This window comes from Pseudomonas sp. 2 (genome assembly GCF_056627435.1).
This window is the reverse complement of the sequence record NZ_JBWXNG010000013.1, coordinates 56,662-113,354: the sequence shown is the minus strand read 5'-3', so window position 1 is coordinate 113,354 and position 56,693 is coordinate 56,662. Positions and strand designations below refer to the sequence as shown.

Here is a 56,693-nt window from a genome sequence, read left to right as displayed (position 1 = left end):
CCTGAAGATTGACTAAGCTGGCAGTTTCATCCGACGGGAGAACACCCATGGAAAGTGTGACGGGCGCATGCCTGTGTGGCGATGTGCGAATTACGGCCCGTGGCCGCCCTTGGCGCGTCGGGCTGTGCCATTGCCTGGACTGCCGCAAGCACACCGGTTCGCTGTTCGAGATATCGGCGATCTTCCCGCAGGAGGCGGTGACCATCGAAGGCCAGACCCGCGACTACGCCGGCCGGCACTTCTGCCCACGCTGCGGCTCGCCGCTGTTCGGCCGCAACGGCGATGAAGTTGAAGTGAACCTGGGTGTGCTGGATGCGCCGGACCAGTTCATACCGACTTACGAGCTCTGGACCGAACGCCGCGAGGCCTGGCTGCCGGAATTTCCGTTGACCGGGCACTATCGGCGCAACAGGGAAAGCAAAGGCCGCAGCGAGCCGTGAAACAGATCGTGCCGCCCACGCGCCCCACCGTAGCAGCCCGCCGGCAAGCTGTGCTGCTACGCCCTTCGGGCAGAAACCGGTGCTGCGTCAGACAAACTACTTGACCAACCGCTTTTCCTTCGACGGCCGATAACCGAAATACGAGCTGTAGCACTTGCTGAAGTGGCTGGGCGAGACGAACCCGCACGCCACCAGCACTTCGACCTGGGACAGTTCGGTGTGCTGCAGCAGGCGGCGGGCTTCGGTGATGCGCAGCTCCAGGTAATAGCGCTGCGGCGTGGTGCCCAGTTGTTCCTTGAACAGGCGCTCGATCTGCCGGCGCGAGCGTCCGGCATACACCGCCAGTTGGTCCATTTCCAGCGGCTCTTCCAGGTTGGCATCCATCAGCTTGACCACTTCCTTGAGCGGCGCACTCACGGAAATGTGCCGGCTCGGCTTGATCCGCCGATAGCGCGACTCCTCGAACGAGAGGATGTCTTCAATGCCCTCGACCAGCGCCTTGTCGTGCAGCTCCTTGATCCACTCCAGCGCCATGTGGAACGCGCCGGCCGGGCTCGACGCCGTGAGGCGGTCGCGGTCGACGACGAAGGCTTCGCTGGTGACGTGGGTGACCTTGGAAATTTCCGCCAGTGCCGGCCGATGCTCCGGATGGATCGCGCAGCGATAACCTTCCAGCAGCCCCGCCTCGCCGAGAAACCACGCGCCGTTCCACAGCCCGGCCAGGGTGATGCCCAGTTCGGCGGCGGTCACCAGCAGGTTGCTCAATTCAGGATTAGCCTTGAGTTCGGTGCGATAGCCGCCGCAGATCACCAGCAGGTCCAGGTCCTTGAGCGCCGGGGCTTCAAGGCGCGCGTCGGGGCGGATCACCAGCCCCAGGTCGCTGATCACTTCGCCTTCCTGCAAACCGAACGTGCGTGAGGAAAACAGCTTGGGGCGCAGCAGGTTGGCCGTGACAATCGTGTCCAGCGCCTGGGTGAAGGCCGGCAACGAAAAGTGCTCCAGCAGCAGGAAACCTGCCCGGGTGTGGGAGGCAGGCTCTTTGCGGCTCTCGTCCAGATAGCGGAGGTTCTTGCCCTTCATTCCTCCGCTGAACTCTCGTCTCTCGCTCAACGTCTGCCCCGCCCCATCTGTACAACCTGCCGTTTGATGCTCTTCACTTCTTGTTCTCTTGCAACCGGGTATGAAAGATCGCCCAACCCCGGATTCACCGACCCGTCCGGCTCACGTCAGCTGGAAGCCGTAGGCGAGCGGGTCCTGGTCATCGACGAAAATGGTGTTGTGGCCTGTCACATGGGCCCAGCCGGTAATGCCGGGCTTGATGCCGTCAAAAATACCGACTTTAACCGCAGACTCAACTTTTCCTTCGTAGACCGTGCCAATCAGGCTCTCGTGGTGCCAGGTGTCGCCGACTTTCAGGCGCCCCTTGCCGAACAGTTGTGCCATGCGCGCCGAGGTGCCGGTGCCGCCGGGCGAACGGTCGATAGCCTTGTCGCCGTAAAACACGGCGCAGCGGCCATCGGCGTGCTGGCTCTTGGGCTCGTCGCACCAGATCACATGGTGTACGCCGCTGATGGCCGGGTTTTCCGGGTGCACCACGTCGCAGACACCCGCCAGCGCCGCGCGCAGTTTCACGCTCATGGCGACGATATCGGCGCTGGTCTGGCCTTCGAATCCCGGCCAGTTCGCTTGCGGTTCCACCACCGCGTAAAAGTTGCCGCCGTAGGCGATGTCGACGGTCAGTGCGCCAATGCCCGGCACCTCGACCACCACATCAGCGCTGTGCAGGTAGCTGGCGACGTTGAGCAGCTTGATCGACTCGACCTTGTCGTCGTTCATGCGGTACTCGACATCGACCCGCCCGGCCGGCGCCTCGATGGCCAGGCGGCCTGGCACCTTGGGCGTGATCAGGCCTTCTTCGATCACCACCGTGGACAGGCCGATGGTGCCCGCGCCGCACATCGGCAGGCAGCCGCTGACCTCGATGAACAGCGCGCCGAAGTCGCAGTCTTCGCGCACCGACGGGTAGATGATCACGCCGGACATCACATCATGCCCGCGGGGCTCGAACATCAGCGCAGTGCGCACCCAGTCGTGATCGCGCACGAAGAGGTCACGGCGCTCGGCCATCGACAGCGAAGGCAGGATCGGCCCGCCCCCTGCGACCACGCGCACCGGGTTGCCGCAGGCGTGGGAATCGATACAGAAAAAGCTGCGTCTCATGAGCGTGTCCTTACACCAGTTTGTTAGGCGAATGACGCTGCAAGGCGCCCCGTGACAAACGGTCCAGCAGCAGCGCGATGGCGACGATCGCCAAGCCCGCACGCAAACCCAGACCCATTTCCATCCGCGACAGCCCGCGGGTGACTTCCGCTCCCAGCCCACCCGCCCCCACCAGCCCGGCCAACACCACCATGGCCAGCGACATCAGGATGCACTGGTTCAAACCGACCAGCAGCGTAGGCGTCGCGGTGGGCAGTTCGATCTTGAACAGGATGTCGCGAGGCGATGCACCGGAGGCCTGGCCCAGTTCCAGCAGGTCCTTGGGCAGTTGCTTGAAGGCCAGCGTGGTCAGGCGCAGCATCGGCGGGATGCCGTAGACAATGGTGGCGATGATCGCCGGGACCCGACCCAGGCTGAACAGGATCACGGCCGGAATCAGGTACACCCATGGCGGCACGGTCTGCATGATGTTGAGGATCGGCAGGAACGCGTCGTCGACCTTCTTCACCCGCGCCGCCAGCACGCCCAGCGGAAAGGCGATCGCCACCGAAATCAGCACCGCCACCGAGACCAGCGCGATGGTCTGCATCGACGCGGTCCACAGCCCGGCGAACAGGCAGAACGCCAACATCAGTGCAGAGAACACCGCCACCCGCTTGGTGGCGAAGAAAAACGCAGCGACGAAGACGATGGCGATCAACAGATACGGATGCGGCGCCAGCAGCGCGCGCTCGACCACGCCCAAAACCGCTTCGACTACCTGGCTGATCAGCACGAACAGCCCGTGCAGGTTGGCGTTGAGCCAGTCCACTGCCGGGGCGAGGATTTCCCCCGGGGAAAAACGAAAGTCGGCGACACTCATTGGCTTGCTCCCTTGCCAGACCGCGCGGCGCTCTGGGCCAGACGGTCGAGGATCATGGTCAGGATGACGATGGCGATGGCCGCGTTGATCGACTTGGCGATGTCCAGCGTGCGCACCGCGCCGTAGATCGACTCACCCAGCCCGCCGGAACCGACGATCCCGGCGATCACCACCATGCCGAAGGCCATCATCAGGCTCTGGTTGATGCCGGCCATGATGCTGGGCATGGCGAACGGCAGGCGGATCTTGAAAAACATCTGCATCGGGGTCACGCCGCTGGCGTCGCCCAGTTCGATGAAGTGCCGGGGCGTCATACGGATGCCCAGCGAAGTCAGGCGCAGCGCCGGTGGCAAGGCGACGATGAAGGTCGCCAACAAGGCGGTGGCCGGGCCGTAGCCGAGCAGCGCGATGGCCGGCAGCAGGTAGATGTAGGGCGGCATGGTCTGCACCAGGTCCAGGCACGGATCGACCACCCGGTCGAACGCCGGGGTCAGCCCGGCGATCACACCCAGGGGGATCGCCACCACCAGCGCCAGCAGCGTGGCGGTGAGCACCAGGGCCAGGGTAGCGACCGTTTCCGGCCACAGGCCGATCAGCGCGCAGAAGATCAGCGCCAGCCCGGCAATGATCGCGAAGCGCGCGCCAATGGCCCGCCAGCCGATCAGGGCGATGATCACCGCGAGCACGTAATACGGCGGCAGCGACAGGCACCACAACACCGCCTTGTAGACGCTGGACAGCACCGTGTTGGCGGCGTCGAACAGCACCTCGCCATGGTCGGACAGCCACGACAGGCCAGCGTCGATGGCCTCGTCGAACTGGCTGGAAAAGTCAGGCGTATTCATGCCGAAGTCTCCAGTGCGGCGGCCGCGCCGTTGGCCGCGAATTCGTTGGGAATACCCTGCACGCCGCGTAACAGGTCACGCGGGGTGATGATGCCGACCACGTTGCCGTTGTCGACGACTGCCAGGGCATCGCGCTCGGACTTCATGGTCAGGCCGATCAGCTCGTTGATGTCGGCGCCCGGGGACGTCTTGATCAGCCGCGAGATGTCCCAGGTCGGGTTGGCCGCCTTGAACGGTTCGACCGGGGTCATCACCGAGTGCGCCTTGACCAGATGCAGGCGGGAGATACCGGCGACGAATTCGGCGACGTAATCGTCGGCCGGGTTGAGGACGATTTCCTCGGCGGTGCCGACCTGGATGATCGCGCCGTCCTTCATGATCGCGATGCGGTCACCGATGCGGATCGCTTCGTCCAGGTCGTGGGTAATGAACACGGCGGACTTGCCGAGTTCTTTGGTCAGCTGGCGGAATTCATCCTGCAGCTGACGACGAATAAGGGGGTCGAGCGCACTGAACGGCTCGTCCATCAGAATGATTTCAGGGTCGGCGGTGATCGCCCGGGCCAGGCCCACGCGCTGCTGCATGCCACCGGACAACTCACTTGGGAAACGATGTACCCACTCGCTCAAACCGACCTTGGTCAGGGCGCGCTCGGCCACCTGGTAACGCTCAGCCTTGCCCACGCCCTGCACTTCCAGGCCGAAGGCGGTGTTTTCCAGCACCGTGCGGTTGGGCAGCAATGCGACGCTCTGGAACACCATGCCGATGTGCTTGGCGCGCACCTCGCGCAGTTGCGCCGGGTTGAGCGAGGACACGTCCTTGCCCTTGACCAGGATCTTGCCCGAGCTTGGCGTGATCAGTTTGTTGAGCAAACGGATCAGGGTGGATTTGCCACTGCCGGAGAGCCCCATGATGCAGAAGATTTCTCCACGGCGAACCTGGAGACTGACGTCCGAGACTCCGACCACGCAGCTGAACTCTTGCAGGACCTGGCTCTTGGACAAGCCCTTCTGGACGACAGCGTTCATCGCCGCAGGTGCGCTTTTTCCGAAGATCTTCCAGACGTTCTGGCAATCCACCAGCACTTCGTTTGTGTCGATTTTAGTCGTAGTCATTTGGTAACCCGTCCAGCCAGTTTTCACTGACTTCTTGCTTGATCAAAAGGCGGCAGTGGCAAAGCGTGGTGCAAGGATCAGTTCTTCACGTTTTCCCAGCGCTTGAGCAGGTCGGCGTGGCTGTCGGTCCACTCCTTGACGGCCTGATCCATGGTCTTGCCGTCCTTGACCTGGGTGTTGATCGCGGTGATGTCCGGCAGCGGCACATAGACGCTGGCCATCAGCTCGCGAGCGTGGGGGAAGTCAGCCGAGAAGCCCTTGTGGCCGATCCAGTAGTAACCCTGTGGTGGCGGGAAGATGCCTTTGGGGTCCTTGAGGAATTTCACGTCGTATTTCTGCACCATCCACGACGGCTCCCAGATGGTGACCGCGATCGGTTCCTTGCGGTCGACCGCCGACTTGAGCGCAGCGGTCATGGCCGCGGTACTGCCCTCGACCAGTTGCAGCTTGAGGTCATAGCCCTTGACCGCGTTGGTGGCGTCTTTCATCAGGCCCGAACCTGGCTCGATGCCGATGATCTTGCCGCCGAACTTGTCGGCGTTGGCGTTGAGCTGGTCGACGGAGTCGATGTCCACGTACTTCGGCACCGCGATGCCTTGGTACAGGCCGTGAGAAACCGGAGACAGCTTCTCCAGCTTGTTCTTGTTCTTGTTCCAGTAGTCGTTGGCCGCGTAGTCGGTCTGCGAAGCCAGCACCTGCACGTCGCCCTTGCTCAGCGCGGCGTAGGCGATGCCCCACTCGGAAAATTCCACCACCTTGACGGTGTAGCCGGAGTCTTCCAGGACCTTCTTGGTGATGCCGGTGATCGGCGTCAGGTCTTCCCAGTTCATGGTCCCGACGGTGATGGTTTTTTCTTCCGCATGGACCGGCATGGTCATCATGCCCGCAACAGCCACCGCGCAAACGGCTTTCCAGATTTTCTTCATGGCATTCCCCGATCTACGTTGATGAAACTTGAGTGTTGGTTGTTCTGTTGTGCTCTGTTTGGGTTGATGCAGCCTTTACCCTTCTCGCCCTGCCCGCAGTTCCTGCCAGCGGATCACAGAGCTGACCCCAAGGCGGGTCAGCAGGCTGGGCGGCAATTTGCTCGGGCCCGCGCCCTGGCTGAAGCGCTGCAGGAACACCGAGTCGGTGCCGGTGGCCAGCTCGGCGGCCATGACCCCGGCCAGGGTGCTCTTGACCGTACCCAGGCCGTTTTCACAGCAGGCGGCGTAGAGGTTTTCTTCCACCTCGCCGAACGCCGGCGCGCTGTTGCGGCTCAGGCACAGCCGCCCGGCCCAGGCGAATTCCATGGGCGTGCCCTGCAGTTCCGGGAAGCGCGCGTGCAGCGACTGCAGCTGTTCGGCCGCCACCGCCGCCACCCGCTTGGGCGTGACGGTGATGCTCGGGTCATAGGTAAATTTAGTGCGGATGACGATGCGCGCCTGGCCGTTGTGGGTGATCTTGCGCACCGTCGCGCCCATCGGGTCGGCAGGCAGCAAGGCCCAGCGGTCCTTGCCCGTCACCGGGCGCTGGAACTGATCGTGGCTGAAGCCCGCCGTCATCGAGGCGTAGGTGAACACGTGCAGCAGGCGCCCCTGAAAGTGGCCGAAATCCTCGATGTGGCCGTTGACCGCGAGAATCACCTTGGCCGCCGACACCTGGCCCCTGTGCGACTTGGCCACCCAGCCACTGCCGGACTTGTTGAGTTCGACGATGGGCGAGCGCTCCATCAGGCTGATCTTGCTGTCCAGCCCCGCCGCCAGATCGCGGATGTACTGGGCCGGCTGAATCATCACTGCGCCAGGGGTGTACAGCCCGCCGTGGTAATAGTTGGAGCCGGTGATTTCGCGCATCTGCGCGGCATCGAACAGCTCGTGTTTCTCACCAATGGCGCCCAGGGATTTGGCGTACTTGAGGTTGAGCTTCAGCCCGCGCTCGGTGGCGGCGGCGTTGATCTTGCCGGACGGGTCGAAGGTCTGCGCCGACATGCCGTATTCGACCGCCGCCTGCGCGGCGAAATCGATGGCGAAGCGGTTCTGCTCGATCTCCAGCGCCGTGGCCGACTCACCGGCCACCGAGTACTCGCCGCTGGACAGGCTGTGGGGCACGTCGATCATGAAACCCGAGTTGCGCCCCGCCGGGCCCTTGGCGATTTCATGGGCATCGACCACCACGATGCTGTCGTGGGGGCGCAGCTGCACCAGCCTGCGCGCCGCCGACAGGCCGGCAAAACCGGCGCCGATGATCAGCCAGTCCGCCGACACGTTGCCATCAAGCATGCGCACCGGGATAGAACGCGTAGAGATCGCCTCCCACCCCGACACTCCCGTGTCTACCGGCAGGCGCTTGATGGAATGGCCGCTCATTTTACGGTCTCGTCGACAGAGCGATCGGACACATCGATCCAGATGGTCTTGATCTCGGTGTACTGATCGTGGGCGAACACCGACTTGTCGCGCCCGCCAAACCCGGACTCTTTGTAGCCGCCGAACGGGGTCGACGCATCGCCTTCGCCGAAGCAGTTGACGGTGACGATGCCGGCGCGGATCTCGCGGGACAGCTTGATCGCGTTACGCAGGTTGCCGGTGTACACCGAAGCGGCCAGGCCATAGTTGGTGTCGTTGGCCAGGGCGATGGCCTCGGAGATGGAATTGAAGGCGGTCACCGACAGCACCGGGCCGAAGATCTCTTCCTGGAACAGGCGGCTGTCGCGGTCCACGCCGTCGATCACGGTCGGCTGGATGAACGCGCCGTCTTGGGTGTCACCGCCGTACACGGCTTCGAGTTTGCCGGCATTGGCGTAGTCCAGGTACGACTTCACTTTCTGGAAGTGATCGCTGCTGACCAGCGCGCCGACGCGGTTTTGCGGGTCCAGCGGATCGCCCATTTTCCATTCACGAATGTAGGCGCCCATGCGCTTGAGCAGCTCGTCCTTCACCGAGGCGTGGACCAGCAGACGCGAGGTGGCCGAGCAGTTCTCGCCCATGTTCCAGAACGCGCCGTTGACCACCTGCTCGGCGACCAGGTCCAGGTCCTCGGCGTCGTGCATGACCACCGCCGGGTTCTTGCCGCCGCACTCCAGCACCACACGCTTGAGGTTCGAGTCGGCGGCGTAATGCAGGAAGCGGCGGCCCGTGGCGGTGGAGCCGGTGAAGCTGACCATGTCCACGTCTTTGTGCAGGCCGATCGGTTCGCCCACGTCCTTGCCGGTGCCGGTGACGATGTTCAGCACGCCTGCCGGAACGCCGGCCTCGAAGGCCAGCTCGGCGACGCGCAGCGTGGTGAGGGTGGTCTGCTCGGCAGGTTTGACGATCACCGAGCAACCGGCGGCCAGCGCCGGACCGATCTTCCAGGCCAGCATCAGCAGCGGGAAGTTCCACGGCAGCACGCAACCGACGACCCCGATCGGCTCACGCACCACCATGGTCAAGGCGTTGTGGCCCACAGGCGCGGTGTGGTCGTAGAGTTTGTCGATGACTTCGGCGTGCCAGCGCAGGGTGTGAATGGTGTCGGGCACGTCGACCATCTGGCATTCGCTGACCGGCTTGCCGCTGTCCAGGCTTTCCAGCACCGCCAGCTCGTGGCGATTGCGCTCCAGCAGCTTGGCGAACTTGAGCAGCACAGCCTTGCGCTCGCCCGGCGGCAGCAGCCTCCAGCGGCCATCTTCGAACGCCTCTTTGGCCTTGCTGACGGCGTAGTCGACGTCTTCACTGGCGCAGGCAGCGATGTCGGTCAGGTGCTCGCCGGTGGCCGGGTTGACGGTGACGAAGGTGTTGCCGGAAATCGCCGGTTTGAACGCGCCGTTGATAAAGGCGTTGGTCGGGTACGACATCGACGCGGCAATGGCGGCGTATTCGTCCTTGGTCAAAAGATCACGCATGGCGGGCTCCGGAAGTGATGTGGGCGACGGTGCGTTTCACGTTGGTGATAACGGTCTGCAGGCTGAGTTTGTCTTCGCTGTTGAGCGGGCGAAGTGGCGCGCGGACGTCTCCGACTTTCAAACCATTGAGTTCGCAGCCGAACTTGATGCATTGCACGAACTTGCCGCCGTCCAGTGCATTCATCAACGGCATCATCGCCGACATGATCTGACGGCCCTTGTCGAAGTTCTTTTCGAGGACACAGGCTTCATACAACGCGACGTGCTCTTTAGGCAGGAAGTTGGAACCGGCACAGACCCAACTTCTGGCGCCCCAGGCGAAGAACTCCAGGGCCTGATCATCCCAACCGCAGGACAGTGCAATGTGCGGGAATTCACGAGCCAGCAAGTGCACGCGGCCCATGTCACCGGAACTTTCCTTGATCGCTTTTACGTTCTTCGATTTACCCACGCGCGCCAGATAGTCTTCGTTCATCTGCACGCACATCCGGCCGGGATAGTTGTACAACATGATCGGCAAGTTGGCGGCGCGGTCGATGGTCAACGCATGAATGGCATTTTCCTGATCGGTGGGCAGTGCGTAAGGCGGCGTGGTCACCAGGATGGCGTCAGCCTTGATGGCCTTTGCGTCTTCGGCGAACAGCACGGCGTCTTCGGTGCGGATGGCGCCGGTGCCGATGATCAACTGCACACGCGAGCCGATGATGTCTTTGGCACGGCGCGCCAGCTTCAAACGCTCTTCTGCGGTCTGCGCGTAATATTCACCCGTCGAGCCACCGATAATGATGCCGTGCACGTTCGCTTCCACCAGCGACTCCAGCACTTGTGCAAATACATCCCAGTCGATTTCACCGTCCGGCGTATGAGGCGTGACTGCCGGTGTATATATGCCTTCGAATTTCAAGACGCTTCTCCGATTATCAATGGCTGTAACTGTTGTTCAGCAATGCGCACACGAGCGGGCGCCGCGCGCCCATTAAGCGGCTCGTGATGGATCAAATTCCGTGCAATAACAAATCGGGTAACACGCAGGTGCAACAGTGCCGCCAACGCAACCTCAAGTTGCATCCATGACCGACCGCAGGGCCGGAAGTTAAATAGCGGTGCGCATTACAGTGTTCTTCCACACGCACTTTTTCAAAGGCGTGTGCTGGATCAATACGGATCGTTAGAACAAACAGCGTCGGCGCGACGCCTGAACATCGGTCAGGGGCGTTTCGACACAGGGCAGAGGTAGAGCAGTAGTGTTTTGCATAGTCAGACCGTATCTATCCCAATTGGCAGTGACGACGGTTTCTTGTTGTTGAGTCATCCGGGGCGGCCCCGCCGACTCTTTTGCCTTTCTTCAAACCCTGGAACCTTGCCCGGGTTTACGTGCGGCTTGTGTGAAGATTACGTGTCGTTGAAAGCTTGGGACAATCAACTTTTACGCTGGGCAATGCATAAAAAAATGTTATCGATGCGGCTGCGCCGACGCGGGAAACGGGTACTCGGCGAACTGCGCCAGCAACCAGTCGCGCACCCGGCAGCAGGCCTCGTCGGCTTCACGGTCTTCGCGGATGGTCAGGTAATGCAGGCTCTCGGTCAGCACCATTTCCTCATTGACCGGACGCACCAGCCGCCCCTGTTCGATCAGGCCGGTCACCAGATGATTCCAGCCCAGCGCCACGCCCTGATCGTTGAGCGCCATGTTGACCACCAGGTTGTAGTCATTGGCATTGAGCACATGGGGGCTGTCGTGATGGCGCTCGCCGATATCGATGTTGTGATACGCCAGCCACACGCCCCAATCCACATGCTCGGCGACCTGGGAGCGGCCGTAGGGGCTCAGGTTCAGCAGGCCGCCATCGCGCAGGCCGAGCAGCGTCGCAAGTTCCGGGTGGGCCTTGTGATAGGCCGGGGTGCAGACCGGGTAGATCACGTCATAGAACAGCGGGTAGCTGCGATAGCCGTCCTGGATCTTCGCCATCTTGGTGATGTAGATGTCCGGGCGCACCCCCGGCTCCATCGACAGGAAGTTCTGGGTGGTAATCAGGTTCAGATCGATGTCGGGGTTCTGGCTGAACAGGGTCGGCAGCCGGGTCGACAGCCAGAACGCGGAAAACGCCGGCGAGCAGCACAAGGTCAGCATGCGCTTGCCGGCATTGCGCGTGCGAATGCGCTCGGCGGCCTGGGAGATGTTGACGAAGGACATCTGCGCGGCATCGAAAAAGATCGCCCCCGCTTCGGTCAACTCCACGGCGCGCCCTGCCCGCTTGAACAGCTCCACGCCCAGGTAGGTTTCCAGTTCGCGAATCTGCCGGCTGATCGCCGCCTGGGTCACGCACAAGGCTTCCGCTGCGCGGGTGAAACTCTGGTATTTGGCCGCGGCCACGAATGACTTCACCGCTTTGAGCGAAGGCATTTTCAGCAGCGTCATGTCCGGATCGGTGTGCTTGACCATCGTGAGGTTCTGATTTCCGTTTCAAGCCCTGGTGCAGGAAAAAGGGAAAGCCTGCGCGTGCAGCCCTTCCCCGGCGCACGCCGGAGATTATCCCAAAGTGCCAGCAGCGCCTACGCCCGTTACCCTTTGACGGCGCTCTCGATCGCCGCGATGTCGATCTTGGTCATGTTCATCATCGCGGCGAAGGCACGCTTGGCTGCAGCCTTGTCGGCGCTGGTGTAGGCCTGGGTCAACACCCGGGGCGTGATCTGCCACGACAGCCCCCACTTGTCCTTGCACCAGCCACAGACGCTGGCCTGCCCGCCGTTGTCGATGATCGCGTCCCACAAGCGGTCTGTTTCGGCCTGATCGTCGGTCGCCACCTGAAACGAAAACGCCTCGCTGTGGCTGAATTCAGGCCCGCCGTTAAGGCCCAGACACGGGACTCCCATCACGGTGAACTGCACCGTCAGCACATCGCCCTCCTTGCCTGAAGGGTAGTCACTGGGCGCCAGGTGCACGGCATCGACGCGGCTATCCGGAAATGTTTTGGCATAAAATTCCGCCGCTTCCAGGGCATCGCCCTTGTACCAGAGGCAGATAGTGTTTTTGGCTTGCATGGGGACTCTCCACATTTGGAGGGGATGGAGAGGTGAGTCTAGACGCCGAGGTGGCTGACGAGCGCGTGCCGTCTGATCAACCTGCGCAGCAAGGCGACCGCATTCGCCACCAAGGCGGCTCCCACAGTGATGGCATTAACCGAAATTCCTTTGTCGATACTGGAACCGTGGCAGATTCTATGTTTGCCCGGCGAGCGGTTTGTGTTGCCCGAACTATCGCTTCGCCAGCAAGCCGGCTCCCACGGTTCTGCTTATGACCGGCTCTGTCCCTGTGGGAGCCGGCTTGCTGGCGAATGCGATAGAGAGAACACCCTCTGCGGTGAGCTTTACGATAAGCTCAGCCGCACTACACCCATCGCGCGTCCCACAACGAATAGTCGTGAACCCTAGTAACCAACCCGACTCGGATCGGATTGGCCACGACGTAGCGCGCTACGCCTGCCAGGTCATCCTCCTTGCGAATCGCTCTGTCATGAAAGCTTCGTTGCCAGAACGATCCGGACCTCCCCAGATGAGCATTGACCGCCCTTGCCGCGCGAGACTTGATTGCGAGGACCAAGGCCTCAAGACTGCCCTGCTTGAGTTCGATCAGCCAGTGAAAGTGATCCGGCATGATGACCCACGCCAGCGAATCCGCCTGACCATGGATCTGCGCCCGACGAAACTCATGAACCAGGAGCCGCCCCGCCCTCAGATCACTGAAGAATGGCTGACGATTTTCGGTGACGGCGCTGATCAGATAAATCTGACCGGATTGAGAATGACGGCCCGTACGCAACCGTCTGGATTCCGCTGATTTGTGCATTCACTTCTCCGCGCCCCATTGGCTTGAGACAAGGCTAGCGATGCAGGCAAATCTTGATGTCCAAAGTCTGCTTCCGGATGTGAATGGCCGATCGCATTCGCCAGCAAGCCGGCTCCCACGGCCTTCGGCCAGAAGCAATCCGTATTCATTTCATCTCGACGTACCCGCCCAGGCAGTCGAAACCGCTTCTGGCCGCAGGCCGTGGGAGCCGGCTTGCTGGCGAATGCGGTCGATGAGTCGACCTCGACCGCACGCCTGATGGGAATCGATCAATCCCTGAACTGCGTCAACTGCCGGTTCAACGACCCCGCCTGGTCACGCAACTCCACCGACTGGTCGAGCAAGGTGCGGATGGCCTGGTCGTTCTGTTCGGAAATGCGGCTCACACCCTGGATCGCCACTGACAACTGCTCGCCCGTGGCCGCCTGGCTTTGGGTCTGGCGGGCGACTTCGCTGATGCGGGTGAGGATGTCGCGGGCGTGCTGGCGGATCTGTTCGACGCCTTCGGAAGAGGTCGTCAATTGGGTCACGCCGGTGCGCACCGCTTCGCCGACCTGCTGCACGTTGGCCACGGTGTTGCGCACGTCGGAGCCGATGGCGCCGATCATCTCGCCGATTTCGCCAGTTGAACGGCTGGTGCGCTCGGCCAGTTGCCGAACCTCATCGGCCACCACCGCGAAACCACGGCCCTGCTCCCCTGCCCGCGCCGCTTCGATGGCGGCGTTCAGCGCCAGCAAATTGGTCTGATCGGCGATGCTGCGGATCACCGCGATGATGCCGGCGATCTGTTGCGAGCGTTTTTCCAGGTCGCTCACCGAGCCTGCGACCATGTCCATGGTCTGGTCGATATGGGTGATGCCGGCCAGGGTCTGGGTCATGTCCTGGGAGATGTTGGCGGTCAGCACTTCGGTGTTGCGCGCCAGTTGCTCCACATCCTCGGCCTGTTGCGCCATCTCGGTGACCGAATGCGCAAGGGCGGTGACGCCGCTGGCCATTTCCTCGGTGGCGGTGTGCTGAGTGGTGGCCCGGTCGGCAACGGCCTTGGTGGTGTCGCCCAGGTGATCGGAAATCTGTATCAGCGCGCCGCTGCTGTGGCGAATGGTGCCCACCAGGTCGCCCAGTTTGCCAATGAACTGGTTGAAGGCCCCCGCCAGCTTGCCGGTTTCGTCGGCACTGCGCTGTTCGAAACGCAGCCCCAGCTCACCGCTCCAGCCCTGAATGCCGCTGGTCAAGCCGGACAGCGGACGAATCTGCCAGCCAAGCAATTGCCACAGCACCACCGCCAGAATCAGCAGCCCGGCCAGGCCCACCAGCACCGCGGTATAGAGGAAGTGATTGATCCCGGCCATGGCCTCGGCCTGGGGATACGCCACCATCAACGCCCAGGTGTTGGGCGCCTTGCCGATGCGCACCGGTTGCAGCACATAGTTCCAGCCGCCACTCTCGAAGCTGTAGGGCTGGCCGGCCTTGATCGCCTGGCGCGCCGCGCTCGGCAGATCGTCCGCTGATTGGCTCAGGCGCTTGGCATCAGGATGGCTGGCGTACAGGCCGTCACTGGACACCAGCGCGCCATAGCCCTTGAACACATCGATCTTCGCCAGTTGCCGGTTGATGCCTTCCAGCGGAATGTCGACCCCCGCCACCCCCACCGCCTTGCCGTTTTGCAGCAGTGGCACCATCAGCGAGGCGAGCATGAACTGCTGGCCGCTGGCGGTGCGATAGGCGTAAGGCTCCGAGGCCCAGGGCTTGCCGGTGTGCAACGGGCGATAGTAATACTGGTTGTCGGCGCTCTCGGGCACGTAGCCCACCAGCGGCTCGGATTTGATGGCGCCAGTGGTGCGGTTCCAGTAGGTCAGGAAACGCCCGGTCGCATCATGGTCCGCCTGGTTGACGAACTCGCTGTCGTTGCCATCGAACGCATTGGCTTCCCAATACTGGCCCAGGCCCAGAAGTTGTGGGTTGTTTTGCAGAAGTTCGCGAGTGGCGGCATTGGCGGTCTGGCGATCGACATGTTGTTGCTGCAATGCGCTGGCAACACTGGACAATGCATCGGCCACCGAATAACCGGCACCGAGTTCAACTTCCACTTCTTTGGCATTGGCCCGCACGATGGTGTCGACCAATGTTGCGTTTTCCTTGACGGCATTACCGTAGGCAATCCAGGCAATGGCCCCCAACAACAGCAGCATGACCGCCATGGCGCCGAGCAGAGCGGTCCAGAACAACTTGAAATGCAAAGAGCGATTAGACATTTACATTCTCGAATGGCATAGAAGTACGCTGGCAAGGCCGCGCGGATATGCAATCGAGGCTGCCCTGCCTAATTTATTATTTGTTTGATATCGATGTGCCAGCATATACCCGCACCAATCCGGTGCGCAATAGCATTGCGCAGCGTCGTTTGGCACTGAGAGGCAATTCGAAGTTTTGAAATAATCGCAGGAATTTGAAAAAGTTGACCGACCCGACATAAAAGTCGGGTCGCCCTTTAATGCGTGGGGTTATTGTTTGAAGCGTTAACTATCGGAAGAATCATCAGCCACTTGCACACGATTTCGGCCAGTGCGCTTGGCGTGATACAGCGCGGTATCGGCCAGGCCATAAGCGTCATCGAAACGGGTGCCGACCGGGTTGGCGCTGACGCCGAAGCTGGCGGTGATGCTGCGATTCACCGGATGCGGGAACACGTGCTCGGCCACGGCCTGGCGCATGGCTTCGGCCATGTGCACGCCCTCCTGCAGCTCGCCACCGGGAATCAGCACGGTAAACTCTTCCCCGCCCACCCGGCCAATGGCGGCGGTCTCGCCGACGATCTTGCGCAGGCAGCCGACGATGCCCTGGATCACCGCATCGCCCGCCGGGTGACCGAACTCATCGTTCACCTGTTTGAAGTGATCGATGTCCAGCACGATCATCACTGCGCCCGTGTTGAGCAGCGCCGTGGTGGTCATCTCGATGATCGCGCCACGGTTGAGCACGCCGGTCAGGGCGTCGTGGGTGGCGCGGTATTCGAGCTGGCGGGCCAGGGTCTGCAACTGCATGTTCAGGGCGTTCATCTCGCGCTCGGCACGGTCGCTGCGGCCGATCAGGCGGCGCGTCTCACGCATCAGGCGCTCGTAATGCGTGGCCAGTTCCGACAGCGACTGACGATAGGTTTGGGCATCGGCGTCAGGCTGCGCCAGGATCGACCGGACATGCTCAAGTGCCTGGGCCTCGCTGGTGAACAGATCCGGCGCCGGGTCACTGGAAACAGTGCGCGATGCGACTGAAGCGGCCATGAGCATCTCCTGTGTCAAGTGGTGATCGGGCAGTCGTTGAAGACGATGGAGGTGAAGTCGGCCTTGAGCTCTTCGCCGAACTCGAAAATCGTCTCGTCTTCTTCTTCGTGATACCAGTTCACTTCGATGGTGTTGCCCGCTTCAGCGGCCTGGTCCAGCGCATCGAAAATGCTGAACAGCATCTTGGTGCTGGAACTGTTGAAGTAAGCCAGCGCGATGTTCGCCGTGATGTTCTGGCCGTCGCGGGTGCCCAGGAAATCACGCAGCTGTTGCACCACCGGCGAGTAGAAAGCCGCGGCGTTCTCGGGGTACGACTCGCCTTTCATCGACAGCAGATTCTGGTCGAAACGGAAGTCGATTTCCGGGGAGGTGGCCGTTGCTTCGATGTAGAAGTTGTCCATGGCTAAACGTCGCTCGTTTCAAATAGTGGCTTTAAGGCAAAAAAGAGTGGTGTCCGGGTCATCGGCCCGCGGATGGAAATCGAATTCCAGCGGTGCACTGGCGTCCCGCGCCATCGTCAGGAAACCAAGGCCCGCGCCCTTGCTGTCTTCCGGGGTTTCGGCGCGCAGGGAGGTCTTGTAGGCCTGTTTGATTTCTTCGATGGTCATGTTGCGCAACGGCTCGAGCTTGGCGCGCAGCCGCTCGGTGTCGGCGGTGGCAATCGGGTTGGCACAGAGCATCAGGTGGCGCTCGCCATCGGTGCTGATGCACACCGCGCCCTGACGCAGGCCCGACTCCTCGCTGACCGAGGCGCTCAGGGCATCGGACGAGTAATGGATGATGTTCTGCGACAACTCGACGAACGAGGAAAACAGCTTGCGCCGCGTCGGCCCGCTGACCCCGGAAATTTCCAGCTGCAGCTTCACGACTTCAGCCATCGCCGAGACGATGTGATGGGAGAAATAGCCCATGTGATAGAAGATCACGTTGCGCTGTTGGGCCAGATCGAAAAAGGTGCAGTCCTGCTGAGCAGCCGGTGAGTTGAACATCGTCATTCCTGAATACGGGCACAGAATAGGGTCAAGTCGTCACGCCGGCTCTGTTCGGCCTGCCAGTCGGCCAGGGTGCGTTGCAGGGCTTCGCAGATCGCGGCAGAGGGCTGGTGACGGTGTTGCACGATGGTGTCGAACGCCTTGCGTTTGCCGAAGGCGATCTTCTTTGGGCCGCCGATCTGGTCGGTCAGGCCGTCAGTGGTGATGAACATCAGGCTGCCGCGCTGCATGGGCACGGGGCTGACGGTCCACTGGTAATCGAATTCGCTGGCCACGTAACCCACGCCCACGCGCTGGCCGGCAATGGTCTGCAGCTGTTCGGCGTCCGGGTGCAACACGTGCAGGGCCATGCGCGCGCCGGCGAAATGCAGGGTGCGAGTGGCGTTGTCGAACCAGAAGAAGGACGCGTCCAGGCCGTCGTCGGACTCGGGCGTGCCGTCCAGGCCGTTGACCTGGCCCAGCAGCTCCTTGACGCTGCGGTTGACCGCTGAGAGCAACTGGCCGGGATCGCGCGGGCCGATCTGGCCGAGGGCCTGGGTCAGCGACGACGACGCGATCAGGGTCATGAACGCCCCCGGAACGCCGTGGCCGGTGCAGTCGGCGATGGCGCCGAACCAGCCGTCGGGGTAGGCGCAGAAGTGATAGAAGTCGCCACCCACCACATCCCGCGGTTCCCACAGCAACGAGGCGTCGCCCAGGGTCGAAGTCAGGGCATCGCGAGAGGCGCGCAACATGGCGCGCTGGATGACGCTGGCGTACTCGATGCTCTGCATGGTCTGGCGATTTTTCTCGGCCTGCATCGCCGCCACCACCGCCATCAGTTCCAGGCCGCTGCCAAGCCCTGCGAAGCGCCCGTTGCGGGTGACGATGAAACCGTCTGCCAGGGCCTTTTCGCCGGATTCGACGGTCTTGAACGTCAGCTCCTCGATGCTCATCTGCGCATCGACCACCAAGGGTTCCTTGTCCATGAAGGCGATGCAGCTTTTCTTGTCGTACAGCTCGCGATGGAACGGCTTGCTCATCTGCGACAGGAAAATATTGCGGTTGATCAGGCCGATCGGGCGCTCGCCCTCGACCACCGCCAGACAGGCCATGTCGCGCTGGGCGCTGAAGATTTCCATGACGCGGCCGTTGGTGCTGTCCGAATCGATGCCCGGCACTTCATTGCACAGATCACCGGCGCAGCGATGATCCCGGGGCAACTTGGGGCGCATGAATGTGAAATGTTCTGCCTGCATTTTCGTACTACCGCACCAGACGAAAGCGAGCACGTTAGCAGGGTGATATTAAAGTGATGTTACAGAAAAGCGCTTCACAAACCCGATAAAAATCGAACTTATAGCCACTTCAGGGCACTTGGTGTTAAATACCGCATCCGGGTCGCCTACGCTGACCCGTCACAACCTTCTGACATCCTCAAAGACCAGCAAATGGCGGTGGCCCCCATGATTGAAGTGACCGAAGTTTCCATAGCCCAGCTGCGCGCGGCACTGGAGTCCGGGCAGACCACGGCGGTCGAACTGGTGCAGGCGTACCTGGCCCGGATCGACGCCTACGACGGCCCGCAAACCGCCACCGCGCTGAACGCCGTGGTGGTGCGCAACCCAGAAGCGCTCAAGGAAGCCCAGGCCTCCGACGCCCGCCGCGCCAAGGGCCAGTTACTCGGCCCGCTGGACGGCATCCCCTACACCGCCAAGGACAGCTACCTGGTCAAGGGCCTGACGGCCGCTTCGGGCAGCCCGGCCTTCGCCGATCTGGTCGCCCAGCGTGACGCCTTCACCATCGAGCGCCTGCGTGCAGGCGGCGCCATCTGCCTGGGCAAGACCAACATGCCACCCATGGCCAACGGCGGCATGCAGCGCGGCGTTTATGGCCGCGCCGAAAGCCCGTACAACGGTGACTTTCTCACCGCGCCCTTCGCCTCCGGTTCGTCCAACGGTGCGGGCACCGCGACGGCCGCCAGCTTTGCCGCGTTCGGCCTGGCCGAAGAAACCTGGTCGAGCGGCCGCGGCCCTGCGTCCAATAACGGCCTGTGCGCCTACACCCCATCGCGCGGCGTGATCTCGGTGCGCGGCAACTGGCCGCTGACCCCGACCATGGACGTGGTCGTGCCCTTCGCCCGGACCATGGCCGATCTGCTGGAAGTGCTCGATGTGGTGGTGGCCGAAGACCCGGATACCCGAGGCGACCTGTGGCGCCTGCAACCCTGGGTGGAGATTCCACCGGTCGCCCAAGTGCGCCCCGCCGCCTACGCCGACCTCGCCGCACAGCCCGATGCCCTGAAGGGCAAGCGCCTGGGCGTGCCGCGCATGTACATCAATGCCGACCTCGAAGCCGGCACCAGCGAAGCACCCGGCATCGGCGGCCCGACCGGACAGCGCATCCACACCCGGCCTTCGGTGATCGGCTTGTGGGAACAGGCGCGCAAAGCGCTGGAAGCGGCAGGCGCCGAAGTCATCGAAGTGGACTTCCCGCTGGTCTCCAACTGCGAAGGCGACCGCCCCGGCGCACCGACCGTGTTCGACCGCGGCATCGTCTCCAAGGAGTTCCTGCACCACGAACTGTGGGACCTGAGCGCCTGGGCCTTCGATGATTTCCTGCAGGCCAACGGCGATCCGAAGCTCAACCGTCTGGTGGACGTGGACGGCCCGAAAATCTTCCCCCACGACCCCGGCACCCTGCCCAACCGCGAAGGTGACCTGGCCGCCGGCATGGACGAATACGTGCGCATGGCCGAGCGCGGCATCACCCCGTGGAATGAGATCTCGACGCTCAAGGACGGCCTGCTGGGCCTGGAAAAAACCCGGCGCATGGACCTCGAAGAGTGGATGGACGGGCTAGGACTCGACGCCGTGTTGTTCCCGACCGTTGCCGACGTGGCCCCGGCCAATGCCGATATTGATCCGCAATCGGCCGATATCGCCTGGAGCAACGGCGTGTGGGTGGCCAACGGCAACCTCGCCATTCGTCACCTGGGCGTGCCCACGGTCAGTGTGCCGATGGGTGTGATGCAGGACATCGGCATGCCGGTGGGCCTGACCTTCGCCGGCCGCGCCTATGACGACTCGAACCTACTGCGCCTGGCCTCGGCCTTCGAAGCCACCGGCAGCAAGCGCCTGGTGCCGCCACGCACGCCGCCGTTGTCGGCAAAATAACGCTGCCGCACGGGGCTGGAACTGCAACGGTTTCAGCCCCGGATGTACTTAGGTGTCATTGCCCGCTGCGCGCCTGCATGTGACATTCACCCTTCACCTTCCAGAAACGCCCCCACCGTCATCAAGAACGGACCTGCCTGAACGAGGACCTCACCATGCTGTTGCACCTGTCGACCTGGCAAGAGATCGAGCAGTACCTGACCCGCAGCCGTACCATCGTGGTGCCCATCGGCTCCAATGAGCAACACGGCCCCACCGGCCTGCTCGGCACCGACTGGATGTGCCCGCAGATCATCGCCTTGGAGGCCGAGAAAAACGCCGACATCCTGGTCGCGCCGACTTTCAACATCGGCATGGCCCAGCACCACTTGGGCTTCCCCGGCACTATCTCGTTGCGGCCCTCGACCTTCATCGCCGCCATCGGCGACTGGGTCCGCTCGCTGGCCGGGCACGGCTTCGAAAAGATCCTGTTCCTCAACGGCCATGGCGGCAACATTGCCTCGATCGAAGCAGCCTTCTCCGAGCTGTACGCCGAAGCCAGCTTCGCCCGTCGCCCCGCAGGCTTTGCCCTGAAACTCTGCAACTGGTGGGACCTGGAAGGCGTGACCAGACTCGCCAACGAGCAATTCCCCACCGGCCATGGCGTACACGCCACCCCTTCGGAAATCGCCGTGACCCAGTGGGCCTACCCGGACTCGATCAAGTCAGCGCCCTACTCCCCGCAAATCGCGCCGATGGGCCCGATCCGCGAAGCCAAAGATTTCCGCGCCCGCTTCCCGGACGGGCGCATGGGCTCGGACCCGGACCTGGCCAGCCCCGAGAAAGGCGGCGAACTGGTCAGGCTGGCGGCGCAGAGCCTGGTCAAGGAGCTGGAGGCGTTCAGCCGAGAAGTGACTCCGGGCTGAAACCCGAGGTCGTTTCGCCTGACGGTCTGCACCTCGACCGTCAGGTTGATGCCTCCTGTCGCTCCACTCCTCTCTCGGGCAGCGCTCCATCGCATCGGAAAGATGACGACACACTCGCCCTGCCGGCCCTCCTGGGCGCTGTAATGTTGGTTTAATCCCTCTCTGTTGTTTTAACAGAGCCAGACGCCTGGTTCGGGTCAGGCAAACATCATCTCAATACCGATGCCCTCGTTCTCCGACGTGTTGTCGTATGAAACGCTACCTGCGGTTATGCCTCATTCTGCTGATCAGCCTGACGCTTCCCCTCACAGGGATGGCGGGCGTTCAGTCACCGACGCAACCCTGCCCGATGATCACCCCGGGTGCGGCGATGACGAGTGACATGGGGATGGACTGCTGCAACGACATGGACATGCTTGACGACCATGGCAAGCCCTGCAAGCCGGGCCTGGAATGCAAGTCAGGTGGCGTGCTGCAAATGTCTTGTACCGAACCACCCGTTAACCCATTGACTGCTGTGACGCTGATCCCGGCGAACGACCACGCGCCCACACGAACCTCCCACGGCGTATGGCGCCCCCCATGCGTTTGAATCCTGACTGACTTCAAGCCCCGCAGCGTTTCGACGATGCGGACTGACTGCGCGCGTTCAACCGTCGCGCACAGGGAATGCTCACACAGGAATCACCCCTATGAACGCCAAGTGTTACTGCACCGGCTGGCCTGCCATGGTCGCGCTGGTGACGAGTGTCGTTGCCTTGCCGGGTTTCGCCGATACGCTGACGCTGGAGCAGGCGCTGCGACTTGCCGAAACCCAAGCGCCCTCGCTCGCCGCACAAGATGCCAACCTTCAAGCCGCCACCCATGCGGCCATACCCGCGGGCGAACTGCCGGATCCGACACTGATCGCCGGGCTGCAGAATTACCCGATCAACGGCCCGAATCGCTGGAGCATCGACGATGATTTCATGACCATGCGAATGATCGGCATCAGACAGCAGGTGCCCAACCGCGATAAACGCGAAGCCCGGGTCGAAGTCGCGAATGCCACGGTCGAACGCGCGGCTGCAGAACGGCAGATTGAACGGCTGAATGTGCGGCAATCGACCGCAATGGCCTGGATCAGCAGTTACTCGGTCGAGCGCAGGAATGAACTGTTTCAGGCGCTCTACAAGGAAAACCGTCTACTCAGCGAAACGGTCAGGGCGCAGATCGCCGGTGGCCGGGCACAACCTGCTGACGCCGTGTCGCCCAAACAGGAAGCGGCGCTTCTCGAGCAACAGCAGGACGACCTTGATCTGCGTCGGACGCAGGCACGCGCGGCCCTCAAACGCTGGATCGGTCCCGCAGGAGACGACGAGCCGGTGGGTCACTGGCCGGATTGGCCAATCGACTCGCCAGGTTATTCCCGTCAGCTTGAACACCATCCCGCACTGGCTGCCTTCACCCCCATGACCCGCGAGGCTGAGGCCAGGGTGCAAGAAGCCATCTCGGAGAAGCGCTCGGACTGGGGTTGGGAGGTGGCCTATCAGCACCGAAATCGCCAGTTCGGCGACATGGTCAGTGTGCAGTTTTCCTGGGATCTGCCCCTGTTTCCCGGCACTCGGCAAAACCCGAAGATCGCCGCCCGCCAGGCAGAGCTCAGCCAGCTGCAGGCGCAGCGCGAGACCTCGATCCGAACCTACGGCGAGCAGTTGGAGAGCGAAGTCGCTGACTACACCCGGCTGGACCGCGCCGTGCAACGCAGCCGAGAGCGTCTGGTGCCGCTGGCCGAACAGAAGGTCGAACTGACCCTGGCCAGTTATCGCGCCGGCAAGGGCGATGTGAACACGGTGATCGCAGCCCGCCGTGAACTCATCGAAACACGGATCAGACAGATCGACATGGAAGAACAGCGCGCCCAGGCCAGCGCACGTCTTTATTTTGCCTACTCGGAGCAGCGCCCATGAACCGACCATGGAAAGTGACCGTTCTGACATGCGTGGCCATGGCGTCGGGGATCGCGAGCGGTTACTGGTTCGCCCGATCGCCGGGCGCCATGCTGTCTACATCGACGATGGCGTCTGCTGCAGATCAGGCAAAAGACCGCCAGGCGCTGTATTGGTACGACCCCATGTTTCCCCAGCAGCAATTCGACAAGCCTGGAAAATCCCCTTTCATGGACATGCAGCTGGTTCCTCGGTACGCCAATGATGCCGGAGATACCGCTGCGCTCAGCATCGACCCCAGCCTGACGCAAAACCTGGGACTTCGCCTGGGCGTCGTCACGCGAGGTGTACTGGACTCCACGCTGGACGTCACCGGTGTATTGGCGTTCAACGAGCGCGATATCGCCGTGGTACAGGCGCGCACCGACGGATTTGTCGAACGCGTCTATCCCCATGCCCCGGGCGATGTCCTGACCGCCAACACGCCACTGGCGGAGATTCTCGTGCCGGACTGGGCCGCCGCCCAGACGGAATTTCTCGCCCTCAAGACCCAGGGTGATACCGAACTTTTGCACGCGGCAAGACAACGGCTTCGGCTTCTGGGCATGCCTGCGTCTCTGATCGCCCAGGTGGAACGCAGCGGCAAGGTTCAACCTAATGTGACCATCGACTTGCCGATCAGCGGTGTGTTGCAGGAGCTGAATGTGCGACTCGGCATGACCGTGGCGGCTGGCCAGACGCTCGCCAGCGTCAATGGCTTGAGCACCGTGTGGATGGAAGTGGCCGTCCCTGAATCGGAAGCGGCATGGGTCAAGACAGGACAAAGGGTTCAGGCGCACTTCCCGGCCTTTGCCGGCAAACCGCTGACCGGCAACGTCAGTGCAATCCTGCCGCAGACCCGCCCCGACAGCCGCACCCTGCGCGTGCGGGTCGAACTGCCCAATACCGATGGGCAACTCAGGCCGGGCCTTTCTGCTCAGGTTCGCCTGACCCGCTCCAGTGAACACAGTGTTCTGTGGGTGCCAAGCGAAGCGGTCATTCGCACCGGGCACCGGGCGCTGGTCATGCTTGCACAGGGTTCGGGGCGTTATCGCCCAGTGCAGGTATGGCCAGGCCAGGAAATCGATGGCAGGACCGAGATCAGGCAAGGTCTTGAAGAAGGCCAGAAAGTCGTCACCTCCGGACAGTTTCTGCTGGACTCGGAGGCCAGCCTCAAAGGCATTGTCGCCCCGGACGACGGCGAGTTAGATGGTACTGCATGGATGCCCGGCGCCATGGGCCGGCAGGAGGCTCAGCCATGATTGCCTCTCTGATCAGATGGTCAGTGGCCAACCGTTTCCTGGTCCTTTTGACGACGCTGTTCGCGACAGGCTGGGGTATCTGGTCGCTGCAAAACACGCCCATCGACGCATTGCCCGATCTTTCCGATGTTCAGGTGATTATCCGCACGCCTTACCCTGGCCAGGCCCCGCAGATCGTCGAGAACCAGGTGACCTACCCGCTGTCCACGACCATGCTCTCGGTGCCGGGGGCAAAGACCGTGCGCGGCTACTCGTTTTTTGCCGACAGCTTCGTGTATGTGCTGTTCGAAGAGGGTACCGACCCGTACTGGGCCCGCTCGCGGGTGCTGGAATACCTGAGCCAGGTACAGAGCCGCCTGCCTGACAGCGCAAAGCCTGCGCTGGGGCCGGATGCGACAGGCGTCGGCTGGATCTATCAGTACGCGCTGGTGGATCGCAGCGGCGGGCATGACCTTTCACAGCTGCGGGCCCTCCAGGACTGGTTTCTCAAGTTCGAACTCAAGACCCTGCCTGACGTTGCGGAAGTCGCCACGGTCGGCGGCATGGTCAGGCAATACCAGGTCGTGCTCGACCCGATCCGGCTCGCCAGCCTGGGGATCACCCAGATGGACGTCAGCACGGCGATCGGCAAGGCCAATCAGGAAACAGGCGGTGCAGTGCTGGAGCTGGCTGAAACCGAATTTATCGTCAGAGCGTCAGGCTATCTGAAGACACTGGATGATTTTCGGGCCATCCCCTTGAAGCTGGGTAGCGGGGGCGTTCCGGTCACCCTTGGCGATGTCGCCACCGTGCAGTTGGGCCCGGAGATGCGTCGGGGCCTGTCCGAGCTCGACGGCCAGGGCGAAACCGTGGGCGGCGTCGTCGTGTTACGCAGCGGCAAGAATGCCAGTCAGACCATCGCAGCGGTCAAGGCCAGGCTCGAAGAGCTCAAAAGCAGCCTGCCGGCGGGCGTGGAAATCGTCACCACCTACGATCGCAGCAAGCTGATCGACCGGGCCGTGGAAAACCTCAGCCGCAAACTGATCGAAGAGTTCATCGTGGTGGCGTTGGTCTGCGTGGTCTTTCTCTGGCACCTGCGTTCGTCAATGGTGGCGATCATCTCGTTGCCGGTGGGGGTGCTCATTGCGTTCATCGTCATGCGCTATCAGGGCATCAACGCCAACATCATGTCGTTGGGCGGCATTGCCATCGCCATTGGCGCAATGGTCGACGCCGCCGTGGTCATGATCGAAAACGCCCACAAGAAAACCCAGGCCTGGCACGTCGCTCATCCGGGTCAGGAATTGAAGGGAGAGCGCCATTGGCAGGTCATGACCGAAGCGGCAACGGAAGTCGGTCCGGCCCTGTTTTTCTGCCTGCTGATCATCACCCTGTCATTCATTCCAGTGTTCACGCTCCAGGCCCAGGAGGGTCGCCTGTTCGGGCCGCTGGCCTTCACCAAGACCTACGCCATGGCCGCGGCGGCGGGCCTGTCCGTTACGCTGGTGCCCGTGTTGATGGGGTACTGGATTCGCGGCCGACTGCCTGATGAACAACGCAATCCGCTGAATCGGCTGTTGATCCGGGTGTACCAGCCGATGCTGGACGGGGTGCTCAGACGCCCTAAAACGACGCTGGTGCTCGCATCGCTGGTGTTCGCAAGCGCGTTGTGGCCGCTCTCCAGGCTGGGTGGAGAGTTCCTTCCCCCGCTCGATGAAGGTGATCTGCTGTACATGCCCTCCGCGCTGCCGGGGCTTTCGGCGCAGAAAGCCGCTCAATTGCTGCAACAGACCGACCGGCTGATCAAGGCGGTCCCGGAGGTCGAGCACGTATTCGGCAAGGCCGGCCGAGCCGAAACCGCCACCGACCCGGCACCGCTTGAAATGTTTGAAACCACGATCCAGTTCAAACCCCGGGACCAGTGGCGTGAAGGCATGACGCAGGAAAAGCTGGTGGAAGAACTGGATCGCATCGTGAAGGTCCCGGGCCTGACCAACATCTGGATCCCGCCTATCCGCAACCGGATCGACATGCTGGCCACCGGAATCAAGAGCCCCATCGGCATCAAGGTCGCTGGCTCAAGCCTGCCTCAGATCGATGCCGTGACCCAGGTGGTGGAAGGGGTCGCCAAAACGGTGCCAGGTGTCAGCTCCGCCCTTGCAGAGCGGTTGACGGGGGGGCGTTACATCGATGTCGATATCGATCGCCAGGCGGCGGCTCGCTATGGGTTGAACATCGCCGACGTGCAAGCCATCGTGGCCGGCGCCATTGGCGGCCAGAACGTTGGAGAGACCATCGAAGGGCTTGCCCGTTTCCCGATCAACGTGCGCTATCCCCGGGAGTGGCGCGACTCGGTATCGGGCCTTGAGCGACTACCGGTCTACACCTCCCAAGGCAGCCAGATCACCCTGGGGATGGTCGCAAAAATCAGAGTCACAGACGGCCCACCCATGCTCAAGAGCGAGAATGCAAGACCGTCCGGCTGGGTGTACATCGATGTCCGTGGCAGGGATCTCGCGTCGGTGGTCAGCGATCTGCGCCAGGCGATCAGCCAGCAGGTGAAGCTGCAACCGGGGATGAGCCTGAGCTATTCAGGCCAGTTCGAGTTTCTGGAAAGAGCCAACGCCCGGCTCAAGCTGGTAGTGCCCGCCACCTTGCTGATCATCTTTGTGCTGTTGTATGTGACGTTTTCCAGAGTCGACGAGGCGCTGCTGATCATGGCCACACTGCCCTTCGCGCTCACTGGCGCGGTGTGGTTTCTCTACCTGCTCGATTACAACCTGTCGGTGGCCACCGGCGTCGGGTTCATCGCGCTGGCAGGTGTCTGCACCGAGTTCGGCGTCATCATGCTGCTGTACCTGAAGAACGCCTGGGCCGAGCGCCAGAGCGCTGGCGACCGCTCCGATCAAGGCCTTGATGAAGCGATTCGTCAGGGTGCAGTGCAGCGCGTCAGACCCAAAGCGATGACCGTGGCGGTGATTCTCGCAGGTCTTGTGCCCATTCTGCTGGGCGGTGGCACCGGGGGCGAAGTCATGAGCCGCATCGCAGCGCCAATGGTGGGCGGCATGATTACGGCCCCGTTGCTTTCGCTGCTGGTACTGCCCGCTGCCTATCGGCTGATGCGAGGTGAGCGCCGACGCAATCAGGGAGTTGAGCGGGAGCCTTTAACGGTCAGGGATTGAGGCGTCTAAGCGCCTCGCGCAGTTCCGCGTCATTGCCACCCAGCGCGCTGGTGGCAATGGCCGCGTTGCGCAGCAGGATGGAGGCGGCGTGTTCGATGTGCTCCTTGAGCAAGCGATCGGACGGCCCGGACAAGGTCAGCGCGCCCTTCAATTCGAAACCCATCGAGAACACCGGTACCGATACGGCCGTGGTTTCCGGATCGCGTTCACCGAATGAGCAGGCCCAGAAACGCTCGCGAACCTCGGACAGTGCCGGGTCGACATTGCGTGAGAACGCCCGAAGAATCTTTCCTGACGCGCCGGCCTGCAGCGGAAAACGCGCGCCTTCGAGCACCGACACCCGCACTGCACGCTTGGGCTCGACGCGAAACAGCACCACGCGGCTGCCGTTTTCCAGCACATAGAAAGACGAGGTCTCGCCGCTTTCTTCGGTGATCGATTCGAGCAACGGATGAATCACGTCACGCAAGCGGAACGAGGCCTGGTACAGCTGCGACAGGCGCAGCGGCTCAGGCCCGACCGAGTAACGCCCGTCGCTCTGGCGCCGCACGAAACCGGCTTTTTCCAGCGAGGCGATCAAGCGCAGGATGGTACTTTTGTACAGGCCGGTGCGCCGGGAAATCTCGGCCAGGGTCAGGCAGTCCTGCTCGATGTTGAACGCGGCCAGAATGGCGAACGCGCGGTCTACGGCCGCCACGCCGCCTTCGGCGTTACTGCCCTGCTCTGAAAGGTTTTTTTCGGATTCGGTATTCATAGACGCTCGTTGTCGATTCATCGCTTGCGGGCGCGGGCGGGTTTACCGACCACGCCAGCGCACGCAAGACAATATCAGAGGCGCAAGATACCTTCTGAAAAAACTACGCACTCAGCGTCATTCCTCCCGCAGGAAAAGACGTAACGACATCACCATCGCCGCTGCCACGAACATGATGCAGCCCATCACTGCGAGGCCTGCGGTGAACGAGCCGGTGTAGTCCTTGAGAAAGCCCATCAGGTACGGCCCGACGAAACCACCGAACGCACCGATCGAGTTGATCAGCGCAATGCCGCCCGCAGCCGCCTGCCCGCGCAGGAACTTGCCCGGCAAGGTGTAGAAGATGGTCTTGCCGGCGATGGTGCCGATCAGCGCCATGGTGATACCGGCCAGTGCCGGCACCAGCGCGTTCATCTGCAGCGCCAGCAGCAGTGCCAGGCCCGCCAGCAACATCGCCAGGGTCAGGTTGAAAATCCCTTTACCGGTGCGGTCCACGTGTTTGGCCCAGACCAGAAGCGCAATGGTGGAGAAGAAATACGGAATCGCCGCCACCCAACCGATCATGCTGACTTCGACGCCATGGGCCTTGAGCATTTGTGGCAGCCAGATGCCGATGCCGTAGGAACCGAGGGTGAAACTGAAAGTGATCGAGCTGAGGATCCACACACGCGGGTCCTTCAGCGCGGCCTTGAAGCCGTGGCTGTGCTGGCCGCGGCTTTGTTCCTCGGCGAGCATGCCGGTCAGCACCTGACGCTCACTGTCGGTCAGCCACTTGGCTTCGGCCGGATGGTTGGTCAGCACTTTCAAGGTGATCAGGCCGAGGATGCACGCTGGAATGCCCTCGATCAGGAACATCCACTGCCAGCCCGCCAGCCCCAGAATGCCGTGCATCTGCAGCAGCCAGACCGACAGCGGCCCGCCCACCAGAAAGGAAATCGGCGTGGCCACGGTGAACCAGGCCAGCACCCGCGTGCGGTACTGCGCCGGAAACCACAGGGTCAGGAAGAAGATCACGCCGGGGAAGAAACCGGCCTCGGCAATGCCCAGGATCAGGCGCACCACATAGAAACTGTACGGCCCGACGATCATGGCGGTCGCGGCGGCAGCCAGGCCCCAGGTGATCATGATCCGCGCCATCCACAACCGCGCGCCAAAACGGTACATCGCGAGATTGCTCGGCACTTCGCACAGGCAGTAACCGAAAAACATGATGCCCGCGCCCAAGCCGAACTGAGTGGCGGTAAGGCCTAGTTGCTCGGTCATCTGCAGGGCGGCGTAACCGACGCTGGTGCGGTCCAGGTAGTTGAAAAAGTAGGCCAGCGCCAGTAACGGAATCAGTCGCCAGGCAGCCTTGTGCAAGATGCGGGTCTGCTCGGCATCCAGGGGTCGCACGCTGCTGGCTTCGCGGCTGTGCGGGGGTGTCGTGACGATTGCCATGACGGTTTTCCTCAACATTTATTTTTATAGGACTGACGGCGGGAAATGGCCGTCAGCGGCTTGATTCAGGCGTCCCTTCCAGCGGTCGTCAGCGCACGATCCCACGCGCGCGCAAGGCGTCGATATCACCCGACGCGTAGCCCATCTGCGCCAGCAACTCGGCAGAATGGCTGCCCAGTTGCGGCACGTTCAGGCGGGCATCAAAACGCCGACCATTCATCTCGAACGGCAACATCGGCACCTTGACCTGCTCGCCACTCTCCAGCGCCAGATGCGCCAGGCCACCGGACTCATTCAAATGCGGGTCCTCGAACAGATCCTGCGGGCGCTGGATCGGCGAGAACGGCAGCCCGGCCTTTTCACACATCGCCATGACCTGCTGCTTGTCCAGCTGCGCCAGGCGCTCGCGGACCTGCGGCAAGATCCTCGCCCGGGCCTGTACACGCTGGGTGTTCTTGGCCAATTCAGGATCGCGGCCCAGCTCGTCGAAGCCGAAGTGCTGGCAGAAACTCAGCCACTGGCTGTCGCTGACCACGCCCATGAAGACCTGCTCGCCGCCCTGGGTGTCGAACACGTCGTAGATGGCCCAGGCAGACAAACGGCTGGGCATCGGCGCGGCCGGTTTGCCGGTGGTCGCCATCTGCATCATGTGCTGGCCGACCAGAAAGGCCGAGTTCTCGAACAGCCCGGTCTGCACGAACTGGCCTTCGCCCGTGCTCTTGCGTTGCAACAGCGCGGCGAGGATGGAAATGGCGCTGAACATCCCGCCCATCACATCGTTGACCGAAGCCCCGGCGCGCAGCGGTCGACCTTCCGGGCCGGTCATGTAGGCCAGGCCGGTCATCATCTGAACCACCTCGTCCAGCGCCGTGCGCTGTTCGTAAGGGCCGGGCAGGAAGCCCTTCATCGAGCTGTAGATGATGTCCGGCTTGATCGCCTTGACCTGATCAAAGCCCAGGCCGAGTTTTTCCATGGCGCCGGGGCGGAAGTTCTCCGTGACCACGTCGGCGCTTTCGATCAGCTTGCGCACCGCGGCCATGCCTTCCGGCGTCTTGACGTCGACAGCGAAGCTCTTCTTGTTGCGGTTGTAGGTCATCCAGTAACCCGCGCCGGAACCGGTCAGGCGCCGGGTGTTGTCACCTTCGGGCACCGGCTCGACCTTGATCACTTCGGCGCCCAAGTCCGCCAGCACCAGGCCGCAGGTCGGGCCCATGACCATGTGCACGAACTCCACCACGCGCACACCGGCCAGCGGCAGCGCCTGCAGGTTCTCGTTGAGCAGGCTCATCGTGCACCTCCTGCGTAATGGAAGTTCTTGCCCACTCCGGCATCAGGCACGAACCCGTACAACGGCTCGCCGGGCAACCCCTGAACCAGCCACTCGCGGGCGGCGACCAAACGGTCGATGTCCACCCCCGTGCGCAGGCCCATGGATTCGAGCAGGTAGACCAGGTCCTCGGTGACGATATTGCCCGACGCGCCCGGCGCGTAGGGGCAACCGCCGATACCACCTTGTGAGGCATCGATGGTGGTAACGCCCACCTCCAGCGCCGCCACCACGTTCGCCAGGCCCTGGCCACGGGTGTTATGGAAATGCGCGCTACCGGCTTTTTCACCGATCTCATTGCGCAGGCGGGTGAACACGCGGCGCACCTGGGCCGGGTTGGCGTAACCGACGGTGTCGGCCAGGCCGACTTCATCGACACCCAGTTCGACCATGGTCAGAGCCATGCGCAGTACATCGTCTTCCGGCACTTCGCCTTGAATCGTGCAACCGAACACCGTGGACAGCCCGGATTCGACCTCGACATGGGGAAAGCGCTCGTTGCGCAGCGCCAGCACCGCACGCACTTCGTCGTACACCTGCTGATGAGTCTTGCGAATGTTGGCCAGCGAATGCGGCTCGCTGACGGAAATCGGCATCGTGATTTTCTGCACCCCGGCGTTAAACGCCGCTTCGGCGCCCTTGAGGTTCGGCACCAGCGCGGTGACGAACACGTCGGAACGCTGGCGCAGATGAGCGACCAGTTCAGCGGCGTCGGCCATCTGGGGCAGCAGCTTGGGTGACACGAAGGAGCCGACTTCGATCTCGCGCAGCCCGGCGTCGGCCAGCGCGGTCAGCCATTTGAGTTTCAGCGCCGTCGGCATCGTCGTGCTGACGCTTTGCAGGCCGTCACGGGGGCCGACCTCGCTGATCAGAATGTCCAGGTTGTTATTAGGGTTCATCGCCGGGTCTCCGGGTGTTGAATTGCGATTGTTCTATCTAGCAGAACACTGTTCTGAAATTAGAATGAGCCGATTATTGGGCCCTGTCAACGAGGCGTGAATGAGCAGGCTGACCGGCGGTTAACCAGGAGCACGAGGAGGTAGGTCAGAGATGAAAGCGAAAACCGGCGGGTTGACAGCTGAAAAAAATCAGTCGACATTTGTTCTATCAGAAAACACAACGTTCTATCTGATAGAACAATAACAACATAGCGAAACGGCTTCGTCACCGGCAAGATCGATGACTCCCTTCGCCCTGTAGGAGCTGATCCTGTGAGTTTGTATGCCCCGCCTCGCGATCTGCCGACGCGCGTGTTCACCACGCTGCCGGAACATTTCTTCAAAGACGGCGACTCCGACTGGGTTCGCGCCAACAAGCCCGGGCAGAAGGTCAGAAGCTTTCTGGAAGGCCCGTCGTTCGACCGCGACGGCAACCTGTACGTCACCGACATTCCCTACGGCCGCATCCTGCGCATCGATCCCCAAGGTCAGTGGACGCTGGTGGCGCAATACGATGGCTGGCCCAACGGCCTGAAAATACACCGCGACGGCCGCATTTTCATCGCCGATTACAAACAGGGCATCCTCACCCTGGACCCTGACACCGGCACAGTCACGCCCTTCCTCACCCACAGCCGCAGCGAAGGCTTCAAGGGCGTCAACGATCTGTTTTTCGATGCCAAGGGCAAACTCTACTTCACCGATCAGGGCCAGACCGGCCAGCAGGACCCGACCGGCCGCGTCTATGCCTACGACCTGGAAAAGCAGATTCTGACCCGCCTGATCGACAACGGCCCGAGCCCCAACGGCCTGGTCATGGACCGCGCCCAGGGCTCGCTGTTCGTGGCGATGACTCGCGGCAATGCAGTGTGGCGCCTGCCGATCCAGGCCGATGGCGGCACCAGCAAGGTCGGTATTTTCACCGCAATGGCGGGCGGTGTCAGTGGCGCCGACGGCATGGCGCTGGACAGCGAGGGCAACCTGTATGTGTGCGACGCCGGTAACGCCTGCGTCTGGGTGTTCGACCCTCACGCGGTGCCGCTGTACCGCATCCGCTCCTGCACCGAAGGCCGCACGCTGACCAACCTGGCCTTTGGCGGCGAAGGCAATCGCCAGCTGTTCATCACCGATTCCTCGACGGGCTCGATCCTGGTGGCCGACCTGCCACACAGCGGCCAGCCGATGTTCTCTCACAGCTAGAGCCGATGGACTTGCATGCCTGTGCGCCACGCGCACGGGTTTCGCTCGCCCTGTAAAAAGCGTGCAGCCACTGCCGCCCCCTTACAAAACCAATAAAAGGGAAACCCATGTTGATCTTTCTCAGCTACGCCATGATCGCCTGCTTCATGTACCTGATCATGAGCAAGCGCCTCTCGCCGCTGGTCGCCCTGCTGCTGGTGCCGATCGTGTTCGGTTGCCTGGGCGGCTTCGCCACGCAACTGGGCGCGATGATGTACGACGGCGTGAAGATGCTCGCCCCCACCGGCATCATGCTGACCTTCGCGATCCTGTACTTCTGCATGATGACCGACGCCGGCCTGTTCAACCCGCTGATCAAGATCCTGCTGAGGCTGGTCAAGGGCGACCCGCGCAAGATCGTGGTCGGCACCGCCGTGCTGGGTTTGTGCGTGGGCCTGGATGGCGACGGCGCCACCACCTACATCATCGCCACCGCGGCCTTTCTGCCGCTGTATCGGCTGACCGGCATTCGCCTGCAAGTCATGGCCACGGTGCTGTTGCTGTCCATCGGCGTGATGAACATCCTGCCTTGGGCCGGGCCGTTCTCCCGCGCCGCCAGCGCCATGCACGTCGATATCACCGAGCTGTTCCTGCAAATGGTGCCGATCATGATCGCCGGTGGCGCGTGGGTGATCTTCGCCGCGTGGTGGCTGGGACGTATGGAATACCGGCGCCTGGGCATCGTCAGCGTCAGTGAGGAAAAAGTGCTGGAAGGCTACGCGCACATCCGCCTGAACGACCCGAAATTCCTGTTCAACGTGGTGCTGACCATCACCCTGGTCACCTGCATGATGCTCAACCTGATGCCGCTGCCGATCCTGTTCATGGTGGCGTTCGGGCTGGGCTGCCTGATCAATTACCCGACCCTCAAACAGCAGAAGGAAGTCATCGGCCGCCACGCCGACAACGTCATGGCCGTGACCCTGCTGATCTTCGCCGCCGGGATTTTCGTCGGCATCATGGGCGGCACCGGGATGATCAAGGCCATCTCCGACAACCTGGTCACCCTCTTGCCGCAACAGGCCGGGCACTGCATGTCAGTGATTACCGCGCTGCTGAGCATGCCCTTCACCTACGTGCTGACCAACGACGCGTTCTACTTCGGCGTGCTGCCGATCCTCGCGCAGACCGCCGCCCATTACGGCATCGGCCCCCATGAAATGGCCATCGCCTCGCTGATCGGCCAGCCCGTGCACCTGCTCAGCCCGCTGGTGGCCTCGACCTACCTGTTGTGCGGCCTGCTGGACATCGACTACGGCGACAACCAGCGGGTGTCGCTGAAGTGGACCTTCGGCACCGTGCTGGTGATGCTGCTCGCGGCCATCGGCGTCGGGGCGATCACGGTGTACAACTGAGCCGCCCCTGCCGTTGCCAATCGTCAGACCACACCGTCCAGCTCAGCCAGCAGCTCTGCCGGAATCTGCAATCCGGCAGCGCTGACGTTCTCACGCAGATGCGCCACCGATGACGTCCCCGGAATCAGCAGAATGTTCGGCGAACGCTGCAGCAGCCAGGCCAGCGCCACCACCAGCTGCGACGCGCCCATGCGCTCGGCGACGCTGGCCAGCACCTGCGACTGCAACGGCGTGAACCCGCCCAGCGGGAAGAACGGCACATAGGCGATGCCCTGGGTGCGCAGCTCGGCAATCAGCGGCTCGTCGTCGCGGTGGGACAGGTTGTAGTGGTTCTGCACGCACACCACCTTGGCGATGCGCTGCGCTTCCTTAACCTGCGCCGAGCTGACATTGGAAAGCCCCAGATGCCGAATCAGCCCTTGCTGCTGCAACTCAGCCAGCGCCGTGAACTGCTCTTCAATCGACTCCTCGCCCGGCGAATGCAGGTTGCCCCAGGCCCGCAGGTTCACCACATCCAGCACGTCCAGCCCCAGATTGCGCAGGTTGTCGTGCACCGCCTGCGTAAGCTGCGCCGGGCTGTGCGCCGGGTTCCAGGACGCGTCATCGCCACGCACCGCGCCCACCTTGGTGACGATGGTCAGGCCATCGACGTAGGGATGCAGCGCCTCGCGGATCAAACGGTTGGTGACATGCGGGCCATAGAAATCCGAGGTGTCGATATGGTTCACGCCCAGCGCCAGTGCCTCGCGCAACACCGCGAGCGCCGCCTGATGATCCTTGGGCGGCCCAAACACACCCGGCCCTGCCAGTTGCATCGCGCCGTAACCCAGCCGATTGACCACTCGGTCGCCGATGGAAAAGGTGCCTGCCTTGTCTGCGTTGCTCATGTCGTTCGCCTCTTTCAAAGTGAGTGCAACCACTCTAGCCGTTGACCACTGCGCTGATAATCGGGTGCAATCGGCACGGGCTGTACGGCTGATCGAACAATCCAGACGCGCAAGGGTGGTGACTCATGGCAGCAGACATTCAGGATTTGCTGGCCTTCGTGGCCGTGGTCAAAGCCGGCGGCTTTCGTGAAGGCGCGCGAGCCAGCGGCAAATCGGCCTCCAGCCTGAGCGACGCGCTGCGGCGGCTCGAAGCGCAACTGGGCGTACGTCTGCTCAACCGCACCACCCGCAGCGTGGTGCCGACCGAAGCTGGCACCCGCCTGATGGAGCGCATCGTCCCCGCCCTGGGCGAAGTCGAATCGGCGCTGGACGTGGTCAACGACTTCCGCGACCGCCCCTCCGGTACCCTCAAACTCAACGTCCCCGCCAGCGCCGCACGCCTGGTCCTGCCCGACATCGTCACGCCCTTCTTGAAGGCCCACCCCGACATCCGCCTGGAAATCACCGTCGAAGAAAGCTTCGTCGACATGCTCGCCGCGGGTTGCGACGCCGGCATCCGCTACGACGAACGTCTGGAACAAGACATGATCGCAGTGCCCATCGGCCCAAGGCTGCAACGCTTCGCCACCGCCGCCTCCCCCGCCTACCTCGACGCCCACGGCCGCCCCGAACACCCTCGCGACCTGCTCGACCATGCGTGCCTGCGCGGCAAATTCCCCAGCGGCAACATGCCCCTGTGGGAATACGAACGGGATGACGAAGTGATCCGAGTCGATCCCACGGGGCCGTTGCTGGTGAACATCGCAGGAGGTGTGGACCTGGCGGTGCAGGCGGCAGTGGATGGGTTGGGGGTCGTTCACCTGTTTGAAGACTGGCTGAAACCGCATCTGGACAGCGGCGCGCTGGAGCCGATTCTTGAGCCTTGGTGGCAAAGTTTTAATGGGCCGTTTCTTTATTACCCGGGACGGCGGTATTTGCCTTCGCCGTTGAGGGCGTTTGTGGCGTTCATCAAAGCCATGTAAACGGACTACGGATTTTCAGGAACAGTCCGACGGCAATGTTTATTGATGTGCTCGCGGGAAAACCTGACCTTCTGCCATCGGAAATTTTCTGGCACACGCCAGCGAGGCAGAAGCATGAAAAACCTGGAAAGCACTTCCCTTGCGCCTGAACACAGTTCGATACGTTTTCTGCTGCTGATGATGGTCCTACTGGGCGTCTTTCCGCTGGACGTCATCCTCCCCTCTTTTCCCGCCATTGCCGCGCACTTCAATACGCCTGCCGAGAACATCGCGCTTTCGGTCAGCGTCTTTGCGGTGGGGTTTGCCATCTCCCAGTTACTGCTGGGCCCGCTCTCGGACCGGCTTGGGCGCAAGCGCCTACTGATCACCGGTATGGTCGTGTCCATCGCTGGAGCCGTGGGGTGCGCGAATGCCGTGGAGTTTTCCGGCTTCATGTTCTTTCGCTGCATTCAGGCGGTGGGATGCGGGTGTTTCGTGTTGAGCAACGCGCTGGTTCAGGATGTATTTGTGGGTGAGCAGCGGGAACGGATGCGGATTCTGATGACGACGGCGAGTGGGGTGTTCCTTTCGCTTTCTCCGCTGTTCGGGACGTTGCTGGAGAGCGTTTTTGGCTGGACGGGGAGCTTTTATCTGTTCGCGATCATTGCCGGTTTGGTGCTTGTTCATGCTGCGCGGGTATTACAAGATTCGAGGGTAGCGCCTTCAGAAGACGAGCTCTGGAGACCGTCTGCGGCGATCGTATCGAATGCGCGATTCATGGGCTTTTCGCTGATTGCTGCGATTGCGTTTGCTTGCCACTTTTCCTTTATCGCCATCTCTCCGCTCATCTTTCTGCAAGGCTTGGGACTGTCTCAGCTTGAGTTCTCATGGGTACTGCTTGGGTACGGTGTGGCGTATGTCATCGGCGGGACCGTTGCCAGCCGTTTGCAACGATCGATGAGTCATCAACAGCAACTGCAATTGGGCATGCTGTTGATCGCGCTGGCTGGGCTGGTTTTGTTTTGGCTAACTGCGGCAGACGGTGGCCGTATTCTGAGCCTTTTACTGCCGATGCTTATCTGTACGACAGGCTCCACCATCGCTCGTCCTGCGGCCACTTCGCGTGCAATGGAGATCTTTCCAGAGCAGGCGGGTGCGGCTTCGTCGATCCTCAATACCGTCGTATTCGTAACAGGCGCAATAGTCAGTGCGGCAGTGAGCGTGCCGACGATCGATTATCAGTATGTGTTGGCGATGTATTTTGTTGGCTTTGGCATAGTCGGATGGACGACCGTTCGGCGGTTGTATAACCCTGCACGGAGTTGAGCGATTCAAGCCCCGAAGTACAGGTTTTATTCGGAACAGTCCGGCTCGCCGGCGATGGCGAAATTAAGGACGTCCCCGCCGGCAAGCCGTGCTGCTACGGTTCTGTGGTGCAGCGTTCGGCACTAGGCAATAATGCACAACGTTTTCCCCGCCCGCCCAAAAGGAATCACCGTGTCGCCGAGTGCCCTCCCCACTCCCCCATCCGCAGCGCCTTTGCTGGAAACCCGGCACTTGAGCCGCCTCGACCCCAACGGCACGGTCACCCTGCTCCAACCCACCAACTTCACGCTCGTCCCCGGCGCACAGATCGCGATCACGGGATCTTCGGGCTCGGGCAAAAGCGTCTTCCTGCGCACGCTGGCGTTGCTCGATTCGCCAAGCTCGGGCGAGTTGTTGTGGCAAGGCAAGCCGATTGCCAGCGACAAGGTCCCCGCCTACCGCACCTGTGTGTCGTACGTCGCGCAACGTCCGGCGTTGGTGGAGGGTTCGGTGCTGGACAATCTGCGGTTCCCGTTCACGCTGAAAAGTCAGCAGAAGCGTTCATTCGATCTGCAGCACGCGACGGATCTGTTGTCGCAGGCGGGCAAGGAAGCGGGATTCATGCAAAAGAACGTGCAGGATCTGTCAGGGGGTGAGGCGCAGATTGTGGCGTTGGTGCGGGCGCTGCAGTTGGCGCCGCAGGTGATGTTGTTCGATGAGCCGACCTCGGCGCTGGATCCGCAGTCGGCGTTGGCGGTGGAGCGGTTGGTGGGGCATTGGTTTGCCGCGGGGAACGGGGCGCGTGCGTATATATGGGTGTCCCACGATCCGCAGCAGGCGCAGCGAATGAGTACGCGGCATCTGACGATGGACAAGGGTGTGTTGCAGCAGGAGGAAGGCCGGTGAATTACCAGAATCTGTCGACCACTGATTTGTGCATCGCGGCGGCGCTGATTTTGATCAATGGCGCGTTGTCGGTGCTGCTCAAGCTGGATCTGGAGCGCAAGTTGCTCTGGGCCTCGGTCCGCACGGTGGTGCAGTTGCTGGCGGTGGGTTACCTGCTGGGCTGGGTGTTCGCCAACGCGCATTGGTATGTGGTGTTGCCGCTGATGTGCCTGATGACGCTGATTGCCGGGGTGTCGGCGGCGGGTCGCGGCAAGCGGACCTATGCCGGGCAACTGGTCGACAGTGTCGCGGCGGTGTGGAGCAGTTCGTGGCTGGTGGGGGCGATCGGGCTGTTCGTGATTATCCGCATCCGGCCCTGGTATGAGCCGCAGTATGCGATTCCGATTCTCGGGATGATTCTGGGCAATACGCTGACGGCGGTGTCGCTGGGCATCGAGCGCATGACCTCGGAGCTGATTTCGGGGCGCAATACGATCGAGGCGATTCTGGCGCTGGGCGGTACGCGTTGGGAGGCGGCTCAGTCGGCAGCGCGCCAGGCGGTGCGTGCGGGGATGATGCCGACGCTGAACCAGATGACGGTGGTTGGCATCGTCAGCCTGCCGGGGATGATGACCGGTCAGGTGCTGGCCGGGGAAAACCCGGTGGACGCCGTGCGTTATCAGATCATGATCATGTTCCTGATCGCCGCAGGCTCGGCGCTGGGCACGGTGGGCGCGGTCTTGCTGACCTTTCGCCGGCTGTTCTCGGCCGATCACCGTTTCATGATTCACCGGCTAGTGGCGCGATGAGCATCAATTTCGATCTGAATGACCTGCAGGCCTTTCGCGCGGTGGTCGAGAACGGCAGTTTTCGCAAGGCGGCCGACGCGATCCGCATCACTCAGCCGGCGCTAAGCCGGCGTATCGAAAAGCTCGAGTCGGCGCTCAACGTTAAGCTGTTCGAGCGCACCACGCGCAAGGTCAGCCTGACCACCGTGGGCCTGGCGTTTCTGCCGCAGGTGGAGCGCATGCTCGACGATCTGGACATCGCCCTGATGAGCATCAGCGAGGTGGCATCGACGCGCATGGGCAGCGTGACCATCGCCTGCGTGCCCTCGGCGGCGTATTACTTCATGCCGCAGGTGATCAGCGCGTTTCATCAGGCGTACCCAAAGATCAAGGTCAAGGTGCTCGACGCCAGCGCCAACGAGGTCAACAGTGCGGTGGCGTCGGGGGATGCGGATTTCGGCGTGAGTTTCAGCGGCACCCTGGCGGCGGAAGTGGATTTCGAACTGTTGCTGCAGGAGCGCTATGTGGTTGCCTGTCGTCGCGATCACCCGCTGGCGGGGCGCGATCAAGTGAGTTGGGAAGAGATGTACGAGCACGATTACATCAGCCTCGACAAGACGTCGGGCAACCGGCTGGTGCTGGATCAGGCGTTGATGCGCCTGCATCCGCGCAAGCCGAGTATCTGCGAGACCCGGCATGTGACGACCATGATCGGGCTGGTGGAAGCGGGTCTGGGAGTGGCTGCCGTGCCGTCGATCGCGATGCCGCAGGCGCCTCACCCGATCCTGGTGAGCGTGCCGCTGATCGAGCCCGAAGTGCTGCGCAGTGTCGGGCTGATCAAGCGCCGCGGGCGTACCTTGACGCCTGCGGCCATCGAGCTGGAAAAGCTGGTGCGGGAGATGCCGATCCGATCAGCGCGGGACTGAGTCCAGGCCCGTGGACTGAACCACAGTCTGGGCCTTGGGCGACGCCAGGTAGTCGAGCAGCGCCTTGGCCTGTTGCGGGTGCTCGGCGTTGCGCGGAATACCGGCGGCAAAGCGGGTCACCGACTGCACGTTCTCCGGAATCTTGCCGACGAAGGTCACGCCCGGCACCGGCAGCAATTCGGCGACCTGCTGGAAGCCCACTTCGTAGTCGCCATTGGCAACCACCGACGCCACCGGAATGCGCTCGATCATCTTGCCCTTAGGCCCGGCCTGGTCCTGAATGCCGAGCTTCTTGAACAGTTCTTTCTCGATGTACACGCCGCTGGCGCTGTCCGAATAGGCCACGGATTTGGCCTTGAGCAACACGTTCTTGAGCTCGGCGTCGGTGCCGATGGCCGGCTTGGCGGCGCCCTGCTTGACCACCATGCCGATGCGCGAGTCGGCCAGTTCCACGCGGGAGGCCGGGTCGACCTTGCCCTGCTTGATCAACTCGTCCAGCGCGTAGCCGACCATGATCACCACATCGGCGTGCTCGCCCCGATCCAGGCGATTGGGGATGGCTTCGGGCGCCTTGCCCATGGACGGGCCGAGGATGGTCTGCAGCGTGTCGCCGCTGGCGGCCGCGTATTGCGGGCCCAGCTGTTTATAGGCGGCGGTGAAGCCACCGGAGGTCATCACTTTCAGTTCTTCGGCCTGGGCCAGGGTGCTGCTCAGTGCCAGGGCAGTCAGGCTCACGGCAGCCAGTTGTTTGAACATCGCGTGCATGGCGAATCCTTGTTCTTTTATAAGGAGGAAATCAGACCGCGACTTGCGCGCGGGCCGACAGGTTGCGGTACAGCACCAGCGTCGCGCACAGGGCGCAGACGGCGGCGAAGGTCATCCAGTACGCCGGCGCAGCCTTGTCGCCGGTCAGGTGAATCAGCCAGGTCGACACCGCCGGTGTGAAGCCGCCGAACACCGCCGTCGCCAGGCTGTAGGCCAGGGAGAATCCGGCGACGCGCACTTCCACCGGCATGATTTCGGTCAGTGCCGGAATCATCGCGCCGTTGTACAGACCGTACAGGCAGGAGAACCACAGCAGCACTTCGAGCATGTGGCCGAAGCTCGGCGCCTGGGCCAGGAAGGACAGCGCCGGATAGGCGGTGAAAATGGTCAATACGGTCATCGCCACCAGCAGCGGCTTGCGCCCGAAACGGTCACTCAGCGCACCGCCAATCGGCAGCCAGATGAAGTTCGACACGCCCACCAGCAGCGTCACCAGCAAGGCATCGGCGGTGCTCAGGTTGAGCACGGTCTTGCCGAAGGTCGGCGCGTACACGGTGATCAGGTAGAACGCGGTGGTGGTCATCGCCACCATCAGCATCCCGGCCAGCACCACGCCCCAGTTCTGCAGCAAGGTGGCGAACACCTGCTTCATGGTCGGACGATGGGCGCGGGCGGCGAATTCTTCGGTTTCCTGAAGGTTGTGACGGAGCACGAAGATGAACGGCACGATCAGGCAACCGACCGCAAACGGAATCCGCCAGCCCCAGTCGGCGACAGCGGCGGGTGTCATCCACTGATTGAGTGCGTAACCCAGCGCCGCCGCGACCACGATCGCCACTTGCTGGCTGCCCGACTGCCAGCTGGTGTAGAAGCCCTTACGGCCGGGGGTGGCCATTTCTGCCAGGTACACCGAAACGCCGCCCAGCTCTGCTCCGGCGGAGAAGCCTTGCAGCAGCCGCCCGAGCAACACCAGCGCCGGCGCCCACAGGCCGATGCTGGCGTAGCCCGGCACGAGGACGATGAGTAAGGTGCCGCTGGCCATGATCGACAGGGTGACGATCAGGCCTTTGCGCCGGCCCACGTCGTCGATGTACGCGCCCAACACGATTGCGCCCAGCGGACGCATGAGAAAGCCCGCGCCGAACACTGCGAAGGTCATCATGAGCGAGGCGAATTCGCTGGATGCGGGGAAGAACACGGCGGCGATCTGGGTGGCATAGAAGCCGAACAGGAAGAAGTCGAATTGTTCGAGGAAATTGCCCGAGGTGACGCGAAATACAGCGCCGGCTTTGTTTGATGCGGATTGAGGCTGCGAATGGGCTGAGCCAGGCATGGGGAGGTTCTCCAGCGATCTTGTGACGTGCCTTGCGGCGCTTTTTATGGGCTGGAGTTTGCTGGACACACTTTGAAACGATAAGTGCTATGTTTTCATCGATTGATGCGTGGGGGTTATCAATTGGGGTTGTGACGGTTCGTTGAAGATCAAGATCAAGATCAAGATCAAGAGCGCTCTTCCTAACGTCAGATCTGTTTCGACTTCGTCGAGTTACTTGGAAAAGACACCCAAGTAACCAAGGTGTCCTGCTCCTGGTTTGGGTCTGACTTCGTCAGACTTCCTTCACTCCGGTCCCGCTCCGTGGGCCCGGCGCGAATGGGCCATCCATGGCCCACGCGCCTCGCGCGGCATCCTGCCGCTTGGCCCACTGCGCGAGACCTCCATTCAGCCTGCACCCAAGTCGCGATTTGTGTCGTCTGGAAGACTTGCGTACGAAGATCAAAATCAAAAGCGGATGCGCGTTTGTGGGTGTTCGCGATCTGCTTCTGGCCGGAGGCCGTAGGAGCTGCCGGGGTCGCGCTCGACCTTGCCAGCGATCTGGCGCTAGCCGGCAGCAAATCCTGTGCACGCGATCTACCTGACACGGCCAAGGCGTCTGATTTTACTGCCGCTGCGCGCCAGATCGCCGGCAAGCCGGGCTCCCACGCCCTCCGGGCAGAATCAAAAGCAGATCGCACAACACCCAGCCGTTGCCGTTGCCGTTGCCGTTGCCGTTGCCGTTGCCGTTGCTTTTGATCTTCGAGCGCAAATCACCCAGACACCACCAATCGCGACTTGGGTGCAGGCTGAACGCAGGTCTCGCGTAGTGGGTCGAGCCGCATGGATGCGGCGAGAGGCGTGTGGGCCATGGATGGCCCTTTCACGCCGGGCCCACGGAGCGGGACCGGAGTGAAGGAACCTCGACGAAGTCGAGGCCAAACCAGGAGCAAGACCCCTTGGTTACTTGGGGGTCTTTTCCAAGTAACTCGACGAAGTCGAAACAGGTCTGACGTTAGGAAGAACGCTCTTGATCTTGATCTTGACCTTGATCCTGACCTTGATCTTGATCCTGACCTAGCCCACCTAACCCCAGATCACCGCCGTTTCAACCGATCAATAATCACCGCCAGCAACAGAATCGTCCCGCGAATCACATACTGATAGAACGTATCGATATTCTTCAGATTCATCGCATTCTCGATGATCGCCAGAATCAGCACACCGGCGATCACATGGCGAATCATCCCGATCCCGCCACTGAGCGACACCCCGCCCAGCACACACGCCGAAATCACCGTCAGCTCAAAGCCCTGGCCGATCATCGGCTGGCCCGAGGTCATGCGCGAGGCCAGCACCACACCTGCCAGCGCACCGATCAGACCGTGCACCGCGAAGATGATGATCTTGGTCCGGTCGACATGCACGCCCGCCAGCAACGCTGCTTCCTGGTTGCCACCGATCGCCAGCGAATTACGCCCGTAGGTGGTGTAATTCAGCAGCCAGCCAAAGAACACGAAACACACGATGGTGATCAGGATCGGCACCGGCACACCGAACAACTGGCCGTTGCCGAACACGAAGAACCCTTCATCGCCCACGCCCACGGCCTTGCCGTTGGAGAAGATGTAGGCCAGGCCGCGGACGATCTGCATCGTCGCCAGCGTGGTGATCAGCGCGTTGATCCGCAGCTTGGCGATTACGATGCCGTTGATCAGGCCCACCAACAGGCCCATCGCCAGCGCGGCTGAAACGCCGAGAAACACGCTATCGGTGTCGCGAATCACGATCCCGGCGATCACCCCCGAGCAGGCCAGCACCGAGCCGACCGACAGGTCGAAATGCCCGGACGCCAGGCAGAACAGCATGGTGCAGGCGGCGATGCCGACGGTGGAGATCGCCAGCCCCAGGCCACGCATGTTCAGCGGGGACATGAAGTTGTCGATGAGCAAGGCACAGAGCACAAAGATGCCCAGTGCGGCGAGCAGCATGGCCCAATCGTCGAAGAAGCGACGCAGGTTCATGCCTTGGCGGGGAGCCGTCAGGCTGGTTTCGGTAGACATACGCACCTCGTTTTTATTTTTCATGGTCAGCACCCGCTATCAGCCACGCGTGCGCGGCAGTGCCAGTTGCAGCAACTTCTGTTCATTGGCTTGGTCGCGAGACAGCTCGCCGGTAATGGCGCCTTCGCTCATGACCAGAATGCGGTCGGAAATACCCATGACTTCCATCAGATCGCTGGACACCACGATCACCGCGATACCTTCGGCGGCCAGGTTGTGGATGATCTGGTAGATCTCGGATTTGGCGCCGATGTCGATGCCGCGGGTCGGCTCGTCCAGCAGCAGCACTTTCATCGGCATCGACAGCCAGCGGCCCAGAATGGCCTTCTGCTGGTTGCCGCCGGAGAGGAACATGATCTGCTGCTCAGGCGATGGCGTCTTGACGTTCATCGAGCGGATCTGCTGTTTCGCGTTGTCGCGCTCCCAGCGTCCCTGAATCAGGCAGCCCATGTGCACATGCCGGGGCCGCGCGCCGATATTGATGTTCTCGGCCACGCTGGACAACGGCACGATGCCCTCTTTCTTGCGGTCCTCGGGGCACAGCAGGATCCCGGCGGCGATGGCATCGCGGGGCGATCGCAGATTCAGCGGCTTGCCGTCCAGCTGCAGGGTGCCGGCCTGGCTGCGGGTCAGCCCCGAGAGGATGCGGAACAGCTCGGTGCGCCCGGCGCCGACCAGGCCGAAGAAGCCCAGCACTTCGCCCTTCTCAACCGCGAAGCTGACCGGCTCCTGCAGCCCCGGCCCCAACAGGCCGGTCACGCGCAGGCTCGGCCCCTGTTGCTGGCGAGGGCGATAGTTGTAGATGTCCTGAATGTCGCGACCGACCATGCAGGTCACCAGGCGGTCGTGGTCCAGATCGGACATGTCCTCGAAGGTGCGTACGAAACGTCCGTCCTTGAAGACCGTTACCGCATCACAGACCCGGAAGATTTCTTCCATGCGGTGCGATACGTAGAGAATCACCCGGCCCTCATCGCGCAGTTTGACGATGATCGCCATCAGGCGGTCGATCTCACGCGCCGACAGGCTGCTGGTGGGCTCGTCGAAAGCGATGACGTGGGCGTTGCGCGACATGGCCTTGGCGATTTCCACCAGTTGCCGTTGCCCCAGTGACAAGTCGCCCAGGCGTGTGCCGGGGTCGATCTCGTCGGCCAGGCCCTTGAGCAGCTCGCGGGCGCGGCGCGTCATCGCCCGGCGATTGACCAGCCCGAAGCGATTGGGCATGTGCCCCAGCAGCAGGTTTTCCGCCACCGACATTTCCGGCACCAGGTGCAGCTCCTGGTGAATCACCGCCACCCCGGCGGCGATGCTGTCAGCGGTGGATTTGAACGCCAGGTGCTGATCGCCGATCTGCAGGTCGCCGCTGTTGGGCTGGTACGAGCCGCCGAGAATCTTCAGCAGCGTCGACTTGCCCGCGCCGTTCTCGCCCATCAGGGCGTGCACGCTGCCCGGCCGGGCTTCGAAATGGATATCGGACAGCGCCTTCACGCCTGGGAAAGTCTTGCCGATGCCGTTGAAACGCAAACTGCCGCCAGTAGGGGATTGTTGCGCGTGTGCTGCAGGAGCCTGTTGCATGAACCACCTCCTCCTCGCCCCGACCGAACGGTGGAGCGAGGCCTTGCCGATGACGACCGCGGGTTATTTGTACAGACCGATCTTGGTCAGCACGTCCTTGAAGTTCTCACGGGTGATCAGGGTCACGTCATCCATGGCGGTGTATTTGGGCGGCTCCTTGCCAGTAGTAACCCACTCGTACATCTGCAGGGCGGTGTTGTAACCCTCTTTGTCCGGGCTTGGCAGCATCGAGCCGAAGAAGCCGCTTTTCGGTTTTTTCAGCTCGTCGATGGCGTCGGTGCCATTGATGCCGATGCCGATCACGTTGTCAGGGGCAAAGCCTGCGCCTGCGGTCGCACGCACGCCACCCAGCACGGTGTTGTCGTTCATGCCGCCGACGATCAGGTTTTTCGCGCCGCTTGGCAGTTTTGGCAGGGCCGCGTTGGTGGCGTCCATGCTGCCGGGCACGTCGAGGGTCTTCTGCGGGGTGAAGAGAATGTGGTCTTCCGGCAGGCCGGCTTTTTTCAGGGCATCGACCGAACCGTCGGTGCGCTTCTTGCCAGTGTCCAGTTCGTTATAGGTGTTGATGATCGCGTAGGTTTCTTTCCAGTCCCACTTGCGATTCTGCGCCTCGGTCGCCATGGCGGCGCCCTGCTTCTGGCCCACTTCGAACGCGGCCATGCCCAGATACGGCACGTCTTCCATGAACTTGCCCTTGGCGTCGACGAAACGGTCGTCCACGGCCATGACTTTCAGGTCGTTGGCCTTGGCCTTGGCGACGATGGCCGGGCCGAGAGATACGTCAGGCGGGCAGATGACAAAGCCCTTGGCGCCGTTTGCGGCGAGGTTGTCGATGGCGGTGAGGGTTTTCTCGCCGTCAGGTACGGCGATCTTGATCACTTCAAAGCCGTGATCCTTGCCGGCCTTTTCGGCGAACTGCCATTCGGTCTGGAACCACGGCTCTTCAGCCTGCTTGACCAGAAAACCGATCTTGACCTTGTCGGCAGCGAGGGCGCCGCCGCTCATTGAAACGATAGCGGTGGCAACAGCAGCACAGCACAGGGAACGAATCCCGTGGCGACTCAACATAGCTAACTCCTTATTTTTATTGACTAGCTACAGCGTCCAGCAGTGAGTGTCGTGGCGACCGCGCATTGCCGTGGCATGGCGATCGTTTCGACTGAAAACAGTCATATCATATTATCAATGCAGGCTATGTAACCGAGTGTCACGCCTGCTTGTGACATTGCGTTCCACTTGTTTCATCAACCGGCAAAGCGTTGCGAAGCCAGACCGCGAATGCCGGTCTCAACGCTCAATACGCAGCCGTCCAGCTCCAGGGCACCGCTGCCGGGACGCGCACTGGTGACGAACAAGGTGCTCATGTCGGGGCCGCCGAACACGCAACTGGTGGGATGACTGAGCGGCACTTCGACAATGCGATCGATGCTGCCATCCGGCGCGAAGCGAATGATGCAGTGCCCGCCCCAGCGCGCGTTCCACACGTAGCCCTGGGCGTCCATGGCCGAGCCGTCGGGCACGCCGCGCACGTGCTGCGCCGCCCAGATGCCCCGTTCGCCCAGCGAGCCGTCGGCCAGAATCGGGTAGCGATAAATGACGCCGTCCAGGCTGTCGGCGGTCAGCAGTGCACTGTCGTCATCGGCCCAGAGCAAGGTGTTGACGATGCCCTGCCCGCCCAGCAGCGGTGTGGCCTGGCCACTGGCGTCGACCCGGAACAAGCCGCCGGAACGCCGCTCCAGAGGCAGGTCGCCGCCCTTGTCATCGAGGTTGTTCTGCATGCTGCCCAACCACAGCCGCCCCTGGCTGTCGCAACGCGCTTCGTTGGCACGATTGCCTTCCAGCGGATCGGCCATGCAGAAAAGTGTGAGTTGGGGAGAATCGGCGCTGGAATCGAGATTCAGGCGATACACGCCACTGGCCAGCGTGACCAATGCGTCGCCTTGGGTAGTGGGAATGAATGCCGAAACCGGCTCTTTGAATTGCCAGTGCTGCACCTGGCCGTTTTGCAGGCGCAGGGCGCGAAATCCGGCGATGTCCACCCAGTACAGAGTCTGCTGGAGCTCGTCCCAGAACGGCCCTTCGGCCAATTTGAATCGCAGGTCACACACAGCTTGCCACTTCATGCCAATGTCCTGTTTTTATTCTTGTGATGGGCCAGGCCCGATAGGTTGAACAGCAGTTGACGCTCAATCGTTCAGCGAGCGGGAAATCACCTCGCAGGCGTTCTCGATCAGGCTCATGCAGGCCCAGACCCCGCGCGCCGCGTCGCGGGTGGCAATCGCGTCGGCCAGATCCTTGTGCAGCGGCAGCGTGCGCCCCAACTCCCCCGGCACCGCCGAGGACACCTCGAAGGAAATCGCCAGCAGAGCCCCCAGCGCCGGCAGCATCTGCTCGATGAACTGGTTATGGCTGGCCGCCAGCACCGCCTCGTGAAAGCGTTGATCGGCGTGGTTGTAATCGCCCATGTCCGCCACGCTGGCCGCCAGCAGGCCATACGCTGCCTGAATCTCGGCAATCTGCGCAGGCGTCGCTCGCTCACAGGCCCAACGCACCGCCATGGGCTCGATGGCCCGGCGCAGGTCCAGCAAATCCATCACGAAGCTTTTGGGCAAACCCTTGGCCGCCAACCAGCCGACCACCTGCGGATCGAACAGGTTCCAGCTGCGCACCGGCAACACCCGCGTACCGACCTTGGGCCCGACTTCCAGCATGCCCTTGGCCACCAGCGTCTTGATGGCCTCGCGAATTACCGTGCGGCTGACCCCGAACTCCTCGCCCAGCGCCGCTTCGACCTTCAGCGCCTGCCCGGGCGGCACACTGCCCTGAGCAATCCAGGCGCCGAGGCGGTCTACGGTCGAGGCGTGAAAACTGTTGCTCATTGCCCTACCCCTTTTTGCGGCCGTTTCCGCAAATCGAGGCTAATCATCATATGATTGGCTGTCAAACGCCTGTACAAGCCGCAAAAGCTGGTCTAAACCTGATTCGCGACCGGTGTCGAGCTCTACCTTGACTAAATAGTATTACAATTTATTTTTAAATCGAGCATTTTCGATCTATAAATGATTTTTCTCGCCAATTTAGTCATACGAATACTCGAAACAGACGCAAATCCCAAGGCCTCACCCACGTGCAGCTCGGGGCTTGTCGCTTTTGACTGCACCTATAACAAAAAAGGAAGGACGCAATGAGGAAGACGCTTATCCCTGCTATCGGACTGACACTGCTGGCCGCCGCCCTGCAAGCCAACGCCGCCACGGGCCTGACCAGCGAACACGCTGCCTTCGGCAAGATGCCGGACGGCACGACGGTGGAAAAATACACCCTGCGCAACAGCTCGGGGATGCAGGCCACCGTGATCACCTACGGCGGCACGCTGCAGTCGCTGCTGGTGCCGGACAAAAACGGCAAGACCGAAGACGTGGTGCTCGGCTTCGATGATCTGGACGGCTACCTCAAGGGCACGTCCTACTTTGGTGCCACCATTGGCCGCTTCGGCAACCGCCTGGCCGATGGCAAATTCAGCCTGGACGGCAAGTCCTATCAAGTGCCGCAGAACGACAAGACCAACGCCCTGCACGGCGGCACCAAAGGCTTCGACAAGCAGATCTGGAAAGCTGAGCAGGTCAAGGACAAGGGCTGGGTCGGCGTGAAACTGACCTACGTTTCGGCCGATGGCGAGATGGGCTTCCCCGGCACCCTGAAAACCGAAGTGACCTACAGCCTCAACGACAAGAACGAGCTGCGCATCCAGTACCACGCCACCACCGACAAACCAACGGTGCTCAACCTGACCAACCACAGCTACTTCAACCTGGCGGGCGCGGGCAACGGCGATATTCTCGATCAGGTGGCCATCGTCCACGCCAGCCATTACACCCCGGTCAACGAGAAGCTGATTCCTACCGGCGAAATCGCCCCGGTAGCCGGCACGCCGATGGACTTCCTCAAGCCCGTCGCCTTCGGCAAACGCATTCGCGAGGATCATCCGCAACTGAAGTTCGCCGAACCAACCCAGGGCGGCTATGACTTCAACTGGGTGCTGGACACCAAAGGCAAGGTGGCCGCACTGGCCGCCGATGTCAGCGATCCGAAATCCGGGCGCCGCCTGCAATTGTTCACCAGCGAGCCCGGGGTGCAGCTGTACACCGGCAACTTCCTGGACGGCACGGTCAAGGGCAAGGCCGGCAAGATCTACCCGCACTGGGGCGCCTTCACCCTGGAGACCCAGCACTATCCGGATGCGCCGAACCAGAAGGGCTTCCCGTCCACGCGACTGGACCCGGGCAAGGCGTATAGCCAGACCACGGTGTTCAAGTTTCTGAGCAAGTAACACCATCCCCCGCAAAACCTGTAGGAGCGAATTCATTCGCGAATGGGCATACAGTCGACACATCTGCGTCGCCTGATAAACCTTCGCGAATGAAGTGGAGCGCCACCCCGGTCGCTCCTACAGATCCCACCGATGCACATCCATCCATTTGCCTGCATCTGCAACGCTCGACCCACCCTTCTGTACCAACGCTAACCGTTTGGCACTCAAAGAATTAATTCGACTGAATTTTCCTGGCAGTCGCGACTCAGTGAAGTGAGAGCGACTGATAGGGAGGTTTACGAGAGTGGGACAGTACAAGCATTTCAGAATCGATTATCTGCTGCATGGCAAATACAAGAGCTTCTACATCAGCGCCGAAACCATGGACAGTGCCTCCGCTTGGCACTGGGCGTCGGTGGATGCAGGCTTTGGGCAGATCCCCAAATATCGCTCTGACAAGGTGCCGAAAGTCAGCAAACCAAAAGCTGAGCAATTGGGCCTGACGGATGTGGAATGGGCCGAGTCCTGAGCGAGCTCAACTCGCTGCCTCTAAGCATTTCCTGACAATTGGCCCAGTGCATCGTGGCCATTGAGAAAGCTGATCATTAATCGACCATCCTAACCAAGCCCTTGTACCCAAGGGCTTACAGAGAGTTATCCACAGACATATTCACTTTTTCCGTGGACAACTTTTTCCATATTTTCCTTTTGACGATCAAGACGATAGGGGCTACCGCTAGCCTCAGCGGTGCTCTATCGCGCGGAAAAAAAATCTTTGAAACCGTCGACGGATTCCCGCGACACCTGCGTTTAACCCTTCAACTGCACCCACTTTCGCGTGCAGGCATGAAGGAGTTGTCATGAGGGTCCCACGATCTCTGGCCAGATTACGCTACGCCCTGCTCATTCCCGTCGCCCTTGCAGCCCTGGCGAGTGCGCCGGTTGACGCGCGGGAAATCATCATCCGCGAGGCCCCGCCGCCCATGCGCATGGAACCGGTGCCCGGTGCACGCCCAGGTTATGCCTGGGATCAGGGCCACTGGCGCTGGGACGGTCGCGCCTATGTCTGGGCGCCCGGCCACTGGCAGCGCATGCGCCCCAACGCCCATTGGCAGCCAGGCCACTGGGTAGCACGCGGCCCGAACTGGTATTGGGTACAAGGTCGCTGGGTGCGCTGAACCATTGGTGGGGATGTGGTCTGTAGTATCAGTAGATGCTACTGAATATTTCAGCCCTGTCCCCGCCAGCCCCCGATCCATGACGTGGCTGCCCCAGTAACCGGACCGAGACACGCCATATTGAACGAAACTGATCCGGACCTTGAGCTATTGGCCCGCGTCGGCAACAACGAACCGCAGGCCTTCAAGGAGATGGTGTCACGCAAGCTCCCGCGCCTTCTCGCGCTGGCCAGCCGCCTACTGGGCGACGCCGAAGAAGCCCGTGACGTGGCGCAGGAAAGCTTTATCAGGCTATGGAAACACGCAGCCAGCTGGCGCAGCGGCCAGGCCCGCTTCGACACCTGGCTGCACCGGGTGGCGCTGAACCTTTGCTACGACCGCCTGCGCAGCCGCAAGAACACGCTACAGGTCGATGACCATTTTCTGGCCGAAGTGCCGGACAACGCGCCGTCACCTGACGAAGAAATGCAAACTCAGGCGCAACACGCGCAAATGACGGCCGCACTGGCCGCATTGCCGGACCGCCAGCGCGAGGCCATCGTTTTGCAGTATTACCAGGAACTGTCAAACACCGAAGCCGCAGCCTTGATGCAAATCAGCGTCGAGGCGCTGGAAAGCCTGTTGTCCCGCGCCAGGCGCAATTTGCGCACTCATTTAGCCGCATCCGATCTTGCTCCGTCACAGCAGCGCAAGGCCAGCCCAGGGAGAGGAAAACCATGACGCCCGAACGATTCGCCCGGCTTGCAGACACCTACGGCGGCGATCTCAAGCGCTGGCCCATGGCTGAGCGTGAGGATGCCCGCGCAATGCTGGAATCCGGTGACGCAACGGCACGCGAGGCATACCAGCGCGCTGCCTGGCTGGATCGTCAACTGGACAGCCATCGCGCCGCCCTGCCCGATCCACGGCTGATCAGAGACGTGTTGGCGTCGGCGTTTGTCACCGAACGCCTGTCGTTCTGGAGCCGGTATGCAGACTGGCTTTCGCGCCTGGGCTTCGTTGGCGCGGGCCTGGCCGGAATCGCTGCCGGCATGCTGGTGGCTTCCCTTGCCTTGCCGCTGGCCAACACGCCCGACCTGCTGCCCAGTGTGTTCGACCACGCCGATGCGGAGCTGATACTGGGCCTGGACGCCGAGGAGGCCGATCAATGAGCCAGACGCCGGGAGGGCTGAAAAAATGGTTGATCGCTTCAGTGCTGATCAACGTCTTTCTCATCGGTGGCGTGGCGGGCGGCCTGTATCAATGGTCCAGCCGTGCGCACCCGCCAGCACCCCTGGTCCAGCACGGTCTGCGCAAGGCGTTGGCGCAACTGCCTGAAGCGCGCCGTCATCAACTGCGCCGACTGCTGCGCGAAACCCGCAGGGAAAACCAGTCACTGATTGCCGCCAGCCGCCAGGCCCATCTGGATGTCATCACGCGCCTGCAATCGCCGACACTGAACCGGGACGCCCTGGACGCCGATCTGGACCGTGCGCGCACTGCCGACATCAGCCTGCGCACCCGCGTCGACGCCACCCTGGCGGACTTCGCCGCGACCCTGCCGGTCGATGAACGCCAGAAGCTGGCCGATGCAATGACCGGCCAGCGCCAGGGCGCGCCTCGCAAAATGATGAAAGAGTAAAAACCGGCGACGGATTTTTTCGGTTACTGCGTTGAATCCTTGTACGCCCGACCAATCAGGCGCGGGCCAGCTTGATACAAGGATTCCACATGTTGCGATTCAGCAAAGCCGCATTACTCGCCACAGCGGTCGCGATCACGCTGTCCGGTTGCGTCGTCGAACCGGTTCACCCGCGCCGCCCGCCACCGCCAGTGGAAGTCGTCCCGGTCATGCTCGCACCAGGCGCGCAGTGGGTACCGGGGCACTACCGCTGGGCCGGCAACCAGTGGCTGTGGATGCCCGGGCATTGGCGTCGTTACTGATCTTCGCTCTCCTGCAAGCGGGCGAAGTCGCGTCCGGGTGGCGTGCTAGCATCGCGAGTACTCCCCCGGATACCGACTCGATAAGGAAGCCCTGATGCTGGAGCAACACACCTTCGCTGCGTTTCTGTTCGACATGGACGGCACGCTCACCAACTCCACCGTGGCTGCAGAGCGGGTCTGGACCCAGTGGGCACTGAGCAAGGGCGTCAATGTGCAGGAACTGCTGGCGTCCATTCACGGCGTGCGCTGCATCGACACGCTGCGCCGCCTGAATCTCCCGGGTGTCGATCCGCAAGCCGAAGCCCAGCGCCTGACCAAAATGGAAATCGAAGACGTTGAAGGCGTGATCGCCATCGAAGGCGCTGCGCGGTTCATCGCTGCACTCCCCCGCAATCGCTGGGCGGTGGTCACCTCGGCCCCGCGTCAACTGGCCGAGCGCAGGATTCTTGCCGCCGGCCTGCCGCTGCCTGAGGTGATGGTCACCGCCGAGGACGTCGAACAGGGCAAACCCGCGCCGGACTGTTTTCTGTTAGGCGCTAAACGCTTGGGAGTGAAGGCAGAGGATTGCCTGGTGTTCGAGGACGCGCCGGCGGGCATCGCAGCGGCACAGGCCGCTGGCGCCAAAGTGATGGTGGTTACTGCGGCGCATACCCACGCGCTCGAAACAGAGCATCCTGCATTGAACAGTTACGATGCCTACAGCGTTACGGTCGATCAGCAGGGGCGCCTGCAATTGCGCCCCAACTGACCAAGGCGCCACTCAGTCGATCAACTGAGCATCGCGCAAAGCGCCCAGTGCGGCCTGCCAGCGCGGGTGCTGGCGGTACTCGGTGGTCGCCAGGCCTTGGCCGCGCATTCTGCCGATCCGCGCCGGTGCAGTGATCTTCATCCGCTGCGCCGCGCTGAGTGCCAGTTCGGCAGCCGCGCGATCGTTACATACCAAGCCCATGTCACAGCCCGCCGTCAGCGCCGCCTCGATGCGGCTGGCGGCATCACCCACCACATGGGCGCCGGCCATGGACAGGTCGTCGCTGAAGATCACGCCATCAAAACCCAGCTCGCCGCGCAGGATGTCCTGCAACCAGCGACGGGAAAAACCGGCAGGCTGCGAATCGACCTGCGGGTAGATGACGTGCGCCGGCATGACCGCCGCCAGTTGCTTGCTCAATTTGGCGAAAGGCACCAAGTCGTTGGCGCGGATCGTCTCCAGGCTGCGCTCGTCGTTGGGGATCGCCACGTGGGAATCCGCCTCGGCCCAGCCATGCCCCGGAAAGTGCTTGCCGGTCGCCGCCATGCCTGCGTCACCCATGCCGCGAATGAATGCTCCGGCCAGCAGCGCGGCACGCTCAGGATCGCCCTCGAACGAGCGGCTGCCGACCACCGCGCTGCGTTGGTAATCCAGGTCCAGCACCGGCGCGAAGCTCAGGTCCAGCCCGACCGCGAGCACTTCGGTGGCCATCAGCCAGCCGCACTGCTCGGCGAGGAACTCGGCGTTAGGATTGTCGGCAATCGCGCGCATGGCGGGCAGGCGCACGAAGCCCTGGCGCAGGCGCTGGACCCGACCGCCCTCCTGATCCACCGCCAGCAGCAGGTCAGGGCGGATGGCGCGAATCGACGCGCACAACTCCCGGACTTGGCGCGGGCTTTCGATGTTGCGGGCGAAAATGATCAGGCCGCCGACTTCGGGCTGGCGCAGAAACTGACGGTCTTCGGCGGTCAGCCAGGTGCCGGCGACGTCCACCATCAGGGAGCCTTGCAGGCCAGAATTCATATGAAGATCCTTCAACAACCAATGCGTGTGCGGCATGGTGAGGGATCGACGGGTGCGATGCAAATCCACGGCACCCGTTTGCGGGCAAGGTCAGACTTTGGCAGGGGCTGGCGCTGCGCTTTTGCTGCGCGGTTTGAGCTGGGCGCTGATCATCGCCGAATCGGTGACGCCGGTTTCGGCGCGCATGCCGGCGGCGAGGAACGGCACCATCAGGCGCATGACCTGTTCGATGGAGGTATTGACGCCGAAATCGGTCTCGGCGATGGCGCGCAAGGCCTTGATCCCGGACATGCTGAACGCGGCAGCGCCGAGCATGAAGTGCACCCGCCAGAACAGTTCGATCGGCGGAATGCGAGGCGCGGCCTCGTTGACCAGCAGCATGTAGCGGCGGAACACCTTGCCGTACATGTCTTCCAGGTAACGACGCAGGTGCCCCTGGCTCTGACTGAACGCCAGGCCCAGCAGGCGCATGAAGATCGACAGGTCGTTGCCGCTGCGAGGCTGCACCACGAGCGCCTGCTCGACGAGAATTTCCAGCAGTTCTTCAAGGCTGGGCTTGTGCTCAGGCTTGGCCTGACGGCGCTCGAGCTCTTTGTCCAGGCTCAGGCAGAACGGCCCGAGAAACCGTGAGAACACCGCCTGGATGAGGGCCTTTTTTGAACCGAAGTGGTAGTTCACCGCCGCCAGGTTTACCGACGCCTTGCTGGTGATGAGCCGCAATGAGGTTTCGGCAAAACCCTTCTCGGCGAACAGCTGTTCTGCCGCATCGAGAATTCGTTCAACTGTTTCCGACTGAGCCATGGTTTTTCGCCTGACAAACACTTGTTTGAAACATACGTTTCAAGGCATTTCCTGTCAACCCTGCCCGTTCGTTTTCTGTCTGCCCGGTCACGCCATTTAACCATACAAACCGGCACTTGCAGCCAGTGCCTGCACGAACCTGCAGGGTTCTTTCAGAGACCGCCGGGCGCCCGGCCTGAAAAGGAGGATTGCCAAGACGCGATCACTGTATATAATCCCAGTCACTGTATAAAAAGACAG

Annotated in this window: 53 protein-coding genes; 22 read left to right on the top strand and 31 right to left on the bottom strand. The window is 62.1% G+C overall.

Annotation, left to right across the window (positions count from 1 at the left end; genetic code table 11):
* Positions 1-47: 47 nt before the first annotated feature.
* The gene (locus tag AC1MEK_RS21040; RefSeq protein WP_480398201.1) at positions 48-440 is read left to right on the top strand and encodes a GFA family protein; all 393 of its coding nucleotides are present in this window, start codon (positions 48-50) and stop codon (positions 438-440) included.
* Positions 441-536: 96 nt separating this feature from the next.
* Here AC1MEK_RS21040 and AC1MEK_RS21035 read toward each other — a convergent pair whose 3' ends face one another.
* From AC1MEK_RS21035 to AC1MEK_RS20955, 17 genes are all read right to left on the bottom strand, one after another.
* Complete coding sequence (locus AC1MEK_RS21035; RefSeq protein ID WP_480398200.1) at positions 537-1,550, bottom strand: GlxA family transcriptional regulator; 1,014 nt, start codon at positions 1,548-1,550, stop codon at positions 537-539.
* Positions 1,551-1,661: 111 nt separating this feature from the next.
* The gene (locus AC1MEK_RS21030) at positions 1,662-2,660 is read right to left on the bottom strand and encodes a 4-hydroxyproline epimerase (protein WP_480398199.1); all 999 of its coding nucleotides are present in this window, start codon (positions 2,658-2,660) and stop codon (positions 1,662-1,664) included.
* Positions 2,661-2,670: 10 nt separating this feature from the next.
* A complete protein-coding gene (locus AC1MEK_RS21025) occupies positions 2,671-3,522 on the bottom strand; it encodes an ABC transporter permease (protein ID WP_480398198.1) in 852 nt (283 codons plus the stop codon).
* Positions 3,519-4,367, bottom strand: coding sequence for an ABC transporter permease (locus AC1MEK_RS21020; RefSeq protein ID WP_480398197.1), 849 nt, complete (start codon positions 4,365-4,367; stop codon positions 3,519-3,521). Before AC1MEK_RS21020 ends, AC1MEK_RS21025 begins: the two co-directional genes overlap by 4 nt.
* Positions 4,364-5,482: a quaternary amine ABC transporter ATP-binding protein gene (locus AC1MEK_RS21015; protein WP_480398196.1), complete on the bottom strand. Its 1,119-nt coding sequence runs from the start codon at positions 5,480-5,482 to the stop codon at positions 4,364-4,366. Before AC1MEK_RS21015 ends, AC1MEK_RS21020 begins: the two co-directional genes overlap by 4 nt.
* Positions 5,483-5,559: 77 nt before the next feature.
* Positions 5,560-6,408, bottom strand: a complete 849-nt coding sequence (locus AC1MEK_RS21010) for a glycine betaine ABC transporter substrate-binding protein (protein ID WP_480398195.1) — start codon at positions 6,406-6,408, stop codon at positions 5,560-5,562.
* A gap of 75 nt (positions 6,409-6,483) precedes the next feature.
* Positions 6,484-7,830 (bottom strand): NAD(P)/FAD-dependent oxidoreductase, encoded by a 1,347-nt coding sequence (locus tag AC1MEK_RS21005; RefSeq protein ID WP_480398194.1) that lies wholly within the window; start codon positions 7,828-7,830, stop codon positions 6,484-6,486.
* A complete protein-coding gene (locus AC1MEK_RS21000) occupies positions 7,827-9,344 on the bottom strand; it encodes an aldehyde dehydrogenase (protein ID WP_480398193.1) in 1,518 nt (505 codons plus the stop codon). Before AC1MEK_RS21000 ends, AC1MEK_RS21005 begins: the two co-directional genes overlap by 4 nt.
* Positions 9,337-10,248 (bottom strand): dihydrodipicolinate synthase family protein, encoded by a 912-nt coding sequence (locus AC1MEK_RS20995; protein ID WP_480398192.1) that lies wholly within the window; start codon positions 10,246-10,248, stop codon positions 9,337-9,339. Before AC1MEK_RS20995 ends, AC1MEK_RS21000 begins: the two co-directional genes overlap by 8 nt.
* Before the next feature lie 549 nt (positions 10,249-10,797).
* A complete protein-coding gene (locus AC1MEK_RS20990; RefSeq protein WP_480398191.1) occupies positions 10,798-11,787 on the bottom strand; it encodes a LysR family transcriptional regulator in 990 nt (329 codons plus the stop codon).
* Positions 11,788-11,906: 119 nt separating this feature from the next.
* Positions 11,907-12,386, bottom strand: coding sequence for a VOC family protein (locus AC1MEK_RS20985; protein ID WP_480398190.1), 480 nt, complete (start codon positions 12,384-12,386; stop codon positions 11,907-11,909).
* A 346-nt stretch (positions 12,387-12,732) separates the two neighbouring features.
* On the bottom strand, positions 12,733-13,191 hold the full coding sequence (locus AC1MEK_RS20980) for an REP-associated tyrosine transposase (RefSeq protein ID WP_480398189.1): 459 nt from the start codon (positions 13,189-13,191) through the stop codon (positions 12,733-12,735).
* Positions 13,192-13,460: 269 nt separating this feature from the next.
* On the bottom strand, positions 13,461-15,443 hold the full coding sequence (locus tag AC1MEK_RS20975) for a methyl-accepting chemotaxis protein (protein ID WP_480398188.1): 1,983 nt from the start codon (positions 15,441-15,443) through the stop codon (positions 13,461-13,463).
* Between the two features lie 264 nt (positions 15,444-15,707).
* Positions 15,708-16,469, bottom strand: a complete 762-nt coding sequence (locus tag AC1MEK_RS20970) for a GGDEF domain-containing protein (RefSeq protein WP_480398187.1) — start codon at positions 16,467-16,469, stop codon at positions 15,708-15,710.
* 14 nt (positions 16,470-16,483) lie between these two features.
* Positions 16,484-16,870 (bottom strand): DUF1987 domain-containing protein, encoded by a 387-nt coding sequence (locus AC1MEK_RS20965; protein WP_480398186.1) that lies wholly within the window; start codon positions 16,868-16,870, stop codon positions 16,484-16,486.
* An 18-nt stretch (positions 16,871-16,888) separates the two neighbouring features.
* Entirely contained in the window at positions 16,889-17,458 is a 570-nt protein-coding gene (locus AC1MEK_RS20960) for a SiaB family protein kinase (protein WP_480398185.1), read from the bottom strand.
* Positions 17,459-17,460: 2 nt separating this feature from the next.
* Positions 17,461-18,675: a SpoIIE family protein phosphatase gene (locus tag AC1MEK_RS20955; protein ID WP_480398265.1), complete on the bottom strand. Its 1,215-nt coding sequence runs from the start codon at positions 18,673-18,675 to the stop codon at positions 17,461-17,463.
* A gap of 231 nt (positions 18,676-18,906) precedes the next feature.
* Here AC1MEK_RS20955 and AC1MEK_RS20950 point away from each other — a divergent pair, with 231 nt between their 5' ends.
* The 6 genes from AC1MEK_RS20950 to AC1MEK_RS20925 all read left to right on the top strand — a co-directional run bounded on the left by AC1MEK_RS20950 (position 18,907) and on the right by AC1MEK_RS20925 (position 27,911).
* A complete protein-coding gene (locus AC1MEK_RS20950; protein ID WP_480398184.1) occupies positions 18,907-20,616 on the top strand; it encodes an amidase in 1,710 nt (569 codons plus the stop codon).
* 155 nt (positions 20,617-20,771) lie between these two features.
* Positions 20,772-21,521, top strand: coding sequence for a creatininase family protein (locus AC1MEK_RS20945; protein WP_480398183.1), 750 nt, complete (start codon positions 20,772-20,774; stop codon positions 21,519-21,521).
* Between the two features lie 250 nt (positions 21,522-21,771).
* On the top strand, positions 21,772-22,113 hold the full coding sequence (locus AC1MEK_RS20940) for a hypothetical protein (RefSeq protein WP_480398182.1): 342 nt from the start codon (positions 21,772-21,774) through the stop codon (positions 22,111-22,113).
* A 100-nt stretch (positions 22,114-22,213) separates the two neighbouring features.
* On the top strand, positions 22,214-23,470 hold the full coding sequence (locus AC1MEK_RS20935; protein ID WP_480398181.1) for a TolC family protein: 1,257 nt from the start codon (positions 22,214-22,216) through the stop codon (positions 23,468-23,470).
* Positions 23,467-24,750, top strand: coding sequence for an efflux RND transporter periplasmic adaptor subunit (locus AC1MEK_RS20930; RefSeq protein ID WP_480398180.1), 1,284 nt, complete (start codon positions 23,467-23,469; stop codon positions 24,748-24,750). Before AC1MEK_RS20935 ends, AC1MEK_RS20930 begins: the two co-directional genes overlap by 4 nt.
* Positions 24,747-27,911, top strand: a complete 3,165-nt coding sequence (locus tag AC1MEK_RS20925) for an efflux RND transporter permease subunit (RefSeq protein WP_480398179.1) — start codon at positions 24,747-24,749, stop codon at positions 27,909-27,911. The genes AC1MEK_RS20930 and AC1MEK_RS20925 overlap by 4 nt, the downstream gene beginning before the upstream one ends.
* Here the strand turns inward: AC1MEK_RS20925 and AC1MEK_RS20920 are convergent.
* From AC1MEK_RS20920 to AC1MEK_RS20905, 4 genes are all read right to left on the bottom strand, one after another.
* Positions 27,901-28,665, bottom strand: coding sequence for an IclR family transcriptional regulator (locus AC1MEK_RS20920; protein WP_480398178.1), 765 nt, complete (start codon positions 28,663-28,665; stop codon positions 27,901-27,903). The two genes, AC1MEK_RS20925 and AC1MEK_RS20920, sit on opposite strands and share 11 nt — an antisense overlap.
* A 117-nt stretch (positions 28,666-28,782) precedes the next feature.
* The gene (locus tag AC1MEK_RS20915) at positions 28,783-30,102 is read right to left on the bottom strand and encodes an MFS transporter (RefSeq protein WP_480398177.1); all 1,320 of its coding nucleotides are present in this window, start codon (positions 30,100-30,102) and stop codon (positions 28,783-28,785) included.
* Positions 30,103-30,190: 88 nt separating this feature from the next.
* Positions 30,191-31,390, bottom strand: coding sequence for a CaiB/BaiF CoA transferase family protein (locus AC1MEK_RS20910; RefSeq protein ID WP_480398176.1), 1,200 nt, complete (start codon positions 31,388-31,390; stop codon positions 30,191-30,193).
* Complete coding sequence (locus tag AC1MEK_RS20905) at positions 31,387-32,328, bottom strand: hydroxymethylglutaryl-CoA lyase (RefSeq protein WP_480398175.1); 942 nt, start codon at positions 32,326-32,328, stop codon at positions 31,387-31,389. The genes AC1MEK_RS20910 and AC1MEK_RS20905 overlap by 4 nt, the downstream gene beginning before the upstream one ends.
* A 312-nt stretch (positions 32,329-32,640) precedes the next feature.
* Here AC1MEK_RS20905 and AC1MEK_RS20900 point away from each other — a divergent pair, with 312 nt between their 5' ends.
* Together AC1MEK_RS20900 and AC1MEK_RS20895 are read left to right on the top strand one after the other, a co-directional pair.
* Positions 32,641-33,567, top strand: coding sequence for an SMP-30/gluconolactonase/LRE family protein (locus tag AC1MEK_RS20900; protein WP_480398174.1), 927 nt, complete (start codon positions 32,641-32,643; stop codon positions 33,565-33,567).
* A gap of 107 nt (positions 33,568-33,674) precedes the next feature.
* A complete protein-coding gene (locus AC1MEK_RS20895; protein WP_480398173.1) occupies positions 33,675-34,961 on the top strand; it encodes a CitMHS family transporter in 1,287 nt (428 codons plus the stop codon).
* A gap of 23 nt (positions 34,962-34,984) precedes the next feature.
* On the opposite strand, the gene AC1MEK_RS20890 is transcribed toward AC1MEK_RS20895, so the two are convergent.
* Positions 34,985-35,848, bottom strand: a complete 864-nt coding sequence (locus AC1MEK_RS20890; RefSeq protein ID WP_480398172.1) for an aldo/keto reductase family oxidoreductase — start codon at positions 35,846-35,848, stop codon at positions 34,985-34,987.
* Between the two features lie 125 nt (positions 35,849-35,973).
* Here AC1MEK_RS20890 and AC1MEK_RS20885 point away from each other — a divergent pair, with 125 nt between their 5' ends.
* The 5 genes from AC1MEK_RS20885 to AC1MEK_RS20865 all read left to right on the top strand — a co-directional run bounded on the left by AC1MEK_RS20885 (position 35,974) and on the right by AC1MEK_RS20865 (position 40,753).
* On the top strand, positions 35,974-36,870 hold the full coding sequence (locus AC1MEK_RS20885; RefSeq protein ID WP_480398171.1) for a LysR family transcriptional regulator: 897 nt from the start codon (positions 35,974-35,976) through the stop codon (positions 36,868-36,870).
* Positions 36,871-36,984: 114 nt separating this feature from the next.
* Entirely contained in the window at positions 36,985-38,175 is a 1,191-nt protein-coding gene (locus AC1MEK_RS20880; RefSeq protein ID WP_480398170.1) for an MFS transporter, read from the top strand.
* 231 nt (positions 38,176-38,406) lie between these two features.
* On the top strand, positions 38,407-39,060 hold the full coding sequence (locus AC1MEK_RS20875) for an ABC transporter ATP-binding protein (RefSeq protein WP_480398169.1): 654 nt from the start codon (positions 38,407-38,409) through the stop codon (positions 39,058-39,060).
* Complete coding sequence (locus AC1MEK_RS20870; protein ID WP_480398168.1) at positions 39,057-39,848, top strand: ABC transporter permease; 792 nt, start codon at positions 39,057-39,059, stop codon at positions 39,846-39,848. Before AC1MEK_RS20875 ends, AC1MEK_RS20870 begins: the two co-directional genes overlap by 4 nt.
* Entirely contained in the window at positions 39,845-40,753 is a 909-nt protein-coding gene (locus tag AC1MEK_RS20865; RefSeq protein ID WP_480398167.1) for a LysR family transcriptional regulator, read from the top strand. The genes AC1MEK_RS20870 and AC1MEK_RS20865 overlap by 4 nt, the downstream gene beginning before the upstream one ends.
* Here the strand turns inward: AC1MEK_RS20865 and AC1MEK_RS20860 are convergent.
* The 7 genes from AC1MEK_RS20860 to AC1MEK_RS20830 form a co-directional block, all read right to left on the bottom strand.
* Positions 40,739-41,518, bottom strand: a complete 780-nt coding sequence (locus tag AC1MEK_RS20860; protein WP_480398166.1) for a substrate-binding domain-containing protein — start codon at positions 41,516-41,518, stop codon at positions 40,739-40,741. The genes AC1MEK_RS20865 and AC1MEK_RS20860 overlap by 15 nt on opposite strands.
* Before the next feature lie 31 nt (positions 41,519-41,549).
* Positions 41,550-42,851: a tricarballylate/proton symporter TcuC gene (gene tcuC, locus AC1MEK_RS20855; RefSeq protein WP_480398165.1), complete on the bottom strand. Its 1,302-nt coding sequence runs from the start codon at positions 42,849-42,851 to the stop codon at positions 41,550-41,552.
* A 1,076-nt stretch (positions 42,852-43,927) separates the two neighbouring features.
* Positions 43,928-44,893, bottom strand: coding sequence for an L-arabinose ABC transporter permease AraH (gene araH, locus AC1MEK_RS20850; protein ID WP_480398164.1), 966 nt, complete (start codon positions 44,891-44,893; stop codon positions 43,928-43,930).
* 39 nt (positions 44,894-44,932) lie between these two features.
* Positions 44,933-46,468, bottom strand: coding sequence for an L-arabinose ABC transporter ATP-binding protein AraG (gene araG, locus AC1MEK_RS20845; RefSeq protein ID WP_480398163.1), 1,536 nt, complete (start codon positions 46,466-46,468; stop codon positions 44,933-44,935).
* A 63-nt stretch (positions 46,469-46,531) separates the two neighbouring features.
* Positions 46,532-47,536 carry a substrate-binding domain-containing protein gene (locus tag AC1MEK_RS20840; protein ID WP_480398162.1) on the bottom strand — a complete coding sequence of 335 codons (1,005 nt, stop codon included), beginning with the start codon at positions 47,534-47,536 and terminating at the stop codon, positions 46,532-46,534.
* Positions 47,537-47,712: 176 nt separating this feature from the next.
* Positions 47,713-48,591 carry an SMP-30/gluconolactonase/LRE family protein gene (locus AC1MEK_RS20835; protein WP_480398161.1) on the bottom strand — a complete coding sequence of 293 codons (879 nt, stop codon included), beginning with the start codon at positions 48,589-48,591 and terminating at the stop codon, positions 47,713-47,715.
* A 63-nt stretch (positions 48,592-48,654) separates the two neighbouring features.
* Positions 48,655-49,347, bottom strand: coding sequence for a FadR/GntR family transcriptional regulator (locus tag AC1MEK_RS20830; protein WP_480398160.1), 693 nt, complete (start codon positions 49,345-49,347; stop codon positions 48,655-48,657).
* A gap of 305 nt (positions 49,348-49,652) precedes the next feature.
* On the opposite strand from AC1MEK_RS20830, the gene AC1MEK_RS20825 reads away from it, so the two are divergent.
* From AC1MEK_RS20825 to AC1MEK_RS20790, 8 genes are all read left to right on the top strand, one after another.
* Positions 49,653-50,798: an aldose epimerase family protein gene (locus AC1MEK_RS20825; RefSeq protein WP_480398159.1), complete on the top strand. Its 1,146-nt coding sequence runs from the start codon at positions 49,653-49,655 to the stop codon at positions 50,796-50,798.
* 286 nt (positions 50,799-51,084) lie between these two features.
* Positions 51,085-51,309 (top strand): DUF6555 family protein, encoded by a 225-nt coding sequence (locus AC1MEK_RS20820; protein WP_480398158.1) that lies wholly within the window; start codon positions 51,085-51,087, stop codon positions 51,307-51,309.
* A gap of 331 nt (positions 51,310-51,640) precedes the next feature.
* On the top strand, positions 51,641-51,958 hold the full coding sequence (locus AC1MEK_RS20815; RefSeq protein ID WP_480398157.1) for a YXWGXW repeat-containing protein: 318 nt from the start codon (positions 51,641-51,643) through the stop codon (positions 51,956-51,958).
* Between the two features lie 120 nt (positions 51,959-52,078).
* Positions 52,079-52,678, top strand: a complete 600-nt coding sequence (locus AC1MEK_RS20810; RefSeq protein ID WP_480398156.1) for an RNA polymerase sigma factor — start codon at positions 52,079-52,081, stop codon at positions 52,676-52,678.
* Positions 52,675-53,109: a hypothetical protein gene (locus tag AC1MEK_RS20805; protein ID WP_480398155.1), complete on the top strand. Its 435-nt coding sequence runs from the start codon at positions 52,675-52,677 to the stop codon at positions 53,107-53,109. Before AC1MEK_RS20810 ends, AC1MEK_RS20805 begins: the two co-directional genes overlap by 4 nt.
* Positions 53,106-53,579 carry a periplasmic heavy metal sensor gene (locus AC1MEK_RS20800; RefSeq protein WP_480398154.1) on the top strand — a complete coding sequence of 158 codons (474 nt, stop codon included), beginning with the start codon at positions 53,106-53,108 and terminating at the stop codon, positions 53,577-53,579. Before AC1MEK_RS20805 ends, AC1MEK_RS20800 begins: the two co-directional genes overlap by 4 nt.
* Before the next feature lie 89 nt (positions 53,580-53,668).
* Positions 53,669-53,881 carry a YXWGXW repeat-containing protein gene (locus AC1MEK_RS20795; protein WP_480398153.1) on the top strand — a complete coding sequence of 71 codons (213 nt, stop codon included), beginning with the start codon at positions 53,669-53,671 and terminating at the stop codon, positions 53,879-53,881.
* A gap of 94 nt (positions 53,882-53,975) precedes the next feature.
* A complete protein-coding gene (locus AC1MEK_RS20790) occupies positions 53,976-54,629 on the top strand; it encodes an HAD-IA family hydrolase (protein WP_480398152.1) in 654 nt (217 codons plus the stop codon).
* A gap of 12 nt (positions 54,630-54,641) precedes the next feature.
* Here AC1MEK_RS20790 and nagZ read toward each other — a convergent pair whose 3' ends face one another.
* Both nagZ and AC1MEK_RS20780 read right to left on the bottom strand, forming a co-directional pair.
* Positions 54,642-55,640, bottom strand: a complete 999-nt coding sequence (gene nagZ / locus AC1MEK_RS20785) for a beta-N-acetylhexosaminidase (RefSeq protein ID WP_480398264.1) — start codon at positions 55,638-55,640, stop codon at positions 54,642-54,644.
* A gap of 102 nt (positions 55,641-55,742) precedes the next feature.
* A complete protein-coding gene (locus tag AC1MEK_RS20780; protein ID WP_480398151.1) occupies positions 55,743-56,453 on the bottom strand; it encodes a TetR/AcrR family transcriptional regulator in 711 nt (236 codons plus the stop codon).
* Positions 56,454-56,693 lie beyond the last annotated feature (240 nt).

What these genes read in the sequence shown, in the direction of transcription:
- AC1MEK_RS21040 (WP_480398201.1), top strand. Translation starts at nt 48, where the DNA reads ATGGAAAGTGTGACGGGCGCATGCCTGTGTGGCGATGTGCGAATTACG.
- AC1MEK_RS21030 (WP_480398199.1), bottom strand. Translation starts at nt 2,660, where the DNA reads ATGAGACGCAGCTTTTTCTGTATCGATTCCCACGCCTGCGGCAACCCG.
- AC1MEK_RS21025 (WP_480398198.1), bottom strand. Translation starts at nt 3,522, where the DNA reads ATGAGTGTCGCCGACTTTCGTTTTTCCCCGGGGGAAATCCTCGCCCCG.
- AC1MEK_RS21020 (WP_480398197.1), bottom strand. Translation starts at nt 4,367, where the DNA reads ATGAATACGCCTGACTTTTCCAGCCAGTTCGACGAGGCCATCGACGCT.
- AC1MEK_RS21015 (WP_480398196.1), bottom strand. Translation starts at nt 5,482, where the DNA reads ATGACTACGACTAAAATCGACACAAACGAAGTGCTGGTGGATTGCCAG.
- AC1MEK_RS21010 (WP_480398195.1), bottom strand. Translation starts at nt 6,408, where the DNA reads ATGAAGAAAATCTGGAAAGCCGTTTGCGCGGTGGCTGTTGCGGGCATG.
- AC1MEK_RS21005 (WP_480398194.1), bottom strand. Translation starts at nt 7,830, where the DNA reads ATGAGCGGCCATTCCATCAAGCGCCTGCCGGTAGACACGGGAGTGTCG.
- AC1MEK_RS21000 (WP_480398193.1), bottom strand. Translation starts at nt 9,344, where the DNA reads ATGCGTGATCTTTTGACCAAGGACGAATACGCCGCCATTGCCGCGTCG.
- AC1MEK_RS20990 (WP_480398191.1), bottom strand. Translation starts at nt 11,787, where the DNA reads ATGGTCAAGCACACCGATCCGGACATGACGCTGCTGAAAATGCCTTCG.
- AC1MEK_RS20985 (WP_480398190.1), bottom strand. Translation starts at nt 12,386, where the DNA reads ATGCAAGCCAAAAACACTATCTGCCTCTGGTACAAGGGCGATGCCCTG.
- AC1MEK_RS20980 (WP_480398189.1), bottom strand. Translation starts at nt 13,191, where the DNA reads ATGCACAAATCAGCGGAATCCAGACGGTTGCGTACGGGCCGTCATTCT.
- AC1MEK_RS20975 (WP_480398188.1), bottom strand. Translation starts at nt 15,443, where the DNA reads ATGTCTAATCGCTCTTTGCATTTCAAGTTGTTCTGGACCGCTCTGCTC.
- AC1MEK_RS20970 (WP_480398187.1), bottom strand. Translation starts at nt 16,469, where the DNA reads ATGGCCGCTTCAGTCGCATCGCGCACTGTTTCCAGTGACCCGGCGCCG.
- AC1MEK_RS20965 (WP_480398186.1), bottom strand. Translation starts at nt 16,870, where the DNA reads ATGGACAACTTCTACATCGAAGCAACGGCCACCTCCCCGGAAATCGAC.
- AC1MEK_RS20960 (WP_480398185.1), bottom strand. Translation starts at nt 17,458, where the DNA reads ATGTTCAACTCACCGGCTGCTCAGCAGGACTGCACCTTTTTCGATCTG.
- AC1MEK_RS20955 (WP_480398265.1), bottom strand. Translation starts at nt 18,675, where the DNA reads ATGCGCCCCAAGTTGCCCCGGGATCATCGCTGCGCCGGTGATCTGTGC.
- AC1MEK_RS20950 (WP_480398184.1), top strand. Translation starts at nt 18,907, where the DNA reads ATGATTGAAGTGACCGAAGTTTCCATAGCCCAGCTGCGCGCGGCACTG.
- AC1MEK_RS20945 (WP_480398183.1), top strand. Translation starts at nt 20,772, where the DNA reads ATGCTGTTGCACCTGTCGACCTGGCAAGAGATCGAGCAGTACCTGACC.
- AC1MEK_RS20940 (WP_480398182.1), top strand. Translation starts at nt 21,772, where the DNA reads ATGAAACGCTACCTGCGGTTATGCCTCATTCTGCTGATCAGCCTGACG.
- AC1MEK_RS20935 (WP_480398181.1), top strand. Translation starts at nt 22,214, where the DNA reads ATGAACGCCAAGTGTTACTGCACCGGCTGGCCTGCCATGGTCGCGCTG.
- AC1MEK_RS20930 (WP_480398180.1), top strand. Translation starts at nt 23,467, where the DNA reads ATGAACCGACCATGGAAAGTGACCGTTCTGACATGCGTGGCCATGGCG.
- AC1MEK_RS20925 (WP_480398179.1), top strand. Translation starts at nt 24,747, where the DNA reads ATGATTGCCTCTCTGATCAGATGGTCAGTGGCCAACCGTTTCCTGGTC.
- AC1MEK_RS20920 (WP_480398178.1), bottom strand. Translation starts at nt 28,665, where the DNA reads ATGAATACCGAATCCGAAAAAAACCTTTCAGAGCAGGGCAGTAACGCC.
- AC1MEK_RS20915 (WP_480398177.1), bottom strand. Translation starts at nt 30,102, where the DNA reads ATGGCAATCGTCACGACACCCCCGCACAGCCGCGAAGCCAGCAGCGTG.
- AC1MEK_RS20910 (WP_480398176.1), bottom strand. Translation starts at nt 31,390, where the DNA reads ATGAGCCTGCTCAACGAGAACCTGCAGGCGCTGCCGCTGGCCGGTGTG.
- AC1MEK_RS20905 (WP_480398175.1), bottom strand. Translation starts at nt 32,328, where the DNA reads ATGAACCCTAATAACAACCTGGACATTCTGATCAGCGAGGTCGGCCCC.
- AC1MEK_RS20895 (WP_480398173.1), top strand. Translation starts at nt 33,675, where the DNA reads ATGTTGATCTTTCTCAGCTACGCCATGATCGCCTGCTTCATGTACCTG.
- AC1MEK_RS20890 (WP_480398172.1), bottom strand. Translation starts at nt 35,848, where the DNA reads ATGAGCAACGCAGACAAGGCAGGCACCTTTTCCATCGGCGACCGAGTG.
- AC1MEK_RS20885 (WP_480398171.1), top strand. Translation starts at nt 35,974, where the DNA reads ATGGCAGCAGACATTCAGGATTTGCTGGCCTTCGTGGCCGTGGTCAAA.
- AC1MEK_RS20880 (WP_480398170.1), top strand. Translation starts at nt 36,985, where the DNA reads ATGAAAAACCTGGAAAGCACTTCCCTTGCGCCTGAACACAGTTCGATA.
- AC1MEK_RS20865 (WP_480398167.1), top strand. Translation starts at nt 39,845, where the DNA reads ATGAGCATCAATTTCGATCTGAATGACCTGCAGGCCTTTCGCGCGGTG.
- AC1MEK_RS20860 (WP_480398166.1), bottom strand. Translation starts at nt 41,518, where the DNA reads ATGCACGCGATGTTCAAACAACTGGCTGCCGTGAGCCTGACTGCCCTG.
- tcuC (WP_480398165.1), bottom strand. Translation starts at nt 42,851, where the DNA reads ATGCCTGGCTCAGCCCATTCGCAGCCTCAATCCGCATCAAACAAAGCC.
- araH (WP_480398164.1), bottom strand. Translation starts at nt 44,893, where the DNA reads ATGTCTACCGAAACCAGCCTGACGGCTCCCCGCCAAGGCATGAACCTG.
- araG (WP_480398163.1), bottom strand. Translation starts at nt 46,468, where the DNA reads ATGCAACAGGCTCCTGCAGCACACGCGCAACAATCCCCTACTGGCGGC.
- AC1MEK_RS20840 (WP_480398162.1), bottom strand. Translation starts at nt 47,536, where the DNA reads ATGTTGAGTCGCCACGGGATTCGTTCCCTGTGCTGTGCTGCTGTTGCC.
- AC1MEK_RS20835 (WP_480398161.1), bottom strand. Translation starts at nt 48,591, where the DNA reads ATGAAGTGGCAAGCTGTGTGTGACCTGCGATTCAAATTGGCCGAAGGG.
- AC1MEK_RS20830 (WP_480398160.1), bottom strand. Translation starts at nt 49,347, where the DNA reads ATGAGCAACAGTTTTCACGCCTCGACCGTAGACCGCCTCGGCGCCTGG.
- AC1MEK_RS20825 (WP_480398159.1), top strand. Translation starts at nt 49,653, where the DNA reads ATGAGGAAGACGCTTATCCCTGCTATCGGACTGACACTGCTGGCCGCC.
- AC1MEK_RS20815 (WP_480398157.1), top strand. Translation starts at nt 51,641, where the DNA reads ATGAGGGTCCCACGATCTCTGGCCAGATTACGCTACGCCCTGCTCATT.
- AC1MEK_RS20805 (WP_480398155.1), top strand. Translation starts at nt 52,675, where the DNA reads ATGACGCCCGAACGATTCGCCCGGCTTGCAGACACCTACGGCGGCGAT.
- AC1MEK_RS20800 (WP_480398154.1), top strand. Translation starts at nt 53,106, where the DNA reads ATGAGCCAGACGCCGGGAGGGCTGAAAAAATGGTTGATCGCTTCAGTG.
- AC1MEK_RS20795 (WP_480398153.1), top strand. Translation starts at nt 53,669, where the DNA reads ATGTTGCGATTCAGCAAAGCCGCATTACTCGCCACAGCGGTCGCGATC.
- AC1MEK_RS20790 (WP_480398152.1), top strand. Translation starts at nt 53,976, where the DNA reads ATGCTGGAGCAACACACCTTCGCTGCGTTTCTGTTCGACATGGACGGC.
- AC1MEK_RS20780 (WP_480398151.1), bottom strand. Translation starts at nt 56,453, where the DNA reads ATGGCTCAGTCGGAAACAGTTGAACGAATTCTCGATGCGGCAGAACAG.